The organism is Collinsella aerofaciens (assembly GCF_028209625.1).
Lineage (GTDB): Bacteria > Actinomycetota > Coriobacteriia > Coriobacteriales > Coriobacteriaceae > Collinsella > Collinsella aerofaciens_AM.
Window position 1 is genome coordinate 1 of record NZ_JAQLDU010000001.1, and the last position, 57,671, is coordinate 57,671.

The window sequence follows — 57,671 nt, forward strand, 5'->3', positions numbered from 1 at the left end:
GCGGAAACGAGGCGATAGCCAGGTGCCGGGGGCTATTTCCGCGTTGCGCTAGCTGCGGAAACGCGGGGTCCGTTCAGACTGTTGCGTTGAGATTGAAAATCAACCATTTTCGGCAAGCATTCTTGTAGTTATATACGGTTTCTTTGCTACAAAGTACAGCAGCAGGGACCGTTAGGAAATATTGAGTATTGTCACTGACCGCGACTGATTCTAAATAAGTCTTTTTGACAAGACGATCGATAATCGTCTGAACGGCTTCGGGAACGGTATCCCATTCGTAAAACGATGATGCAATTCGAGCAATCTGGCCTGAAGTGAGTCCAGGCCATGACGCGAGCAGCGAGAATGTAAATCTAGCAACATATCCAGCATTCAATACGTCGCTCTGGAGTTTCTTAATGCCGAGTTTTTTCTTGCCAAGAGAAGGCCTTTGAGGCGCTAATGGAGCCGATTCTTTATCAGCGCATCCACCATCTTCTTCAATAGAGGATAAGGCTTCACTCTTCACTTCGGAAACAGGCAAGACAGGGTCGCTCTTTGCCTGATAAACTGCAGCCTGAGGCTCCGGCTGTTTTATGGGATTCGGGTTGTGGGGTTCATAGTAGACACCTGCTATAAGACCGTAGATAATACGCTGCGGAAAGAGGCCGGCAAGTTCTTCAGAAAGTTCGATACCCCTATCATCGGTCATGTCCTCATGATGTAGGGCCTCCATAAAAAGCTGTTTAGGCCTAACTACATTGTTATTTAAACCCGATTCGCCCTGATTTAAAGACAGTGGGTCATTTTTTAGACTATCAAGCAAGTCTGATGCCTCGCTTTGAATGGGAATAAGGTCTCCCATAAAGGCATCCTTGTCAGACTTAACTCTAACAAACCTCTCAAGTAAAGAAATAATTGGTTGTAATGCAGCAATTAATTGTCGGCGTTCATTTTCGTCAATTGTTTCAATATATGAGCAAAAAGCTGCATCAGCATCATTCACACCGTCGGCGTTAGCGCAATGAATGGCAGCACCTTTTGCTTTCTCATATGCTGATCTTAAATCTGAAAGAGAAAGGCTCAGATCATGAATGGCATCTGTATTAGGTGAAATACCATGCTCTATTGAATCAAGGGCGCTACTCAATCGCTTTCTTGCAACATCAGAAAGCGCATTAAATTGCTCAAGAGCGATTTTGGTATCAAACATTGCTACACCCCTAATATAGAGATTGATGAGCTGATTTTAGCACTCGTGTCGTAGCAATAAACTTCTTCTCGATAAACGGTAAATAGTGGCCTTTAAAGACTTTTACAGTTAGACGATCCAACACGAATCAATACAAACAAACAGCCAACAATCGCCCACTAAAGCTCTGCCAAAAACTTTTCAGCGGCCTTTACCGCATCTCTCGATTTTCCCGTATCAACAGCCCATTCAGTTAGGCATTCTTTCTTATCGTTATAAACCTTCTTGTGCAACTCAAGCGCTTTACGCCCCTCGATGCGCGCCTCATCGATCAAGCCAGCATCCTTGAGCTCTCTTGCTTTGTTAGAACTAACATTGGCCAGCTGAAATCTAGCTCTCAAATAAGAGGAATCTCCCGTGGGGAAACCACCGCTTTTAAAGCCTCTATAGGCTTTTTCAAGCATGTTTTCAGCTTCAGGATACTTGCCCATCAACATGTTGGCAACGCCCTTGTTGGTAAGCACGATTAAAGCCTGAAGGCTGTTTGTGCCAAACAGAGTCTTACGCGCTTTGTAGGCCTTGTCGTAATACTTCAAAGCCCTTTTAAGGTACTCTTGCCCTTCGGAAGCGTTGCCCTCTTGTTTAAGCTTGGCACCGTATTGTTGGCATGTTGCTCCGTAGTTGTTAATAAAGCGAGCCTCATCGGCATCTAGTTCCTTGGCTTTTTTATCCTTAAGCGCTCTCACAACTTGATTCTGATAGTAGAAAGCCTTGTCGAAGTCTTTGAATCGTTTCCAGGAAATACCAAGATCATTAAGCGCCGAAAGATAAATGAGCCGTTCATTCGGATAATGCTCCCTTACGTCATTTAAAACTTCAACGGTATCTGCGATGGCTTGTTCATGCCATGTTCTTTCGCCTCTGGTTAACCAAAGTTGAGTTTTAAGAGCCGCAGTCTTGAGTTTTGCTCTCAAGAAATAAATGCTAGGTTCATCTGCAGAGCTTGTAGGAGCGTAAGAACATTGAATTTCTTTATAAAGGTCATATGCCTGCTCAACTTGACCGTTGTGCCATGCCGCCTCGGCATATTGCATGCGAGCATTAAAAGCTGCCTCGGATCCAAGAACGTCCACACCTTCTACAGCAAGAAGTTGCCTTGCCTTGAGCACATGAAGTCTATAAGTATCCTTTGCATAGGCAGTCCTTTTATCGTCTGAGCCCAACTGCCCGAGCAAATCTCCGCACGCCTTGAAAAGCTTCAATACGACAGGGCCCTTAGCAGATCTACGAATGAGATCGGCGACAACCTCATGCATTTCAAAGCTATCTTGCCGCTTCCATACAAAGGAAAGATTTTCAAGTTGAGCAATAGCATTAGGATCAATGAAGGATTCCCCAACTGCCATCATAAATTCGTAGTCCCAGTACTCAATAAAAGCAGCGGTATAGATGGCAGGCTTAAGGGAGGCATCGAGGCCCCGTAAATACACTTCGACGAGATTATCATAATCAACAATGCAAAGAAGGTCGCGCCTTGCCTCCGCGACTGACGATCTATTAATCATGTCAGCAAGCATTATTAAGTATACGGGTATTCCTCTGGCTTTCTCCACAGCCAAGCTACGCAGCTCGGAATCACTGACTCCGCATTTCACCAACAGGTCGTCTGCTTCAGATGAGCTCATGGGCTCAAGCTGAACAGGAAAACGAACCACATTTTTCCATGCAAGTCTGCAGCGCCCAGCGACAATCCAGAGAGACCCCTTTGTCTCCGAGATGGTCTTTGCCCAATCGTATCGACCTATTCGCCATTCACCAGCAACCCAACGCAGCTTCTCAAATGTATCCAAAAAGAAGATAAGCTTCCGTTCATTGCGACCAGTCCACGCTTCGATTTCAGACTTAAGACTAGCCGCCAATGACCTTTTCAAATCACTGGAGGTTTTCTCTTCCGTTAGGCTCTTCCATTCATTACACGCTTTGGCACTTTTAATAGAATCGGCTGCATAAACCCCAATCTCAATGGCAGCATTAAGAATAGAGCCACCAAGGCCTTGGGTAAATTGATCAATAAAGGGAGCAGCAAGACCCGACAACATCGTCGAAATCTCGACTCCCTTTTTTTTTGCTTGCTCAAAATCAGCGCAGAACTCGGCTTTAGCCAATGCAAAATTCGATGCTTTTGCTCTCCATGCGTAGTAATTCATCCTAAAGGTTGGACTTGGCACTCCGTTGCATGCAAGAAGATCCGAGAGCTCTTTTAGAATCTTCTCTTCAGAGGTTATCTCTTCTCCTTCAAAGCTATGCCTGGTAACAACGGTATTGTGGGTAAACCTATGTGTAAAGTCGGAATACAACTCTTCCATGAGGAACGTCTTCCCAAGCCCGCCGGTCCCGTAGATCGAAAAGACCTTGCCAGTCCCGTTTTCCTTCGAAAGCACTTCGGCAGCAACTTCTTGAATATGCGCTCGCGAACTTGAACGACCGCTCATCTCAGACGACGGCTTCAAGGTGTAGTCATTGGCCATGCTTGCTGCATAGCTCTGATCGTCGCCAAGAACAAAGACATCAGTTCCCATTGCAGTACCCCAATCTTATAGTTTCAGAAGTTATCGATAGTCGCTTCCAGTTTCTTTTCGAAGGGATTTCAGAGTTTTATCCTTTCTGGCCTTACGACCATCAGAGTTCCTAAGTGTTCCTGCAGGAAGGTCATGCTTCTTCTCGTAGGTACCAACCGTACAGTCGCTTCTCGTTTTCCTGACTTTTCCAAACATTCCTTTCCTCCTTACATAGGACGTAATATACCAGCAATAAATACAAACAGCGAATGGTCCGAGGTATGCGCGGCTCACATAAAGCGAGTGCTCTATAATTCGCTGTGTGAAAGAATCGAAGCTTTATTAGCAATGAGGGCTATAAGGGGTGGGCGGCCCTTTGCAGAAAGCAAAGGGCCGCCCATTGTACTAATTCCTCAATACAAATCTTTCGTATAGAATTTGTCGGCAACATCTGCAAGATGTTTAGCCGATAATTGGCAATATTTAAAATGGCTATCCATTAGTAATGAGGCTAGAGGCTCTTCCTCCACACCATCTTGTCCACGACGCCGGTGTAGCTCTGGATGATCTTGACCACCTTGGTGGACACGGTCTCGTCGGCGTAGTCGGGGACGGGAGCCTCGGGCAGCGACCCCTCCGCATCGAGCTCGACGGCGGTGCGGACGGCCTGGAGCAGGCCGCGCTCGCTGATGCCGGCCAGCGTGAAGCACGCCTTGTCCAGGGCCTCGGGGCGCTCGGTGGAGGTGCGGATGCACACCGCCGGGAACGGATGCCCGACGCTCGCGAAGAAGCTGGACTCCTCGGGCAGGGTACCGGAGTCAGACACCACGGCGAAGGCGTTCATCTGCAGGCAGTTGTAGTCGTGGAAGCCCATGGGCTCGTGCATGCGGACGCGGGGGTCGAGCTGAAAGCCGGTGGCCTCCAGGCGCTTGCGGGAGCGCGGGTGACAGGAGTACAGGATCGGCATGTCGTACCTCTCGGCCAGCGCGTTAATGGCGGTGAACAGGCTCGTGAAGTTGACCTCGGTGTCGATGTTCTCCTCGCGGTGGGCGGACAGCAGCATGTACTTCTTCGGCTCCAGCCCGAGCTCGGTCAGGACGTCCGACGCCTCGATCTTCTCCAGGTTGGCGCGCAGGACCTCTGCCATGGGCGACCCGGTGACGTAGGTGCGCTCGGGGGCGCAGCCGGTGTCCTTCAGGTAGCGGCGGGCGTGCTCGGAGTAGGCCAGGTTGACGTCGGAGATCACGTCGACGATGCGGCGGTTGGTCTCCTCGGGCAGGCACTCGTCCTTGCAGCGGTTGCCCGCCTCCATGTGGAAGATGGGGATGTGCAGGCGCTTGGCCGCGATGGCGGACAGGCAGCTGTTAGTGTCGCCCAGGATCAGAAGGGCGTCGGGCTGGACCTGGACCATGAGCCTGTAGCTCGCGGCGATGATGTTGCCCACGGTCTCGCCGAGGTCGGCGCCCACGGCGTCCAGGTAGACGTCGGGGTCGGCGAGCTCCAGGTCGCGGAAGAAGATGCCGTTGAGCGTGTAGTCGTAGTTCTGACCGGTGTGCGCCAGCAGGCAGTCGAAGTGGCGGCGGCACTTCTTGATGACCTCGGACAGGCGGATGACCTCGGGGCGGGTGCCCACGATAATGAGCAGCTTCAGGCGGCCGTCGTCCTCGAATGCGATATCGGAATAGTCCTTGCCCATGCGGCTAGACCTCCTCGTAGTAGGTGTCGGGATTCTCGGGGTCGAAGGGCTCGTTGGCCCACATGACCGTCACGAGGTCCTCGGTGTCGGACAGGTTGGTGATGGAGTGCGTGTAGCCGGGGACCATCTCCACGGCGCGCATGTCCGAACCCGAGACGGTGTACTCGTCGACGGGGAACGGGTTTCCATCGGAGTCCTCCCCCACCTTCCTGAGCTTGATGGAGGCGGTGCCGGAGACCACCAGGAACCTCTCCCACTTGCTCATGTGCCAGTGGTTGCCCTTGGTGATACCGGGCCTCGAGACGTTGATGGAGACCTGGCCGCGCTCCGGCGTGCGCAGGAACTCGGTGAACGAGCCGCGCACGTCCACGTTAGGCTTGAGTCCGTAGGCGAAGTGCCCCGGCTCGTAGTAGGACAGGAACGTGCTCCAGAGCTTCTTGGAGAAGGAGCCCTCGGTCAGGTCGGGCACCGAGAGCGTCTCGCGGCTGTCTCGGAAACTGTCCAGCAGGTAGACGATCTCGCCCAGCGTCTTCACGTCGGTTTCTGGGACGTAGCAGAACTGATCTCCCTCGATGCGCTCGAGCCCCTCGTATCCGCAGCGGTGCTCACGCCCCAGCAGGGCGCCCAGCATCTCGTCGACCAGGTCGTCGATGTAGAGGAGCTCGAGCTCCACCGAGGGGTCGTTCACGGTGTAGGGGCGGCCGTTGGCGATGGCGTCGCAGAAGGTCGCCACGGCGGAGTTGTAGCGCGGGCGGCACCACTTGCCGTAGAGGTTGGGGAAGCGGTAGATGAGTACCGGGGCGCCCGTGCGCTCGGAATACTCGCGGAACAGGCCCTCCCCCGCGAGCTTGGACTCGCCGTAGACCGAGCCCCCGAAGCGGCCCGACAGGCTCGCCTGCGCGGAGCTGGAGAGCATGACGGGGCATTTATTCCCGTGGCGCTCCAAGGTGTCCAGCAGCGTGGAGGCGAACCCGAAGTTGCCCTCCATGAACTCCGCCTGGTCCTTGGGGCGGTTGACGCCGGCCAGGTTGAAGACGAAGTCGGCGCGGGAGCAGTAGTCCTCCAGCTCAGCGGGCGTCGAGTCGACGTCGTACTCCATGACCTCGAGGGGCAGCAGGCTCGCATACTTCTCGCGACGGTCCTTGCCGTCCCTTATGTTCTTCAGTGCACAGCAGAGGTTCCTACCCACGAACCCCTTCGATCCAGTGATTAGTACTTTCAAGATTAATTCCATTCCAAAAATCTAGGCAAATTGGTCACTTATTTTGTAGATGAAATAATGACGATACTTCGTCTTTAAATAGGTAACAGGCAATGAAAATACTGCATATCAAAGAAATTGTTGACCACAGCAGTCCATACCAAAACGCAACACAAGAAAGCGCTATCCACAACGAGCACGGTATCACGATTTTATAACAGAGCTTAAAGCCGATTTCTCGGTTTAGTACGAACGCTCTAACTGCAAGATTTACAATAAACCCGAGAAGAACGGCAACATTTACTCCATTTGCGCCTAAAATATTGATAAATAAAGGCGAAAAGCCTACAGCGACTAAACCTGCAATTACCGTTGAAACGGTAATTGTCTTTGTTTTTTTGATAGCATAAAAAACGTTGCCAACAAAGCCAGAGTATCCACTAATTAAAGCAACGACAAGGGCAAGCGGGACTATATCGATTGCATCGCCATAGGAACCCCTGACGAAAAGTGGAAAGGCACACCTGAGCATGGGGAGCAGAAGAGCAAAGGCGGCCGATAAGAAAGTCAGATACGTACGGCATGCACGTGTATAAAAAAGAGAGTCTGCCCCTTTAGAGCTTTCTGAGAATGAAAGGTCTTGCCATGCATATGTAAAACACGTTGTTGCAAGAACTATGACCTGGCCAAATTTATTTCCAACAGAGAACACGCCGCTTGCAGCATTTCCGCTCATATAGTTGAAAACAAGTCGAGAAGCGCTTGATAATAGCCAATAAGAAGCCGTGTTCAAGCATAAGGGCGCAGCAAAACGCAATAGGCTTTTTGTTAGTTCGTTATCCTTTTCTGACGACTTGACTATCTCGCCAATACCAATAGTCCAGCCAAGATAAACACACTGAACTATTGAGCCTATTACATAACTGATATACAGAGCGGAATAGTCAAAATGGAGTAAAAGAATCAGACCAATATTTGTAACTGCAATTACAACACTGCTCAAAATACCAGATAACGTAAACTCAGCGTTCTTTCCATAGCCCCTTGCTACAAAACAAAAAAACGTTGACGTAGATATTGCAACTCCATAACTCATCAACCATACCGGATGACCCAGAGAAAGGGATGAGCACAATACCACTCCAAGTATTACAAATACTACCGTCGCGCATAGTAACAGATATAGACCAGATCGAACAACTGTTGCCTTACTATTTCTGTCTGAGCGATCATACATAAAACGTAAGACGGCAGACCAAAGTTCGAAGTATGCAATCGAACTTACAATTGTGATAAGAGTAAGCGAAATATCGTAAGCACCGTAATCTTCTGTTGGAATTTGAGAAGTGTATAACGGCAACATAATGATGCCGAGTGCTTTTGATAATCCAGAACCAAGCATAAACAGCAATGAGTTCTTAATAAAGCTTTTTTTACTGCCCATTATCTTGTAAATGCCCCTATGCAGTTTTTGATTTTTGACACAAAAGCGTTTTTAATTGCGCCGCATCTGTTTCTAATACACCATACGCGATGCTCATTATCGAAATAAGAACCGCATGTTGCTTCAATACCTTCATTTACGTAACAATCAAAAAAGTTAGCGCGTTTATTAGGGCAGTAGCTATGTCGATAAATTTCGAAGTCGAAATTGTCAACAGGGACCTCAATAGTGTCTTTCTTGATATCCTTCAGAAAGGTTAATCCATTTTCCGTATTTGCAAGAACAAGAGAGGTGCCAAGATCGTCATCAAACGCGGGGTCAATTAGCCAATAATCTGCCAGTGTTATATCTGCTTCATGACGTTTATACAGCTCACACGTATAACATGATTTTCTTAAGGAATAATTGCCCAAAAAGAAGAAGTAATGGCAATTATCGAGGGAAGGTTCTTCTATATTCGATCCATCTGAAAAGTACCAACGCATGTGCTGCTCTCTCCAACCGTGACTTTTCTCGCGAAAGGTCACATCAGTCAAACGGCTCCCCTTTTGACTTTCGACTAGACGAGCGTAATCAGCAAAAAAACCGGGCGAAGGAACACCGTGACAGAAGAAATCAACTGTCAGTAAATTGGAGTACTGTTTTCCAAGATACCGGTTTAGTCCGATAACTTGACAAGGCGTGCCGCAAAACAGGACCTGTTCACCAGAACATAGATGCTGTTTTACACGAGCATAAGTTGGCCACGCCTCACTTTGGACATACTTAGAACGTAGGATTTTCTCCAAGGAATGCGTTTCCGTAGATGCATGTATAACCCTATGGCCCTCCGCATCGAAAACCGCTCCGAACACTGCACCATTTGACTCTAAAACTCGCTTGGCTAGTAGACCCATGATTCCGCCAGATGATCCAGCGGCTCTTTCGTCTTTTCGGGAGGCATATAGCGCTTCGATTTCAATCGGGTTATGTTTGGCACTATCCCGAGACGCCTGACAGACATTGAGACACTTGTGACAGGCAATGCACTGATTATTATCTACGCGGGGGTAAGAAAAGCCTTCCCTATCGGTTGTCATACAAATTGAACCCGTCGGACACGCAGCGGCACATGCTCCACATCCTGTGCATAAGGAGGAAATCCCATCGATGTCCTCGATAGTCACTGACTCATTACCTGCCATCTATTCGCCGATTCCTGAAAGAGCTGAGATCAAATATTTTTCGCTATCGGAACGCCATGCGGCAAGCCTATTATGAGCTTCTGAATAATCAATTTTCATTGCAAGGGCCCGATCCCATTCTGAAGATGAAGCTACGTACCTGCAGCTCATTCCAAGACGATCAAGCAAGCCTTCCATTCTTGAATTCATCGATTTTTTGGAGCCGATAGCATCTCGTGGAAAAACAATACATGGCGTTTTGTATAACGTCGAAAATACCGTGGCATGGAAGGAATCGGTACAGACTAAATCAGCATCGCGAATAATTGCAATAAATTCTGACGGGCCAATATCCCAACGCGTTTTGAAAGAGGAGTCAACGGATGCAGGTATATTAATAATAGGAAGACCAAGCTTATTGGCAGTATCCTTGATTTTTGAATCGAATTCGTTACGCTCTCCAAATTTGTATACCGCTATGTAACGTTCCGGAAGCCAGTCAGGTCGAATTGCAATCTTATCGTAGTCTTTATCGGTAAGAAGCATAGTCGGATCAACGACTACCGGAGCTTTAACTCCAGCATCGGCAAGTAGCTTAGCGCCGGAATCCTCGCGTACGGAAACATAATCAATCCCGGCAACAAACTCTGCAAGATTGTCGTAGCACGCATCGGGAAGAACGGAAACACCAAAGCTTGGAGCATATGCTATCGTGAGACGCTCGCCAACAGCAAATTGCAAGAAATAACCAGGGTCATTGACTCCTCCATGGACTCTTGGGTTCCATACCTGGTCGCTTCCACAAATATAACAATCAAAATCATCGACAGATTTTTTTAATGCTGCAAAATCATAAGTTTCGTTTGATATTACGAGGTGAGCATTCTGAAACATCTGAAAATACCTACTACGGGCTTGACGAACCTTTTTTGTTAAAACAGTTCCGAGCGCCTGCCGGAAGGTGTTCCCTGAAAAGAAAACACCCTTAAAACGAACGACCGGACTCATCTTTTTATTTAACATAGGTTCATTATCCCCATGATAAAGAATATCGCTGGGTTCATGTCCCTCAAGAATTAACCAGCGCTGCAGGGCATATGCCTGCAAAATAGCTCCATAATTGTCATTAAACGACGGAGTTGAAGTTAAGATTCCAATTTTAGCCACTGTCTACTGCACCGCCTCGTGCTCGCGGCCCTCGAGTGCCAGCTGCACGTACTCGGCCGTCTTGATCTTGGCGATGGTGCCCTCCACGTCGAGTCTCTCGGTGTTGTGGGAGGTGTAGGACTCGTCGGCCTGGGTCTCCACCTCGCCGTCCACGACGAACTTGTCGTAGTTCAGGTCGCGCGAGTCGCAGGCCACGCGGTAGTAGCCGCCCATGTCCTCGGACCTCAGTCGCTCCTCGCGGGTCATGAGGGTCTCGAAGAGCTTCTCGCCGTGGCGGGTGCCGATCACCTGGGTGCCCACGCGGCCGAAGACCTCCTGGACGGCCTCGGCGAGGTCGCCGATGGTGGACGCCGGCGCCTTCTGGATGAACAGGTCGCCGGGGTTGGCGTGCTCGAAGGCGAACTGCACCAGGTCCACCGCCTCGTCCAGGTTCATGAGGAAGCGGGTCATGTTGGGGTCGGTGACCGTCAGCGGCTCGCCCTTGCGGATGCGGTCGATGAACAGCGGGATGACGCTGCCGCGCGAGCACATGACGTTGCCGTAGCGGGTGCAGCAGATGGTGGTGCGGCCGGCGCCGTTGCGGGCGTTGGCGTAGATTATGGACTCCATCATGGCCTTGGACTTGCCCATGGCGTTGATGGGGTATGCGGCCTTGTCGGTGGACAGGCACACGACGCGGTCGACGCCCTCCTCAATCGCTGCGTGCAGCACGTTGTCCGTGCCGATGACGTTGGTGCGGACGGCCTCCATGGGGAAGAACTCGCAGGAGGGCACCTGCTTGAGGGCGGCGGCGTGGAAGATGTAGTCCACGCCGTGCATGGCGTCGCGCACGCTCTGGGCGTTGCGGACGTCGCCGATGAAGAAGCGCACCTTGGAGGCGAGCTCGGGCGACCTCTCCTGCAGGCGGTGGCGCATGTCGTCCTGCTTCTTCTCGTCGCGGGAGAAGATGCGGATCTCGGCCAGGTCGGTGTTCATGAAGTGCTTGAGCACGGTGTTGCCGAACGAGCCGGTGCCACCCGTGATCATGAGGGTCTTGTCTTTAAATGCAGTGCTTGATTTCATTATTTATCTCCTAATAACTCGATAAGGTCACAAAACGCCGACGGCGTGTTGTTCCAGAAGTTTTTCTCAAGCTCTTCCACCGTAGGCGGTTCATGAGACATACGGAGGAAGTCGCGAAGCTTTGTCGCCGCCTCAGAGGCATCACTCCTTTCATCCAATAGCAGCACGTCGCCGTAACGCTTCAAGTACGGCATGCTTGGCTCGTCATCTATGGGATAAGTAGCCAATATGGGTTTGCGCAAGGCCATGAGCTCGAACACTTTCGAGGGTGTCATGTTGTCTAGGCGATTTCCGAGGGTGAGTACGAAATCTGCCGAACGCAAAAGCGCCACGGCATCGCCGTGCGAAAGACGCCCCCGAATCTCAATGCGTCGGTCACTCGAAGCTGCCGCATTGAGATCGTCATTGGCTGCATCACCGACGAACACAACTCGCAGCGGTTCCTCCGGCATGCAGGAAAGCACGTTCAGGAAGAAGCGAGGTGAGCGAATCCCCTTGGGAAGAGAACCCGCATAGACGATAGTCTTTACTCCTTTGGGAGTACCAGGATCGTCGGAACAATCGACCATCCTATGAAGGTCGAGCAAGGGGAGATCTAAGAAGCGCATTTTTTCGAACCATGGTTCGTTAACACATCGATCCATATGGAAACAGCGGGCTGACTCCATAGACACGACAACATCGGCATTGTCGAGCAACTCGCGATCCCAACGTTTGCCTCGCTCCTCAAGTTGTTTTGCAGATAAAAAGCGCGGGCCATAACCACCCACAAAGCTGTCCAGGAACCAAGCAATGTAGTGAAGCCGTGGGTTCCGGGATTTGGCCTCATGCGCAGCGATGAGAGCGTCGATTTGAGTGTATGCCCCCACCACGATGTCGGCGCCGACGCAAGCCTCGCAAACTGCCCTGGTCACGCGTCGAGAATAGCCTTTTGACACAAGGGGCCACGTGCCCAAAGAGCGCAGCATTCCGAAACGGTTGGCCGCGACGATAGCAGTATGGGCAGCCGAACGACCGGGATGTCTCGCAAGTGCTACGTCGACCCAGCGGGGATCGATCTCGCGAAACTCTACCCCATCCTGTCGGTCGTGTGATTCAAACTCATGGTTACAAACCCAAACGACCTCGTGCCCGCGTCGCACTAGCTCCGAGACAACGGCCTGTGCACATATCCCGTTGGCGCTCAACCGCTGAAGTGCAGCGATGACAATTTTCATTGCTGCACCTCGGCTTCGCATTCAGCGGCAGCTTTTTCGCTGCGAATGAATCCCTCGAGGAGGATGACCATGAAAGCAAATCTGTAGGAAAAGAGAATTGATTCATATGCCATAACAACGATCAAGACTATGCACAGGGCTCGGGACATACGTCCATTACATTGCTTAAACAAGGATCCAACATAAAAAACAAGGGCGCAGAATCCAATAATTCCAGAATAATTGAGCGTCTGAATCCATGTCGCACAGTAATTTAGGCCGTCGCTGTCAAACCCGGTGGACAGCGCGTTGTAGCTCATATAAGAACCAAGGTTGTTAAGACCAACTCCAACAACCTGATGAAAGGAGTCGAGAAATCCAAAGCATATGAATCCGCGGATAACTCTATTATCCAACGAGCCTCCGGCAGCAAGCCTCTCGCCCGCCGCGGTTATCCAGTCGACATTATGAAACGGAAGGTACAGAACAGCAACGAGAAGCATTAACGATGCAACAAGAAAGTCAAGTTGTGTCTTCTTCTTAAAAACAAGGAAAAAGATCAATACCACGATTGAGGCAAGCAAACCTGAGTTTGCTGAGCTGAGAGCATAAGTGACCACCAGCAAAACAAATCTAGGAAGTGATTTATCCTTCTCCCCTATGGCAAATATAACCAAAGCCGGCAAGGTGAAAAGTGAATAATAGCTGGGTTCGAGGAAGAGCGAGGACGGCCTGAAATACCATTGGTACTTGTCGGTCCAAGTGTCAAAGGTCTTCTCAGGTGAGAAGACTAGGCTGTCAGATATGACAATGGGGAGATAGCCGCCGCTCGCAAGATGGTAAACATACTGGATAACCAGGTATAGCGCGGCAACAGTGACGAGTAGCAGATAAAGGTCTCGAACGGCGTCCCAGGAGAAATGTCTCCGCGCAACCAATATTAAACCTGCGTAAAAAACTAGCCTCGCAACGAGTGTCCAAAACTCGCCGAAAGAAAAGTAATCGAAAGTGAAACCGCCGATGACACTTAACCCAATCGAGACTAGGTAGAAGAAAAATAGGGAACGATCAACCAAAGTGCCAATAATTTTCCCGTCAGCAATAAGAAAACCAAGGATGAAGGGGGCAACTAAAATTTCACCGAGCGAAACCACGTTGCCCACGCCGATATACTGTTGTAAAAAGGGCAAAAGAATAACTAGTACGCTGAAACACTTGTTTGCGAACGAGGCTGTCGTTATCGCGACTGGAGCCTTTATCCGCGAACAGGCAACTGAGTTGATTCCGACCATCTACTACTCCATCCCGAAGAAAGCTCGGATAGCAGCATCGGCCGCGTTGTTATCGGCGCGCACGGAGGCAAGCTCGTCAGCACAGGCCTTGTCAAGTACGGCGCGGTCCAGTCCGCAATAGTATTCGTAAATTGCGTCCGCAAGGCCTTTTGCTTCGTAGTCAACCGCCAAACCAAGGCCTTTGGTTTTCACCTCATCGCCCATAATGGACCCCTGAGTACACACCTGCGGGATGCCGTACTGAACGGCGTCATAATACTTGTTGCTCATGGCCCCAACCATCACGGAGTCATTCTCATAGACGTTGTGCACGATGTCCGTCTCGGCAGCGAAGTAAGCGCGCTCCTCAGCATAATAGGCACCATGGAAGTAAACGTTGTGGAAACCGTGCTCCGCAACATGAGCCTTAAGGCGCTCGGCGACCTCTTCCTCTCGGCCGTTGTAGTGCAGTTCGAAGCGCTCGTCGCCACCCAAGGCATCAATCATGGCAATATTGGCTCGCTCATGACGAATCATGCCCCAGTACCGTACGCGGATGGGCGTGCCCTCCGAGAACTCTTTCGTCCTCGGAGGGCACTCGGAGGCCAGCAGGTTGTGCTTAAGCATCACGCCGGAAGCGTTGTCGAGATACCTGAAGAATGCCGGAGAGCTCGCCAGCACAAGGCCAGCATTCCGTGACAATAGAAGAATGAGCTTCCGATAAAATCCTAAACTCTCATGGCTAACATCGCGGTAGTCGAGGATATACCTGCCGCGAAAGTCCCCCTTCAAGCGATCGAGAATCGTAATACCTGGCGTCGAATGCAGTACCACAATCCGGTCATAGCCCTCGGAGTCAATGACGCCCAAGGCGAACTTTCGAAATCGCGCGAAGTGCGGAAGCTTCTTCTGAATAGGGTCGGCATCCTCCACGTGATCGCCGAACACAAAAGACTTGGAAATACCTTTCGGTACGGGCGCATCGGGGCGCCCGTTGCGGTTCCAACTGACCAAATGAAGCTCATTCGAGCCGCCGAGTAGACGAACGTAGTCGTACATATAGGGCATATGGGCTATACGAACAAAACCAAGTAAGAGTACCTTCATTAGGCTTCACCGCCCCTGCGGATACCCTCGAGCACCTGTTCGATTCTCTTCACACACACAGTGCGCGAAAGGTTTTCACGTGCGTACGCTCTTCCGTGCTCGCATAGGCGCGTCAGGCGCTCAGGGTCACCATGGAGCGTTCGTATGGCCGTGGCCAACTCCTCGGCGTTATCAATCTCAACGCAAACGCCCAAATCCTCGCGCTCTACCATGGCAGCGTAGAGCGAGTCTTTTTCTACAGAGCTCACGATTGCCTTGCCGCAAGCGAGAAGGATGGGCATCTTGGATGGAGTACCCGTGTAGATGACCTCACGACGCAGGGGAATTAAGCACACATCGCCAGTGGAGTACACATCAGGCACCATATCGACGGGTTGCAGTGGGTAGAACGCAACGTTAGTAAGGCCCTCGGCGTCCACAGCGTCCATGAAATCCTTCTTCACGCAGCCGTCACCGATGATTTGCACCACGATGTCGGGCTCGTCACGCAAAAGCTTGGCCACCTCGAACATTGTCTTCCAATTGAACTGCAGTCCAACGCTGCCAGCAAACTGAACGTAGAACTTGTCGTGGGAGATATCGAATTTCTTGACGAAGCGATTCTTCTCCCAGGGTATGTCGTAGTTTCTACGGTCATCAAACCAGGGTGGAACGATATGCAGCCTGGGCCGAGGACAGCCCGCATCGGCGCATGCCTCCACCATGTCCTCGGAGAGCACCACAACCGCCGACGACATACGGTATACAGCCCGAGAGAGCAGGTCCATACCAGCGTAAACCATTTTATTAATGTTCAGGCTCTTTGTCTGACCCGGCCACACGTCGTAGACGTTGTAGAGCACAGGCTTGCGCACAAACAGTTTGAGAAGCACCTCTTGGAAAAACACCGTGGGACAAGACTGGAGAAACACCACATCAAAATCGCGGCGTTTAATCGCATAAGAAATCATTTGGAAGGCGTACTTCGCTTCATCCAGATAACGCACAACGAAGTTGCTCTTGTCAATGACTTTGCGTGACAGCGTGTCCACGGTCAGCCCATCGCGTCCTACGAGCGTCCCCGGAAGCACATCATAGGTGTGCTTCCGTTCGCTCTGAATAAGGTGAACGCGGTTACCCAATTTTAAAAAACCGTCAATGAGCTGCTCTGCCATCTGGTTATTGGGACTCGCGGTGTCGAAGCCATCCATGGTGATATATAAAATATTCATTTACTTCCCCATTTTATTTTTACCGAACATGGCACCAAAGGTGCCGGTAAAGCATTTCCAGTCCATGCGGAAACAGCGATTGCGCACGTAGCGGAGTTCAATCTTCTGTCGCAAACCGCTCTCGAACGTCGCGGCATTGCGGTCAGTCGCCTGCCACAGGCCCGTAATACCGGGCTGGACAGAGAGCAGCTCAGCCTTTTCCTCATCGGAAAAGTGCTGTTCAAGTTCGTCTCTTGTTATGGGACGCGGACCGATGACGGAAAGGTCGCCGTTCAGCACGTTCAGGAACTGCGGCATCTCATCAATGGAGCACTTGCGGATGAACTGCCCGACTTTGGTAATACGGGGATCATCGTCGACCTTGCGCTCGACTTCCCACTGATGCAGCTGCTCAGGACTCAGATACTTCTGGACGTTGCCGGCATCCGCAACCATGCTGCGAAGCTTAAGGATCTTGATGGTCTTACCGCCCTTGCCAACACGCTCCTGCGAGTAAACAGGGCTGCCAGAGGACTCAAGACAGATGAACGCACACACGACCACAATGGGAATGAAGAGCACAACACTCACGCAAAGGCTAAATACAAAATCGAAAAGTCGCTTAACAAATCGATAAGCCAATGTACCGCTCGGCTTAATTACTAAAGTAGCTGGCTTAGCTCCAACAGCTGCGGCACCGCTATATTCCGTTTTATCTATCACAATTTCCTTCAAACCTACGTCCCCGCCCCCGGGGATCCTCCCTGTCCCGTTAAGCAGTCGCCAGCAGCTAGGCAATCGCCTTTTTAAGGTTTCGCATGACGCGCTGCTCGTTTGAAAGCACCGCGAGGCCAACGCGCGTAGTTACGCGTCGGCCACACAGGTCGAGCTCCAAATAGGCAGTGCTCTTGCGTCTGTTAATGGTTTTGATAAGGCCCTCGTGGCCCAGCAGCGGACCTGCCGTCACTACGACTTGGTCGCCGTCTTTTAAGGCCTCGCTCATGGGCACTACGCGGTCTCCCCTATGCGTAAAGCCGCCAATAAGCTGAACCTCTTCTTTTGCCAGCGGCACAAACTGACCGTCCTGGGAAAGCACCCGGGCAAAGTCGTCCATGCGCAGCAGATACTGTTGCACGGTGCGGGGATCTGCCGTATCGCAGATAAGATAACCGGGAAAGAGCGGCTTGGTCGTATTGACCCATTCGCCGTGAACTTTAATCTCGGTTTGAAATTGGGGATAAAAGAGCTCCTGCATGGCGACAGCCGGCACCATGCGCTCAATGCGCTCGCGCATTACGTCTTCGCGACCGTTAATGACCTGAATTACATACCACACGAGCTCCACCCCCTTGCTGTCTTACGTATGGCTCACGTGATTTGGATATGGCTTCGCCAGGGCGCTTGTGCGCGAAGGCGCTCCATATTCAAACCCTGAGCCCAGTCAGACAAGCACGTGGCTCTGCCCCACCGTGAACGGTATGTATAAGCGCAGTTGCTAGAAACGCGGACGTGTATCGCAAAATGACCGCATCCCCAGCTGGCTGCGTGCGAACCAGTCAAGCGGGAACAAAACTGGACCGCACGCAAACAGCTGAAGGCTGCTGTGGTTCGCCGTAACAACTCGTTGCACTGATTCAAGCGAACTTATAAATATCCGCAAAAGCAAGTGAAAAAAGTGCATGGCAATCGATATTGGAGCTCTTGGTTTTTCTAACACCGCCGTTACGGCCGGATGCTGATCGACCCCGTGCTATGTGGCCTGTTAGAGCCGTGAGCACAGCTGAACTCATGTAACATTAGGTATCCTAGCACAAGCTGATAGTGAAACTGATTTGGGTTGTGTCGGACAACATATGCGACAAATCCGTGCTTGGGGGGGTTGTTTGCCTAAGTTGTTCACGTTGACGCAGGTTAATGGGGTGCTGCAACGGGCGCCCGAGTAAATGCAGGCAAACCTCGGCTTTAATACGCAAAAGGATTTGCGTGGTGCTTACGAATAATGTACAAAACTGGGAAATTAATTGCACAACATTTTGCGGGCGTGTGGGCATGGGCGTTGCATTGTGAAGATGCTCATCGCACACTAGGCACGCCCGGCTACAGATTAAACGCATTTTGAGGCGGCTTGTTTGACAACTATAGGGGTGTAGTTGTCGCAAAATTTGCGACAACTACTGCAGACGGCAAACTTGAACAGGAAAGCAATTTACAAATTTTGCAAAAATGCAGTTCAGGCCGTTAAAAATCATATTCAAAAAAAGGCCACTCAATTGAGTGGCCTTACATTCACGATGGTGGAGACGAGGAGGATCGAACCCCTGACCTCTTGACTGCCAGTCAAGCGCTCTCCCAGCTGAGCTACGCCCCCGTGACGAGGAGATACTATAGGGGAAGTTGACGCGGCGTGCAAGGACTTTTTTGGGTCAGACTCTAAATGTCTCTTGATATAGGTAAGCAATGGCGGTGCCGGTGTGGACTTGGATCGTGGCTGTTGACCTGACGACGTTGCTGATGCCTGTGTCCGCCAACAGGTCCAGGGGGCTGTGGTCTAGCTCCCACTCTAGGCCGTGTTCGCTTACCTCGGTGTTGGGGGCAATGCCGATGATGGAGAACGTCTTGCTCTCGGCGCCCTCAATGGTCCAGGATTCGCCTTCGTGCAGAATGCGAGCTGTGGTCGCGTCCTCGGCAATCCAGACGGGGGCGTCTTTGTAGTTGGCTAGTAAGCCTAGGACGCTTAGGGCCATATCCGGGCGGCCGCCCGTAGCGCAAGTCGCAACCACTTCGGCACCCTGCCAGCGGCGACGGACGGCATCGAGCGCCAGCGCCAGATCGGTATAGTCCTTGTAAGGGTCGTGGCGTTCTACCTCAAAGGCTTCGGCGGCATCGACCAACGTACGGCCCGCGTCGCTCACCGTGTCGGCATCTCCTACATATACATCGCAGCCAAGCCCCGCGCCCAGCAGTGCATCGAGTCCGCGGTCTACCGCGACAACGTGGTCGCACTCCCCCGCCAGGTGGCACAGCAACTCGGGGCTCGCCACCTCCGGCGAGCCGCAGACCACTAATACCTTGCAAGCCACAGCCCTCGCCTAGCCCTCAAACTCAAGAACGCGGGCCAGGTCTAGGTCCACGTAGCTGTCGATAAAGATATCGCAGTTGCCACGCACTTCGTCGCGCTTCATGCGGCCGTGCGGGTCATAGATGCCCACGCGCTTAAAGCCAGCGACCCCAGAGCTCTTTAGGCCAAAAACGGCGTCCTCAAACACCCAGGCGCGCTCAAACCTGCACCCATGACGCTCCTCCAGGCGGCGCAGCGCCAACTCGTACACATCGGGGAACTGCTTGGAGCGCCCCGCCTCGCCCGTCGTGGTAACAAGCTCCATGTATGCGTCGAGTCCGGCACCAGCGAGCGCGGACTGCACCAGCTCGGCCGGCGTGGACGTGGCGACGCACATGGCAAAGCCGGCCGCCTTTGCCTGCTCCAAAAATGCCAAGAGCCCCTCGCGCGGCGGCACCTTGGAGTACCCATCGATCAAGATGTCGCTCAACTCGCGATAGAGCTCCTCGCCATTCGTGCCAATGCCCCACGTGTCGTGGTATGCCTGGCACTCATCCTCGAGCGACAAATGCTCAAACTGGGCAAAATCGTCGACTGTTACGTCAACTCCGTGGCGGCGCAATAACTCGGGCTGGGCATAGGCCCAAACGGGGGTGCTATTAACCAGTGTTCCGTCGCAATCGAAAATAAAAGCGACATTGGGAGCAGCGGTCTGGGACATAAACGAACCTTTCGATGTCAAATGGTAAACATCCTGTTAAAAACGTTTTACCAAACGTCAGACTAACAATCTTGAAACCCTAATTGGTAAAACTGTCAAGAGTTTTACCATCGCAATTCTGCTAGTGGTCTAAACATGGCGCTCGCCGATTAAACACCGCCGCAAATCCACTTTTCTCCATAAAAGTAACGAACAGGTGTTATCGTATTTCGTGCCGAAAGTTCCACCGAGCACGCGAGGTGGAACGAATCATAGAACTATCGCCGTCCCTTCGATTCGTGCAGCCTTGGACCTTTCGCATCTAGTCACCAAGGCAACACGCTGCCGCGTCATGATGGGATCAAACGTGAGCGATACAAAGCTAAAGCCAACGGCTAAAAAGCCCGCAACCCGTAAAGCCGCCCCGCACGCACCGGAGCTCACCAAGGACGATGTCTATCTATTTGGCATCGGCACGTGGGAGCGCAGCTGGGAAAAGATGGGCGCGCACCCCGACACGCAGAACCGTACGCGCGGCTGGCGCTTTTGCGTTTGGGCGCCCGATGTAAAGAGCGTGCATGTCATTGGCGAATTTAACGACTGGGATGAAGAAGCCAACCCTCTGGTGCCCGTGCATACGAGCGCTATTTGGGAAGGCTTTATTCCTGGCGCCGAGCAGGGCCAGCTCTATAAGTACCTCATCGAAACCAACGAGGGCGAAAAGCTCTACAAGGCCGATCCATACGCCTTTAAGGCTGAGTGCCCTCCGGGTACCGCCAGCGTGCTGTGGACCCTCGATGGCTATAAGTGGAACGACGCCGCGTGGCTCAAGCGGCGCGCCGGCCACAACCACATGTCGCAGCCGCTGAACATCTACGAGGTGCATATTGGCTCGTGGAAGCGCCACGGCGACGCGCCGCAGGGCGAGCCGGACGAGTACGGCAACTATCCCGGCCCCATGGATCCCTTCCCCGCGCAGCGCGGCGAGTTTTACACCTACGACGACCTGTCGGTGGAGCTCGTGGACTACGTGCACGACATGGGCTACACGCATATCGAGGTCATGCCGCTTATGGAGCATCCCTTCGATGGCTCCTGGGGCTACCAGACGACCGGTTACTACGCCGCCACGTCACGCTACGGCAACCCGCAGCAGCTCATGCACTTTATCGATGCATGCCATGAGGCAGGCATCGGCGTGATCATGGACTGGGTACCCGGCGGTTTTTGCGCCGACTCCCACGGCCTTGCCACCTTTAACGGCCACATGCTGTTTGAGCACGAGATTCACCCCAACTGGGGAACGCACAAGTTCGATTTCGCCCGCGGCGAGGTCCGCTCCTTCCTGGTCTCCAACGTGCTGTACTGGCTCGAAAACTTCCACGTGGACGGCATCCGCATGGACGGTGTGTCCAGCATGCTGTACCTCAACTTTGGCATTGACGATCCCGGCCAAAAGAAGTTCAACAAGTACGGTACCGAGGAGGACCTGGACGCCAGCGCGTTTATCCGCCAGGTCAACTGCGCCGTAGAGGCGCACTACCCCGACGTGATGATGATGGCCGAGGAGTCCACCGCGTGGCCGCTCGTGACCTATCCGCCGCAGGACGGCGGCCTGGGCTTCCACTACAAGTGGGACATGGGCTGGATGAATGACACCCTGCACTATATGCAAACCGATTTTCCGTGGCGCCCCGGCAACCACGGGCTGCTCACGTTCTCCATTATGTACGCCTTTACCGAGAACTTTATCTGCCCGCTAAGCCACGACGAGGTCGTGCACGGCAAGTGCTCGCTCATTGGCCGCATGCCGGGCGACTGGTGGCGCCAGTTTGCCGGCCTGCGCACGCTGGCCTTCTACCAGATGACGCACCCAGGTGCCAAGCTCAACTTTATGGGCAACGAGATCGGCCAGTTTATCGAGTGGCGCTACTACGAGTCCATCCAGTGGTTCCTGACCGAGGAGTACGAGACTCACCGTCATCATCAGGCGTTTATCAAGGCACTCAACCACCTGTACACCGCCGAGCCCGCCCTGTACGAGCGCGGCTACACCGACGACGGCTTTACCTGGATCGATGCGGACAACTCCAAGCAGTCCATCGTGAGCTTTGTGCGCCAGGGCGAGGACATCGACGACGACCTGGTGATTCTGATCAACTTTGATCCGGCGAGCTACGAGAGCTTCCGTGTGGGCGTGCCGCGCGAGGGCGACTGGGAGGTCATCTTTGACTCCGACCGTCCCGAGTTTGGCGGCAGCGGCTATGCCGGCGAGGAGCCCTACACCTGCTCGAGCGAGCCCTATCCCTGGAACGGGCAGATGGACTCCATCGAGATTAAGGTGCCCGGACTGGCAGGCGTGGTGCTGAAGCGCCGCGGTCCCAGCAGCTATAAGCCGCCGGTGGTTGAGGAGCCCAAGGCTGCGTCTAAGAAGCGCACGTCCTCGGTAAAGCCTAAGCCTGCGGCCGCCAAGAAGGCTCCGGCTAAGGCGAAGGCCAAGGCAACCAAGCCCGCCACGGCCAAAAAGACAACCACCAAAAAGGCCGCTACCAAGGCCAAGTCTGCTTCTGTTAAGCCGTCTGCCAAGGATGCGTAACAAAACCGTTACAGCTGTAATTACCCGCCCCGACGAGGCGTAGGATACAAGTCATAACCGTTCCGGGAGAAACATCCCCGGGGGAAAGGAACGTATGAATAAGATCTTCGACAACAAGCAGGAGTTTACCGAGCTCTATCGCGATGCCGTCATGAGCATCAGCGGCAAGAGCGTCGGGGCCGCGAGCGACCTGGACCGCTTCAACGCCCTGGCCAAGCTCGTGGCCGAGAAGGCGCGCACCGTTGCCACCAAGAGCGACGCCCGTGTGACCGCCGAGGGCAAGAAGCGCGTGTACTACTTCTCGATCGAGTTTTTGATCGGCCGACTGCTCGACAACTACTTGCTCAACTTTGGCGTGCGCGACATGGTCGCCGAGGCGCTCGACGACATGGGCTTCGATCTGTCCGTCATCGAGAACCAGGAGCCCGATCCGGCTCTGGGCAACGGTGGCCTGGGCCGTCTGGCCGCATGCTTCCTGGATTCGATGGCAGCCGAGGGCATTGCCGGCTACGGCAACGGCATGCGCTACCGCTACGGCCTGTTTAAGCAGGAGATCGTCAACGGCAGCCAGGTCGAGGCCACCGACGAGTGGCTTACCCACGGCTATCCCTGGGAGGTCCGTCGTCAGGATAAGGCTGTGACCATCAAGTTTGGCGGCCGCGTCGAAGGCTTTGAGGAGGATGGCCGCACGTTTTACCGCACGGTGGACACGCAGGATATCCTGGCCGTCCCTTATGACATCCCCGTCGTGGGCTATGCCGGCGAGACCGTCAACAAGCTGCGCGTCTGGGCTGCCGAGCCGGTCGAGGAGCACTTCGATCTGGAGGCCTTCAACCGCGGCGACTACGCCCTGGCAGACGCCGAGCGCGCCGAGGCCGAGGCCATCAGCGCCATCCTCTACCCCAACGACGCCGGCGAGCACGGCCGTCTGCTACGCCTGAAGCAGGAGTACCTGTTTGTCTCGGCCGGCATCTACAGCCTGCTCGACACCTTTGAGAAGGAGCACGGCGCGAACTGGGAGCTGCTGCCGCAGTTTGTGGCCATCCACACCAACGATACCCACCCCGCCATGTGCGGCCCCGAGCTCATGCGTATCCTCATCGACGAGAAGAAGCTCGAGTGGGACGACGCCTGGAACATCGTGACGCAGGTCGTGAGCTACAGCAACCACACCATCCTGCCCGAGGCTCTGGAGAAGTGGCCCATCGGTACGTTCTCCAAGCTCCTCCCCCGCGTGTACCAGATCATCGACGAGATCAGCCGTCGTTGGCACGAGTCGTTCGATACCACGCAGGAGGGCTGGCAGGAGCGTCTGCGCCAGACCGCCATTCTGTGGGACGGCGAGATTCGCATGGCCAACCTGTCCGTGATCTGCAGCCATAGCGTCAACGGCGTGGCAAAGATCCACTCCGACATCATCAAGAACATCGTGCTCAAGGACTTCTATGCCTTAACGCCCGAGAAGTTCAACAACAAGACCAACGGCATCTCGCACCGTCGCTTCTTTGCCGAGGCCAACCCTACCTACGCCAAGCTCGTGACCGAGGCCATTGGCGATGGCTGGCTCAAGGACGCCTTTGAGCTGGAGAAGCTCAAGGAGTTCCAGAACGACACCGAGTTCCTGAAGGCCGTTGGTGCCTCCAAGCGCGCCAACAAGGAGCGTCTGGCCGCCTACGTCAAGGCCGAGACCGGTCTGGTTATTGACCCCAACACCGTCTTCGATGTCCAGGTAAAGCGCTTCCATGCCTACAAGCGCCAGCTCATGAACATCATGAAGGTGATGGACATTTACAACCGTCGCATCGCTGATCCCAACTTCCACGTGACGCCGACGACCTTCATCTTTAGCGGCAAGGCCGCCTCGAGCTACACCTTCGCCAAGGAGACCATCCGCCTCATTAACTCCGTGGCTGACGTCATCAACAACGACCCGCGCGTCAACGAGGTCATGAAGGTCTGCTTTATCCCCAACTTCCGCGTGAGCAACGCCCAACTCATCTACCCCGCCGCCGAGATCTCGGAGCAGATCTCCACGGCCGGTAAGGAGGCCTCGGGCACGTCCAACATGAAGCTCATGATGAACGGCGCCATTACGCTGGGTACCCTCGACGGCGCAAACATCGAGATCGCCGACCTGGCCGGCCGCGAAAACGAGGCCATCTTTGGCCTGACCGCCCCCGAGGTCGAGAAGCTCTGGGCATCCAACAGCTACTTTGCGTGGGATACCCTCAACGGCGACCGCGAGCGTCTGGGCCGCGTGATGGACGAGCTCAAGGACAACACGTTTGCGGGTCTTTCGGGCAACTTCGAGAGCATCTACAACGAGCTCATGAACAAAAACGACCCCGACCTAGTCATGGCTGACTTCCGTAGCTACGTGGATGCATGGGAGAACCTCACGGGCAGCTACGGCGACCAGGAGACCTGGAACCGCAAGGCCCTGCTCAACACCGCCTCGAGTGGCTGGTTCTCGAGCGACCGCACCATTCGCGAGTACCGCGACGAGATCTGGCACGCGTAAAGGCGCGCGAGCCCCCTTTGCCGCACGGCATTACTCGGCGGGCGCGACCGAGCGCTGCGCCCGCCGCTAATGGGTTTAGGTACATCGATGACAGAAGGAGAAATCGATGAGTAAGAAAGAATGCATCGCGATGCTCCTCGCAGGAGGACAGGGCAGCCGATTGGGGGCACTCACCCAAAAGATCGCAAAGCCGGCGGTTAGCTTTGGTGGCAAGTTCCGCATTATCGACTTTTCGCTCTCCAACTGCTCCAACTCGGGCATCGACACGGTGGGCGTTCTAACGCAGTACCGTCCCTACCTGCTGCATGCCTACGTGGGCTCTGGCGAGGCGTGGGATCTGGACAGCCGAGACGGCGGCGTGTCGATCCTGCCGCCGTACGAGACGCAGACCGGCGGCGCCTGGTATGCGGGCACGGCCGACGCCATTACGCAGAACCTCGACTACCTCAAGGCCAACGACCCCAAGTACGTCCTGATTCTTTCGGGCGACCACCTGTATCGCATGGACTACCGCAAGATGCTCAAGACGCACATTGAGAACAACGCCGACCTCACGGTGAGCGTTATGCCCGTGCCGTGGGAGGAGGCCAGCCGCTTTGGCATCCTGACCACCGACCCCGAAGACGGCCGCATCACCAAGTTCACCGAGAAGCCCGAGAAGCCCGATTCGAACCTCGCGTCCATGGGCATCTACATCTTCTCGGCCGACGTGCTGATCGAGGCGCTCGAGGAGGACGCTCTGGACCAGCGCTCGAGTCACGACTTTGGCAAGGACATCATCCCCAAGCTGCTCGGCGAGAACAAGCGCCTGTACAGCTACGAGTTCCACGGCTTTTGGAAGGACGTCGGCACCATCGCCAGCTTCCACGAGACCTCGATGGACCTGCTGGGCAACAACCCCGAGTTCGATCTGTTTGACAAGAACTTCCCCATCATGTCCAACATCACCACGCGTCCGCCGCACTACATTGGACCGGACGGCCGCCTGGACGACTGCCTGGTCTCCAACGGCTGCAAGATCTACGGCACCGCTCGTCACTCGATCCTTTCGACCGATGTCATCATCGAGGAGCGCGCCGTGGTCGAGGACTCCGTGCTGCTGCCGGGTGCGCACGTTAAGAGCGGCGCGCACATCTGCCGCGCTATTTTGGGCGAGAACTCCACGGTCGAAGAGGGCGTGAAGCTCGGCTCTGTCGATACCACCAAGGATACGGCCGTCGTTGGAAATGACGTCGTTATCGGGAAGGGGGAATGATCCGATGATCAATCGCAAGGCCATCGGTTATATCACCGCTAACTACTCTTCGTCCTACGGCAGTGTCCTGCTCAAGGACCGCCCCATCGCGTCCGTTCCGTTTTTGGGCCGCTACCGCCTGATCGACTTTCCGCTGTCCAACATGATGAATGCCGGCATCAAGACCGTCGGCGTCGTCATGCCGGGTAACTACCGTTCGCTGATCGACCACGTGGGCTCGGGCAAGGACTGGGGTCTTGACCGCAAGAAGGGCGGCCTGTTCATGGTGCCCGGCAACGCATATGGCACCACCAAGGGCGGCATGCGCTTCCTGCTGCGCGACATCATCTCCAACAAGACGCTGTTCCAGCGCTCGGAGAAGCCCTATGTTGTGATGATGGGCACCAACATCATCTTTAACATGGACCTCAACACCATCATCGAGGCGCACGAGAACTCCGGTGCCCAGATGACCGTGGTGTACTGCAAGGCCACGCGCAACGTCGATGACGAGACCAAGCTCGAGATTAACGAGAACGGCCGCCTGACGGGCGTGAGCGCCGGTGTCGTGTACGGCGACAACGCCTCCATGGACTGCTGCATCGTCAACCGCGATACGCTGCTCGAGATCATCGACCACTACCAGGCCGCCGACTATCTGGACCTGCTCGAGGCGCTCCAGGGCGACTTTGGCAACATCGACGTGTGCAGCTACGAGTACAAGGGCGAGGTCGTGGGCGTGTTTAGCGAGAAGTCGCTGTATCGCCGCAGCATGGACCTGCTCGACCAGACCGTGGCCGACCAGCTCTTCGATCCCGAGCGCCCGATCCTGACCAAGGCCCACGACGTGCCGCCTTCGCGCTATGCGACCGGCAGCCACGCGTGCAACTCGATCATCTCGGCCGGCTGCATCATCAAGGGCACCGTGCGCAATTCGATCCTGTCGCGCGGCGTCGTGGTCGAGGAGGGCGCATCGGTGACCAACTCGATTATCAACCAGAGCTGCATCATCAAGAGCGGCGCACGCGTCGAGAACGCCATCCTGGATAAGAACAACGTGGTTCCCACCAACACCGAGCTTCGCGGCACGCCCGAGAATATTCTGGTGCTGGGCAAGGCTCCGTTAACTTCCGACACCACCATCGTACGTTAACGTTGGCACCGCAACATCGCTCGTAACATGTAGAATAGCCGCCCGGTTCGCGCCAGGCGGCTATTCTCGAATTGCAACATGGGAGACAATATGGCAGATTCCAGCAAAAAGATGCAGATCGTGTTTGCCTCGGCCGAGTGCGCACCGTTTGTGAAGACCGGTGGCCTGGGCGACGTGGCGGGCTCGCTGCCCGCGGCGCTTGTGCGCGCCGGCGCCGAGGTCATCGTCATGGTGCCCAAGTACGCCACCATCAAGGACGAGTACAAGGCGCAGATGGAGCACTTCTCCGACTTTTACGTGAGCCTGGGCTGGCGCAACGAGTACTGCGGTCTCGAGAAGCTCGAGCACGACGGCGTCACCTATATGTTCATCGACAACGAGCGCTACTTTGCGCGCGACTATCCGTACGGCTTCTTTGATGACGGCGAGCGCTTTGCGTTCTTCTCCAAAGCCATCACCGAGAGTCTGCAGCACCTGCCGGCCGGTTTTGAGTGCGACATCCTGCACTGCAACGACTGGCAGACGGCACTGGCGCCCGTGTTCTTGCGCGAGTTCTACCAGGGCCTGCCGCTGTACGACCGCGTCAAGACCGTGTTCTCTATCCACAACGTGGCGTTCCAGGGCCAGTTTAGCGACACCGTGATGGAGGACATCCTGGGTGTGGCGCATATTCCGGCGGCCGCCTCACAGCTGCGTTGCGACGCCTGCAGCATCAACTACATGCTGGGCGCCCTGCGCTATGCCGACGCCATCACCACGGTGAGCCCCACCTATGCCAATGAGATCCAGACGCCCGAGTTTGGTGAGGGCCTGGACGGCGTTCTGCGCGAGCGTTCGTATGCGCTGCAGGGCATTTTGAATGGCATCGACGTGGCAGGCTTTGACCCGGCGACCGACAAGCGCATTGCCGCCAACTACACCGTCGGGGACCGTTCCGGCAAGGCCGTGTGCAAGGCCAAGCTGCAGGAAGAGCTGGGGCTCGAGGTTCGCGACGACCGTCCGCTCATGGTGATGGTCACGCGCCTGACGCGCCAGAAGGGCATGGACCTGGTCATGTACGCGCTCGACCGCATTTTGGCCGGCGGCGTGCAGGTGGCGGTGCTTGGCACTGGCGACCGCGACTACGAGGACGGACTGCGATACTTCCAGGACAAGTACCCCGGCACCATGGCCGCACGCATCGAGTTCGATCCTGCGCTGTCGCAGCGTATGTATGCCGCAGCCGACATGTTCCTGATGCCTTCGAAGTTTGAGCCCTGCGGCCTGTCGCAGATCATCGCCATGCGCTACGGTACCCTGCCCATCGTGCGCGAGACCGGTGGTCTGAAGGACACTGTGATTCCGTATAACGAGTTTACCGGCGAGGGCACGGGCTTCTCGTTTAGCAACTTTAACGGCGACGAGATGGGCGACGCCGTGTTCCGCGCGGCACGCCTGTTCTGGGACAACCGCGATGCCTGGAACCAGCTGGTAACGCAGGCCATGAGCCAGGACTTTAGCTGGACGCGCTCGGCCGACAAGTATCTGGACCTGTACTTCTTTATGCATCCGGAGATTGAGAGGCCGGCGGCTGTTGTCGACGAGCCTGAGGCTGTTGCTGAGCCGGTGGCCGCTGAGGAGCCCAAGGCCGAAGAGAAGCCGGTTGAGGCTGAGCCAGCAAAGGCCGAGCCTGAGGTGAAGGCTGAGGTTGCTCACAAGGCAGAGGTCGAGGTCAAGCCTGCTGTAAAGCCCGTAGCTAAGAAGACCGCGACCACGAAGACCGCTGCGAGCAAGGCCACCGCTGCCAAGGCAACTACTGCCAAGGCAACGACCACGCGCGAGCGCACGACCGCCGCTGCCAAGAAGGCCGCCGAGGTCGAGGCCGCTCCCGAGGTAAAGGCCGAGGTCGCAGAGGTCAAGCCGTCCGCCAAGGCTCCGGCAAAGACCGCTGCCAAGAAGACGACCACGACCGCCAAGAAGGCAACAGCTGCCAAGAAGACCACGGCAACGAAGTCGACGGCCGCCAAGGCTACTATGACAAAGGCCGCTCCGAAGGCAGCCGCAAAGCCGGCAGCCAAGGTCGAGGAGACGCCTGCAGAGTCCAAGGCGGAGGCAACCGTCGAGGACAAGCCCGCTGCCAAGACCACCACGCGAAAGCGCACGACGACGGCCAAGAAGACCACGGCAAAGGCTGCCGCTCCTAAGGCAGAGGCTATGCCCGCCGCCGTCAAAGAGGAGACCAAGCCCGAGGTAAAGCCCAAGCCGGCACCGAAGGCCGCTAAGGTCAAGACCGCTCCGAAGGCTACGGCAAAGGTCGAACCCGCCAAGGAGGCTCCGGTCTCCCCTGCCGCTTCGACCGAGGAAAAGGCTCCGACCAAGAAGACCTCCGTCCGCAAGGCAACGGCCACCCGCAAGCGTCGCTAGCCCACAGACGATCCAAAACCTCATCAAACCCTAAGCAAGGGGCGCTCCAACCGGGCGCCCCTTCTCTGTAGGTAGTGGTAAAACGATTTTCTAGGACAACCGTTCGCCGATGGTAAACGGATGTTGTTTATACACCCTGTGTACTACAGATATACTTACATCTTAGGCGTAAAACCCATGGCCCGCAGGCCATGATTCTATTGAACTGGACCGTACTATGAGATTGATACACAACAGCCGTCTACCGCAGTTTCGCACTCCGTTTGGCGCTGTGACCACTGGAACTTCCGTTGCACTCTCGGTGATTTTGGAGGATGCCGATCCCAACCAGGCAACGCTTACGCTGCGCACCTGGGTCGATGAAGTCGGCGAGACCCTGATCCCAATGGAGCACGAAGGCGATGGCATTTTTACCGGCGAGCTCAAATGCACTGAACCGTGTCTTGTGTGGTACAGCTTTATCTGCAATATCGAGGGCCAGCCCGAGGTCCGCTTGGGCGCACCGCAGGGTCGCACCGGTGGCGAGGGCGTAACTTACGACTACGCCGAGGTGCCGTCCTTCCAGATTACCGTCTATAAGCACCGCGAAGTGCGTCCCGAGTGGTACGAGCGTGGCATGGTCTACCAGATCTTCCCCGATCGCTACGCCCGCGACGAGCACTGGCGCGAGCGCACGCTGGCCGAGGTCGAAAAACCACGCAACGGAATCCAGCGCCGCATGGTCGAGGACTGGAACGAGCCGCCCGTGTACGAGCGCGCCGAAGACGGCTCCATCAAAACCTGGGACTTCTACGGCGGGTCGCTCAAGGGCATCCAGGAAGACCTGCCTCGCATCGCCGAGCTGGGCTTTACAGCCATCTACCTCAACCCCATTTTTGAAGCCGCGAGCAACCACCGCTACGACACGGCCGACTACACCAAGATCGACCCGATCCTGGGCACCGAGCAGGACTTTACCGAGCTGTGCCAGGCGGCCGAGAAGCTGGGCATCTCCATCATTCTGGATGGCGTCTTCAACCACACGGGCGATGACTCGATCTATTTCAACCGCTACGGCAACTACCCCGGCGTGGGCGCGTGGCAGAGCGAGGATTCTCCATGGCGCGATGCGTTTTATTTCCACGAGGACGGCTCATACGACTGCTGGTGGGGCGTGGGCAATATGCCCGCCATCAATGAGAGCTCTGAGCTGGTACGCGAGCGGCTCCTGGGCAAGGACGGCGTGATCCGTAAATGGCTACGTGCCGGCGCTCATGGCTGGCGCCTAGACGTGGCCGACGAGCTTTCCGATGACTTCCTGGCCGAGATCAAAAAGGCCGTGCTCGCCGAGAAGCCTGATGCACTGTTGCTCGGCGAAGTCTGGGAAGACGCCTCCAACAAGATCAGCTACGGCCATCTGCGTCGCTACCTACAGGGCTCCGAGTTGGACTCTGCTATGGATTACCCCTTCCGCGACATGGTCATCGGCTTTTTGATGGGCTACAAGAACGCCTACGAGGCCGCTGAGGATATCGAGACCCTGCGCGAGAACTACCCGAGCGAGGCATTGTCCTGCGCGCTCAACCTGCTGTCGAGCCACGACCGCCCGCGTATCATCTCGGTGCTCGGCGGCGGCCCCGACGAGTCGCAGCTGCCCGAGTGCGAGCGCAGCAAATGGCGCCTGGACGAGAACTCGATGGGCCTGGCCAAGAGCCGTTTTTGGCTCGCCACGCTCATGCAGATGACCTTCCCCGGCGTGCCTTCGATCTACTACGGCGACGAATACGGCCTGGAGGGTCTAACCGATCCGGGCAACCGCCGCACCCTGCCGACCAAGGACCAACTGCACGACTTCGACACGCTGGCTATTGTCAAAAACGCCTCCGCCGTACGCCGCGCACTGCCGTTTATGATCGACGGCGAGATCAAGGCCTTCGCGCTCAACGACGAGGTACTGGCATACAACCGCACGGGCAAGGATGGCGAGTCCGCGACGGTTATCATCAACCGTAGTCTGCGCAATTCGCACCGCGTGACAATTCCGGCGCTCGGCGAATGTGCAAGCGATGTGATTAGTGGCCACGAGTGCGAGATTCACAACGGCACGGTCACGCTCGATTTGTATCCGCTGGGCTCGTCGATCATCTATCATCATGCCGAGCAGCGCTTGCAGGAGCCGCTCGATCACGGCGCGGGCGTTGTGTGCCATATCACCTCGGTACCGACCGATGACGGCAAGCCCGGCACGATCGGCGCACCCACGCGTCGCTTTATCGACCATCTGTCCGCTATGGGCATGCGCTACTGGCAGGTCCTGCCTGTCAACCCAACGGACTTCTTCCGCTCCCCTTACGCCGGGCCTTCGGCCTTTGCGGGCAATATTGACCTGCTGCCCGAGAGCCAAGAGGAGCTGGCGGCCGACTTTGAGACTTGGAAGGCCCGTGGCGGCGAAGATGCCGATCCGCTCTACACCGCGTTTAAACATCGCAACGCCGATTGGCTCGAGAAATACTGCGTCTACATGGCCGTTAAGAAGTACTTTGAGGGCGAGTCGCGCCACGATTGGCCGGCGGATGTCGCGCGCTACAACGAGCACCTGATTGACGACAAGCGTTTCCACGACGAGGCAGAGCTGCAGGCTTACATGCAGTACCGCTTTGACCTAGCCTGGTGCGAGCTCATGAACTACGCGCACAAGAAGGGCATCGAGGTCATCGGCGATATCCCGATGTATGTCTCGGACGATTCGGCCGATGCATGGAGCGGGCCCGAGAACTTCTGGCTGTCCGATACCGGTAAGGCGATTGAAATTTCTGGCGCGCCGCCCGACAACTTTGCGCCCGAGGGCCAGGTGTGGGGCAACCCGACGTTCCGCTGGGACCACATGAAGCAGAACGGCTATAGCTGGTGGATGGATCGCCTACGTCGTGCGTTTTCGCTCTACGACCGCGTTCGCTTGGATCACTTCCTGGGCTTCCACAGCTACTTTAGCATTCCCGCGGGTAAGGCCTGCGCCGACGGGCGTTGGCTGGCAGGCCCGGGCAAGGACCTGTTCCAGACCGCCTATGACGAGCTGGGGCCGCTCAACTTTATCGCCGAGGACCTGGGCTACCTGACGCCCGGCGTTCGCGCCATGGCCTCGACCTGCGGCTTCCCCGGCATGGACGTGCTGGAGTTTAGCAACTACGACGTTCGTTGCGGCGTGCATCCCACACCTGGCAAGATCCTGTACACCTCGACGCACGATACGTCAACGCTCGCGGGTTGGTGCACGCGCTCCTTTGCGGGCGGCGACGAGCCGAGCGGTGTTGAGGTGGCAGCCAAGCTGATGAGCGACGCGCTGACAAGCGACGCTCCCCTGGTGATGATGCCGCTGCAGGACGTGCTGGGGCTTGGCGACGACACGCGCATGAACGTACCGGGCGTGGCCACGGGCAACTGGACCTGGCAGGCTGACGAGGCCGACGTTGCGGCCGCTGAGGGCAAAACCGCACAGCTCCTGCGCAACACGCATAGATTCTGGGGCGAAGCGTGATAAAACGCCCGATATAGGGTACAGTTACAGACGTTTGAATTTTTGCGGGCAGAGCGATCTGCCCGCTTTGTGCTGAAAAGGGAGTATTATGGCGCGCTACGATTACAAGTGCTCGAGCTGCGGCAACGTGTTTGAGGTTGAGCATCCCATGTCCGAGACCCCCGAGGTCGTGTGCCCCAACTGCGGCGCTCCGGCCGCCAAGACGTTCTCGGCCAGCGGCATCAAGTTTGAGGGCAGCGGCTTCTACAACACCGACCAGCGCAGCGGTGGCTCAAGCACCAGCGCCACGAGTGGCTGCTGCGCCAACTGCCCGCACAGCCACTAGAAACCAATCAGCCCCGCGACCAACACTAATCGCGGGGCTATTTCTTTGCGCTATGGGTAGCTAATTATCAGGCCAGGTTTCCTTATGAATTGCAGTGAAATAAGGACAGTTTGGCAGGTAGAAGCCGCTATTCAATCCCTATTTCACCGCAAATTAGTAGTTAGTTGTGGATCAGGCGGGCGCAGAAGTGGCCGTCGTAGGAGTCGGTGTTTACCGGCACGCTTTGGAAGAGGCCTCGATCGTTCTGACGTACGGATACGAGCTTCTTGGCCTGATCGAACTCGGGGAGTTGCAGAATCTGCGCCTCGGAGAGCGGCTCCAGGCTAAAACCGGTGCCCTCGGGAGAGTTCAGGAAAGCGTCCACCACCTGCGTATTCTCCTCGTCGAAGACCGAGCACGTCGCATAGATGAGCTCGCCGTCGGCAGCCACGCGCACAGCAGCCTCTTTGAGCATCGTCAGCTGCAGCTTGGGCAGCTCAACCGTCACATCCTTTTCGGTCAGGCGCCACGGGATCTCGGGATGACGGCGCATGGTGCCGGTGCCAGAGCACGGCGCATCGATAAAGACCGTGTCGAACTTAACCGGCTCGCCAAGCATGGCATCAAACGATGTGAGCACCTCATCAAGCTCGCAAGCATCACCCGAAACCGTACGAACGCCCTGAATACCAGCCTTATGCAGGCGAGCGAGATTCAGATCGCACTTGCGATCATGCAGATCGAGCGCCGTATGCTGACGCTCATAGCCCGCACGCTTGGCCTGGCACATCATCACATAGGTCTTGGTGCCACGGCCGGCACCAATCTCAAGGCAGCTACCAGGGCGCGTGGCAGCTGTGGCGATAAGCTGGGCGTTAAGGTCTGAGGCCACGGCAGCAGCACGCTCAAATACGCCCGACGCAACCGTAACCTGAGCATCGACCGGAGCATGACAGCCAGGGAACACAGGCGCCACAAGCTGCGATAGGTACGGATCAGGTTTGGTTGCAAAGGCGTTCTCGTGCAAAGCGAGCGGCGCGGGCGCCAGATTGCCGGCGAAGCCGAGCGCACCCTCTGGAGTGTCAAACAACGCCATAATGCGAGCGCATAGCCAGCGCGGAAGACCCATCAGGCGCGACAGACGAACCAAGCGTCGCTCGGACTCATCCACGTCGGATGCCGTGGCAAAGTCCTCAACGTTGTCCGCAACCTTGTGCAGCACCGCGTTTGCCAGGCCCGCAGCAGACTTAGCACCACTGCGCACCAGCTCAACACCCTGGCTCACGGCAACGCGGCCCGGCGTATGCAGGTAGAGCATCTCGAAGGCCGAGATACGAAGCGCCATGCGAACGCGCGGCGCAACCTTTTTGGGTTTATCGAGAAACTGATCGAGCAGCTCGTCCAAAATACCCTGCGTGGCGGCCACGCCCAGCGCCAAGCGGGCGGCAAAAGCGGAATCGCGCTGGTCAATAGCCTTGGCCGATGCGCGAGAGGACAGCACGTCGCGCGCATACATGCCGCGGCGATCGGCCTCCATCAGTACATCGAGCGCAAGCTTGCGCGCGGGAGACAGCTTGCTCATGACAAAACACCCCACGAAAGATCGGCACCCTGCAGGCCAGCAGCCCAAGCAGAAGCGGCCATAGCACGCTTGCCATCAGGCTTAACCTCGAGCAACTCAACCGAGCCATCGGAAAGGCCAAGGTGAACACGCTTGGCCTTAACAAGAACCTGACCCTCGTCAAGCGACACATCAGCCGGCGCAGCATCGAGCACACGCACAGTCTTGTCGGCAATCACGCAACGAGCAGGCGCGGTATCGGACGAGGCCAGCACATGACGCACGCAATCAAGCGCCGCCATTTGCGGATCCAAGCGCATCTCCTGCTTAGAAATCTTGGCAGCATGGGTAACGAGCGCCTCATCCTGTTCAATCCACACGGCAGTGCCATCGGCAAGAGAAGGAAGCGTATCGGCAAGCAGTTTGCCGCCGAGCTCAGCGAGCTCCATGGTCAGCGCCTCGGCATGCTTACCGGCAACCGAGGTTGAGGCCTGCGCACAATAGGCGCCGGTATCCACGCCATGTCCAATGCGCATAATAGAAACGCCAGCAATCTCATCACCAGCAAGAATGGCACGCTGAATAGGAGCAGCCCCACGCCAACGAGGCAGCAGCGAAGCATGAACATTCACAATACCAAGCGGCGCCATATGCAGCACCTCATCAGGCAAAATGCAACCATAAGCAGCCACACAGAAAATATCAGCCTGAGCAGCCTGGAGCACCTCAACAACCTCAGGCGTCATACGATTAGCCTCAACAACCGGCAACCCCAGCTCAAGCGCCTTAGCCTTAACAGGAGACGGCTCCAGCTTCTTACCTCGCCCACGAACAGCATCGGGACGAGTAATAACGAGCGCAACCTCATTACCAGCCGCAACAAGCGAAGTCAGCGAAGGCACAGCAAAATCAGGCGTACCCATAAACACAATACGCATAAAAGTTAGTCTCCTCTCAACCAAAGCCGAGACGGCTACAAAGAACAGCGGAAAGCCAAGTCACCAGCCCATCCGCAAGAACATTTCAACAAGAACAAATATACCCAAAACCAAAGAAAGAGCCGCAATAAAAGCAGCTCTTTCAGCAAAGCACCCATCAGCGAAGACGCCCATCCCTGGCCCGACGGCACCCGGGCGAACCGAGCCAGAACAACGCAGTCCCCGGTGCTGAGCGCCCACATATCGTCCCGCGCGCAGTTTCGCAGCAAAGCGAGAATGTTTGAGCACGGGATGATATGTGGGCGCTCAGCACCGGGGACGGTGGGACCTACTTCGTCTCGCCCGGTCGAGCGCCGCGGGCCAGGGCGTCCTGGTACTCCTTGACGGCCTTGAGCCTCTGCATGGGCTTAAGGCGCTCGAACATGGTGTTGCCGTGCAGGTGATCGATCTCGTGCTGCAGGCACACGCAGAACAGATCGCCCGAGGCCTCATAACGAATCAGGTTGGCGTCCAGATCATACGCCTCGACGACGACATGGTCGGGACGCTCGATCTCGCAGCTAATGCCAGGGATGGACAGGCAGCCCTCGCTAAACGGCACCAGATGGTCGCTCTGCTCAACAATAACAGGGTTGATGAGCACGTAGGGGTCGTAGTCGTTCTTATCGCTGTAGTCGCAGTCGATGGTGACGAGCTGAATAAGCTCGCCGATCTGCGGAGCAGCGAGGCCGCAGCCGCCGTTCTCGAACATCATCTTCTTCATCTTCTCGGCAAGCGCCTCGATCGCCGGGGTGATCTCCTCGATGACGGCGCACTCCTGGCGCAGACGAGGGTCGGGCGACAGTACGATTCCGTTGGCTTCCATGGCCATCCTTTCGGGTTGTTACATCAAATCATAGGCGTCGACGTCAACGCTCACGCTCACGCCGCGCACAGAGCCCACCTCTTTGAGGCAGGCGTCGATATCATCAGAGACATGGTACCCCACGGGCGACTTCACAAGCAGATGGAGGCGGTAACGGTCCTTGGCTCTCTCGATTACACACGAAGCCGGGCCTAGCACCTGCGGCACGGCACTCCCCGCCCGCAAAAAATCGGGCGCGGCGGCATGCCAGCGGCGCTTAAGAAGCTTTGCAATGCGCCCAATGTAGTCCTGCGCGTCGTCTCGGTTTGCCGACCACACCAAGATGTTGACCAGGCGAACAAACGGCGGGTACAGCGCGTCGCGGCGCTGGTCCAGATCGTAGTCGGTAAAGATCGAACGGTCGTGCTCAGCGACGGCACGAATGACCGGATCCTCGGGCAGGTAGGTCTGGATGATCACCTCGCCGGGACGATCACCGCGACCGGCACGGCCGGCGACCTGCTCCAGCAAATCGTAGGCGCGCTCCCCTGCGCGGAAATCCGGCAGCTTGAGGGCGAAGTCAGCATTGACCACACCCACGAGCGTGACCTCGGGAAAGTCGAGGCCTTTGGCGATCATCTGGGTGCCCAGCAACACGGCGCAATCGGCCGCATCGAACTGCTCGAGCAGCTTTTTGTGCGCATCCTTGCCGCGCGTGGAATCGGCATCCATGCGGATGATGGCGACGTCCTCGGGCAGCATCTGGTGCAGTGCGTCCTCGATCTGCTGCGTGCCCAGCCCCATTTTTGCCAGGTAGCGACTGCCACATTTGGGACAACGACTCGTGGGCGCGGGATACGGCTGCACGCGCCAGGAGGATCCGCATGTGTGACATTGCAGCGTGTGCGTGCGCTCGTGATACGTAAGCGCTGTAGAGCAGTGGTTGCAGGTGGGAACGCAGCCGCACTCGCGGCACATCAAAAACGGCGCAAAACCGCGGCGGTTGTGCAGCAGCACGGCCTTTTCGCGGCGCTCGACCACACGCTCCAGGCCTTCCATCAGCGGTTTTGAGAACATGGAGCGGCTGCCGTGTGCGAACTCGCGACGCAGGTCGGCAATGCGGACCGTAGGCAGCACGGCGTGTCCGGGGCGCTCGGGCATCTCGACACGCGTCCAGGTGGCACCGTTATACATGCCGCGGCGGCAGCGGTCGAGGGCCTCGGCAGAAGGCGTGGCCGACCCCAGCACGAGCGGGCAGCGATAGCGGCGCGCCATCTCGGCTGCCACCTCGCGCGCATGGTAGCGCGGACTGGACCCCTGCTTGTAGCTGGTCTCGTGCTCCTCGTCAATGATGATGAGGCCCAGGTCGCCAAGCGGGCAAAAGAGCGCCGAACGTGCGCCGACGACCACGCGGGCCGCACCGCTGGCGACCATATCCCACTGATCCAGGCGCTCGCCAGCAGAAAGACGCGAATGGAACACGGCGACCGTCTCGCCAAAGCGCGAGCGGAAGCGGCCGACGGTCTGGGCTGTCAGCGAAATCTCGGGTACCAGCACGCAGGCAGAGCGGCCAGCCGCGAGCACGCGCTCGATGGCGGATAGATAGACCTCGGTTTTGCCGGAGCCCGTAACACCGTCCACGAGCACCACGTCGCCGTGCGCATCCAGGCGAGCGCGCTCAATCTGCGCGAGCGCTTGCTGCTGACCGTTCGTAAGCGCGACCGGCGGTTTGCCGCTTGCAGAGGACAGCGTAGTCTGCTCGCTGCAACCGCGCCAGGCACGGCGCTCCTCCACCACCACGATGCCGCGTTTTTCGAGCGCCTTGATGGTCGCCGACATACTGTTATAGAGAAGGTTGAGGTCGCGCGTCGTGACAGGACCACACTGGAGCGCCTCGATGAGTTGGCGCTGGCGGACCGCGGTCTTGGGTGGCGTGTAGTCAAAGCTATCGGGCGTAAGCATCACCCAGCGGTTTTGGATGGGTTTGACGGCTGGACGTTCAACCGTCCACACACCGTCGTCACCCTTGACCACACGCGGGCTGCCACCCGGAGGCAAGAACAGGCGCAGGCACTCGGAAAGCGTCGCGACATACTCGCGGCTCATCCAACGTGCGATGCGGGCGGCTTCGGCGGTAAAGAGCGGTTTGCTGAGGATGGCCTCGATGGGCTTGATGCGCACGGGGTCGAGGGCGTTGTTGCCCGGCAGATCGCCCAGATCAGGCGCAATGTCGACGACATAGCCCGCGGCGGCACGGTTACCAAAGTGGACCAGGACCGTGGATCCGATCTGGACCTCGTTGGCAAGGGACTCGGGGATGCCGTAAGCAAACGGTTCCGGCAGCGCACGGGTGGGGATGTCGAGGACCACGCTCGCGTAGGCGGCAGGGGGCTCGGGCGCAGGCTTAGACTGAGCCGAGGCAGCGGCAGGCTTGGGCTTCACCGGAGCTTCCTCCGGTTCCGTCGAACCAAACAGCGACAGTTGTTGAGCCATACACCACCTCTAACGAACGGACCTGAAAGGGGTGGGACAAAATAATCAGTAGAGTTTGTCCCATGGCCGATACGAGTGTCGAGCTCGTTGCGTCACTCGAACATGGGACAAACTCTACTGATTATTTTGTCCCAGCAACCCACTCATCGGTACAGAAACAAGAGCCCCGCTCGAGGGAACGGGGCTCGGATACATGCGTTTGCGCGTCTACTACAGCGCCATCGTGCGGGCGCGGTCGATGCGCGCCAGGCAGTCGTCGCGGCCGACGAGCGCCATGGTCTCGCCCAGCGGAGGGCTCACCATGTTGCCGCAGACGGCGACGCGCACGGCCTGGAACACCACGCGCTTCTTGAGGTCCATCTGCTCGGGCAGCGGCTCAAGCGCAGCGTCGATAGCCTCGGCGGTCCACTTGTCCACGCCCTCGAGCGCGGCCTTGGCGGCATCCAGAATGGCGCCCATGCCTTCCTTAGCCAGGCCCTTGTTAACGGATTTCTCGTCATACTCGAGCGTCTCGGCCGTAGCGAAGATGGGAGCGGCGACGGTCACGGCGTCGGCCGGCATCTTGGTGCGAGGCTTGACGATGGCGGCAAGCGCGTCGATCCAGTCCTCGCCGTACTCGACGTTGCCCTCGATGAGACCCGCCTCGTGCAGCTCGGGGACCATGATCTCGTCGGCAAACTGGGCATCGGACATGCCGTTGATGTACTCGGCGTTGACCCAGTCGAGTTTCTTGGGGTCGAAGGTCGCCGGGTTCTTGGAGATACGGTCGAGCGAGAACTTGCTGGCCAGGACATCGCGCGGGATGATCGTGGTCTCGCCGTCGAGCGACCAGCCGAGCAGCGCCAGATAGTTGACGAAGGCGTCGGAAAGGTAGCCGGCGTCGCGGTACTCCTCCACCGAAGTTGCGCCGTGGCGCTTGGAGAGCTTCTTACCGTCGGCGCCCAGGATCATGGAGATGTGGGCGAACGTGGGCACGGGCGCGCCAAGGGCCTCGTAGACCATGACCTGGCGCGGGGTGTTGGACAGGTGGTCGTCGCCGCGGATGACATGGGTGATCTTCATCATGGCGTCGTCGACGACGGTCGCGAAGTTGTACGTGGGCGTGCCATCGGAGCGGAAGATGACAAAGTCGTCGAGCTCCTTGGCGTCGAAGGTCACCTCGCCATGGACGGCATCGTGGATGACGACGTCGCCGCGGTCCTCGGGCACCTTGATGCGCAGGACGTAGGGCTCGCCGGACTCGATGCGGCGGCGTGCCTCCTCGGGATCAAGATCGCGGCAACGACGCTGATAGCCCTGGAAGGGGTCCTTGCGCTCCTGCGCGGCCTTGCGGTCGGCATCGAGCTGCTCCTTGGTGCAGAAGCAGGGATAGGCCTTGCCCTCGTCCCAAAGCTTCTGGGCGGCCTGCTTGTACAGGTCCAGGCGCTCGGTCTGGGCATAGGGACCATAGTCGCCGCCCACCTCGGGACCCTCGTCCCAGTCCAGGCCAAGCCAACGCATGGCGCGCAGGATGATCTGCGTGTTCTCGTCGGTGGAACGGGTGGGATCGGTGTCGTCGATGCGCAGAATGAACGTGCCGCCGTTTGCGCGGGCGAAAGCCCAGTTATAGATAGCGGTGCGGGCGCCGCCGATGTGCAGCTTGCCCGTCGGTGAGGGTGCAAAGCGGACGCGAACGTCTGATGCCATGGAAATCTCCTCGATTGCAGGATGGATGTCTAACCGCACCAGTATAAAGCATCAAAGCAACCTCCGCACAAAGGGCACCGACCCACTCATTGGGGACAGACTTAAATGACCATTCGTTGGGGACGTTCTTCGAAGCTAACTGAACAAGAGTGTCCCAAACTGCCGTCACTTGGGGACGTTCCTAAACTGCCGGCAGAAAAGGACCGTCCCCAAGTGCCGACACATAAGGAACGTCCCCAGGTGCCGTAAGAGTGTTCCTATTGGCTGGTCATTTAAGTCTGTCCCCAATGAGTAGGTGCGGAAAGGGTGTGAATGTTTGATTTACGCGCTATGATGTGCCCTTGCATAGAGAGCCCGGCGGAATGGTAACGGTCGCCGGGACACGTTTTTGAAAGGACAATCATGTCAGAAGAACTTCGTTCCATCCCACCCCAACACGGGTCCTTTGTTTTTACGTCGGAGTCGGTGACCGAAGGTCATCCCGATAAGATCGCTGACCAGATCAGCGACGCCGTCCTCGACGCAATCCTCGCCAAAGAAATAGAGCTCCAGGAGCAGGGCTACATCGCCCCCAACGGCGTGCCTGCCAACGTGGAGAACGTCCGCTGCGCCTGCGAGACCCTCGTGACCACCGGCACGGTCATCGTCGCCGGCGAGATTCGCACCCAGGCCTACGTCGACGTACAGGAAATCGCCCGCGGCGTCATCCGCCGCATTGGCTACAACCGTGCCAAGTTCGGTTTTGACTGCGACACCTGCGGCGTTATGAGCCTCATCCACGAGCAGTCGCCCGATATCGCCCAGGGCGTCGACGAGTCCTTCGAGACACAGACCGGCGCTACCACCGACCCGATCGACCTGATCGGTGCCGGCGACCAGGGCATGATGTTCGGTTATGCCTCCAACGAGACCAAGACCCTCATGCCCATGCCACACTACCTGGCAAGCCGCCTGGCCGAGCGCCTGGCCGCCGTGCGTCACGACGGTACCCTCGCCTATCTGCGTCCCGACGGCAAAACCCAGGTCACCGTGCGCTACGAGGAAGGCAAGCCAGTCGAGGTCACGACCATCGTCATCTCCACGCAGCACGCCGCCGAGATCGAGGAGATGGGCAAGATCAAGGCCGACCTCATCGAACACGTCATCACCCCGGTCATGGCCGCTGAGAACATGCCGTGGGACAACGCGGACATCTATGTGAACCCCACCGGTCGCTTTGTCGTAGGCGGCCCCATGGGCGACACGGGCCTCACCGGCCGCAAGATCATCGTCGACACCTATGGCGGCTACGGCCGTCACGGCGGCGGCGCCTTTAGCGGCAAGGACTGCACCAAGGTCGACCGTTCCGCCGCGTATGCCGCGCGCTGGGTCGCTAAGAACGTGGTCGCCGCCGGTCTGGCCGACCGCTGCGAAGTCGAGCTTGCCTACGCCATCGGCGTTTCCAAGCCCCTCTCAATCATGGTCGACACCTTCGGTACCGCGCATGTTGCCGAGGACAAGATCGTCGAGGCCGTCGAGAAGACCTTCGACCTGCGCCCGGGCGCAATCATCCGCGACCTAGACCTGCGTCGACCGATCTACGAAAAGACGGCAGCCTACGGCCACTTCGGCCGAGAAGACGCCGACTTTACCTGGGAGAAGACCGACCGAGTCGAAGAACTCAAAGCAGCCTGTGGCCTGTAGGCTTACGAGAAAAGCCACAGCCAAATAGAAACACGCCAAAAAGAGGTACCGGAACAACCGGTACCTCTTTTTTATTAACCGGTGGCGAAGATGAGTCGACATGGGACGCAGAATAGGTTCCCAGCTGATGAATTTTGCAGCAAGCGTGCCCCTACCATGTATCCTAAGTTCCGAGGGCTTTGGTATTTGGTCGATCGCGAATTCCGCACGAGCCGGAGGCCACTTAATGTGGCCTCCGTGCGAGTCAGGACTGTAGAGCAGGCGACCAAATACCAAAGCCCTCGGAACGACGGGATAGAACAGGAGCGCATATGGCAGGCAAGCCGCAAACACTAGCTACGACCTCGGCATTCGAGATCTTGGGGCCCGTCATGGTCGGCCCCAGCTCATCGCACACCGCCGGCGCCCTGCGGTGCGCCCAAGTTGCCGCCAGCCTGCTGGAAGGCCGCATCACTAAGGTCACCTTTGGCCTGTGGAACTCCTTTGCCCACACCTACCGCGGCCACGGCACCGATCGTGCGCTCGTCGCGGGCATCCTGGGCCTCGACACCGACGACGAGAACATCAAGCAGGCCTTCGACCTCGCACGCGAGCAGGGCCTCGACTACCACTTTGAAATTAAGGGCGACGACGCCTCCATCCATCCCAACACCGTCGACATCGACATGGCCGACGATACGGGCGCCACGGCGCAGGTCCGCGGCGAGAGCCTCGGCGGCGGCAAGATGCGCATCAGCCGCATCAACGGCGTCGGCGTCGATATCTCGGGCATGTATTCCACGCTCTTCGTGGCACACCAGGACGTCCCCGGTGTGCTCGCCGCGCTCACGAACCTGCTCGCCTACGCACATGTAAACATCGCTTTCTGCCGCACCTACCGCACCGAGGTGGGCGGCCAGGCATACTCCGTCTTTGAAACCGATGGCGCCCCCGACGACACCGTCATCCCCATGCTGCGCAAGCTCGACAATGTAAACTACGCCACCTTTATCGAGCTCCCGGGCTCGGCCTCGTCGCTCTCCCCCGGCGTTTCGGCCAAGGAAATCTTTGACGATGGTGCGCAGTTGCTCGACGCCTGCGCCGAACTCGGCCTCAACATCGGCGCCGTCATGGCCGTTCGCGAGGCGCGCCTGACCGGCGAGGCCCACGCCGTCGCCGCCATGCGCCGCGTGCTCGACGTCATGCGCGAGGAGACCACGACCCCCATCGTCAATCCGCAGCGATCGCTCGGCGGGCTTATCGGCGGCGAGGCTAAACTCGTCGATGCCACCGGCCGCAACGATTTGAGCACGAGCCTAATGGGCACCGTTCAAACCGATGCCGTGGCCCGCGCGATGGCCGTGCTCGAGCGCTCCGCCACGATGGGAGTGATCGTCGCCGCTCCCACGGCAGGCTCCGCGGGTGTCGTGCCCGGCTGCGTGCTGGCGCTCGCCGATCACCTTCAGCTCGACGACGAGCAGGTCATGGACGCGCTCTACTGCGCAGCCGCCATCGGCCTCAACCTCACCACGAGCGCCTGCGTCGCCGGCGCCGAGGGCGGCTGTCAGGCCGAGGTCGGAAGTGCGGCCGCCATGGCAGCCGCCGCGCTGGTGCAGATGCTCGGCGGCACGCCCGGGCAGGCGCTCGACGCCAGTTCCATCGCGCTGAGTAACTTGCTGGGCCTCGTTTGTGACCCCGTCGGTGGCCTCGTGGAGGTACCCTGCCAAAACCGCAACGCCATCGGCGTGGCAGCCGCCTTTAGCTCGGCGCAGCTTGCACTTGCCGGTATCAAGAGCCTGGTGCCGTTTGACCAGATGGCGCACGTCATGCTCTCCGTGGGCCACGCGTTGCCGGCCACGCTGCGCGAGACGGCAAAGGGTGGCATCGCGCAGGCTCCGGCCGCACTTTCGGCCTGTGCAAAATGCGGTGTGTGCGGATAGCGACAAAGAAAGACTCGAAGGTGGGACATTTGTCCCACCTCTTTTGAATGCCACCGTTTCCATACCACAAACAACTGGGTAATCGCTATAATGCAAGCCCAGTAAAAACACGATGAGCCGCAAGGCGAAATCCGAAGGATATGCATACGATGTCGCAAAACGATCGAACTCAACTGATTCCCGATCCGCAGCAGCCGAGCAGGCACACCGGCGGCGTTCAGTCGCCGCGTCCTATCGCGCCGAGCCGCGGTCAGCAGCGAGGTGCGGCAAACGTTTCCCAACGTCCGAACAAGCAGCATCAGCAGCGCCAGGCAAATGGCAATGCGCCCAAGCAGCCCCCCACGCACGCTCGAGGCGATCGCGGCCCCGCACGCAAACCCGCCGAGAACAATAAGTCGGGCAAAAAGACGACGCTCTTTGTCGTTCTGGGTCTTATCGTCATTGTCTATATCGTAGGCGTCGTAGCGTTTTCGCAGGTAGCCTATCCCAACACCACTATCGCCGGCGTCGATGTCTCGTTCTCCAACGCTTCGTCTGCCGCCACCAAGGTCAACTCGGCTTGGAAGCACTATAAGCTCACCGTGACAGGCGATGACTTTAGCTGGACCTATCAGCCCGAGTCCGATGAGCCCATTGTCGACGGCGAAGCTGCCGCAAAAGAGATTATCAGCCGCAACGAAGCCATTGTATGGCCGGTTCGCCTTGTAGAATCCTTAAGCGGCAAGACCAAAACAACCGCTAGCTCCAACGAAGTCGATCTTGATCAAGACGTCGACCTGTCCATGCTCTCCGACACCTTTGACCAAAAGCAGTTTGAGAAGGATCTGGGCGCCGCCATCGACGAGTTTAACGAGGGGCGTTCGGGCGCGTTCGAGGCCAATAGCTCCTATGACGAGCAGGCCGGCAAGTTTACCGTCGAGAAGGCGCGCTCCAACGAAAAACTCAACCGCGAGCATGTCATTAAGTATGCCGAGCTCGAGCTTGCCTCGCTGGCCGAGACCGTAGATCTTTCCAAGCTCGGCAACGATGCCTATGAGCCGCTCAATGGAACGCTGACCGACGATCAGATTCAGGCCGCATGCGATGCCGCCAATAACTTCTTGGGCGTCAACGTGACCCTCAAGCTTAACGGCGAAGATGCCGGCAAGGTTGATGGCGGCTCCGTATTGCAGTGGATCAGCTTTGCCGATCCGGCCAACCCCACGCTCGATACGTCGCAGATCAGCAGCTGGGCAGCCGAGCTCGCCAACGGCTTTAATACCGTGGGCTCCACTCGCTGGTGGACGCGCGCCGATGGCAAGCAGTGTGCCGTCGAAGGCGGTGACTTTGGTTGGTCCATTGACAGCAGCTCGCTCGCCAAGCAGGTCGAGGACGCCATTAACAACAAGCAGACCGGCGAAATCGAGATCAAGTACTCCCAGAAGGCCGACACCTTTACCGCAAAGGGAGAGCCCGACTGGAAGGCGTATATCGACGTCGATCTGTCCGAGCAGCACGCGCGCTACTACGACGAGAGCGGCAATATCGTGTGGGAGGCCAACTTTATTTCCGGCAAACCGGGCGAAGACGCCACGCCCGAAGGCGTCTGGCAGATCAACAGCAACGACGGCGCGAGCACGCTGATTGGCGCCAAGGACCCCGAGACGGGCAAGCCCAAATACGAGAGCCCGGTGAGCTACTGGATGCCGTTTGAGGGCAACATGATCGGCTTCCACGATGCCACCTGGCAAAACGACAAGAGCTTCGATAATGCCGAGTCGTACAAGTGGTGCGGCAGCCACGGTTGCATCAACCTGCGCCTGGCAGACGCCAAGGCACTTCACGACTGCATCAAAGTCGGCCTGTGCGTAGTTGTCCACTCGTAGTGCAACGCGCGCATTCCTACAACGTGGAACCGCTGCGACCAATCTAACAGTTCCGAAAGAAACCGTCCTATGCGCCCGCCCCAACCGGTGGGCGCATATAATTATCGAGGTTCTTTCTATAAAGGAGACGCTATGCCGAATGTCCCCACGATCACCCCGGGCCCAGATGATACCGAGCGCACGCCCAAAGGTGCCACCGAAACGATTCCTCTGATTACAAACGTACATGCCGACAAGCAGAGCGAACGCACGAACGATACGGCCGAGATTTCCGATGAAGAGGCATATGCCAAGCTCAAGGCAAAACGTGCCGAACGTCGACGCAAAAAGCTGATTCGACGCGGTATTGCCGCCGGCGTCGTAGGTGCCATCGCGCTCATTGCCATTGTCGCAACCCTGGTTATCAATGCGCAGCCACAGGGCGTTAGCGAGCCTGTGACCGACATGGTGACCGAGGGCACGTTTACCACAACGGTCGAGGCGAAAGGCCAGCTCAAACCCATTTCGTCCTCAGTGGTCTCCCCTTCTGTCGACGGCACGGTCGATTCGATCAACGTGCAGGCAGGCCAATCCGTCAACGAGGGCGACGTGCTTATGACCATTAAAAACGACGAGCTCGATCGCAACGTTGCCGAGGCGCAGCGTGCAGTTGCAGCCGCCCAGGAAGACCTCGCCAACGCGCAGAAAGCCCTCGCTTCCGCGCAGGCCACCCCAACGACGGACGTCGATGCAGCTTCCGCCGCAGCGGCAGGCGCCTCCGCTGGGTCCGCCGACACGAACACCGTATCGGCCGCACAGCGCAGCCTCGCATCAGCCCAGGCAAACCTCGATCAGGCGAACGCCAAGGCCGCCGGGCGCACGGTTACGGCGCCGAGCTCGGGCAGCATCGTGGAGCTTAACGCCAAGGTGGGCGCCACGGTAACAGGCGGCATGATCATGGGCGAAAGCGATACGAGCGGCGGCAAGCAGTGCATGCAGATCGCCGACCTCTCCAAGATGAAGGTAACGGTTCAGGTGGGCGAAAAGGACATCACCAAGATCGCCGTGGGCCAGAGCGCCAACGTGACCTATCCCGCGTTTCCCGATATTGTGAGCCAGGGGACGGTCACGGCCATCGCCTCGGTGGCAAACTCCGACTCCAACTCCGGCGGCGGCAGCGTAACCTTTAACGTCGACATCCTCATCGAGGCTCCCGACGCGCGCCTGAAGCCGGGCATGACAGCCGAGGTCTCGGTGGTGACCGAGCAGCTCGACGACGTGGTGATGGTGCCGACGATGGCGCTCATGACCGAAGATGGCGAACACTATTACGTCAACGTGGCAACCAATGACGAGGGCAAGCAAACCCGTCGCGTGAAGGTGACCATCGTGACACAAAACGACAACGAAGCCGTAGTCGGCAAGACACAGATCAAGCGCGACGACCAGGGCAACGAAATCAATCCTGGCGTGCCCACAACCAAACTGCGCGACGGTGACACCCTCGTCATGGACACCGGAGCGGGCGCAACGGCTGACGGCGGCCACAGCGCGGATTCGGGCAACATGTCTGCCGACGAGGGTATGTAATGCGTCCCGTCATCGACATTCGCAACGTGCACCGTATCTTTGAGAGCGAGGCCGGCTGCGCCCATATCCTGCACAACGTGAGCCTGGCGGTAGATCCCGGCGAGTTCGTCGCTATCACCGGCCCCTCGGGCTCGGGCAAGTCGACGCTCATGAACATCCTAGGCTGCCTGGATAAACCGACGGCAGGCGACTACTACCTGCAAGGGCTCAACGTGGCCGAGCTCGATGATGACGAGCTCACCGAAGTTCGCGCCCTGAGCATTGGCTTTGTCTTTCAGAGCTTCAACCTGCTGCCGCGCCTGTCGGTTATCGAAAACGTCATGCTGCCGCTGGCCTACACCAATGTGCCCCGTAGCCAGCGCGAGATGCGCGCCGTGCACGCACTGCAGGCCGTCACGCTACCGGTCGACCACTGGGACCACCGCATATCCGAGCTCTCGGGCGGCCAGATGCAGCGTGTCGCCATCGCGCGCGCCCTCGTCAATGACCCGCCCATCATCCTGGCCGATGAGCCAACGGGAAACCTGGACTCCGCAACCGGAGCGCTTGTGATGGAGACCTTCCATAAGCTCCAGGAGCGTGGCAAAACCATCGTGCTTATCACACACGACCCCGGCATTGCCGCCGAGGCCGACCGTGCCGTGACCATACGCGACGGTCGCATTCACGACGGCGCGTATATTCCACATGCACCGCGGACCCTGCGCAGCGCCGTAGATAGCCTGCCCATGATTTCCGCCTCCGCCAACCCGCCGAAAGGAGTGATGGCATGAGCGCCCGCGATCTCATCCAGGAAGCCCTTCATTCGCTCGAGGCCAACAAGGGGCGCAGCCTGCTCACCATCCTGGGAATCGTCATTGGCATTGCCTCGGTCATCGCCATGACCTCGCTCATCGGCGGCATCCAAAACAGCCTGGTCAACAGCCTGGGCCTCAATGCGGCACGCATGGTGCAAATCTATTCGTCGCAAGAACTCACCGAGTCGGACATCGAGAAGCTTCAAAAACTGTTGCCGCAGATTGAGCAGATCGGCATTGTCGACAGCGCGTATACCGAATACAAGACCGGCGATAAAAGCTATACCGTCATGGCGCAGGGCGTCGACAGCGACATGCTCGACGCCGTGGGGGCCAGCAAGCTCGTTGCGGGGCGAACCTATTCCCAGGCCGAGTCCCAATCAGGCTCGCGCGTGGCGCTCATCAGCCGCGGCGGCGCCGATCAGCTTTACGGCAACGAACAGGACGCGGTGGGGAAAACCATCAAGGTGTCCAACGGCGAGGTGCAGATTGTAGGCGTGATTGATGGCGGCAGCGACTCCATGGGCTCGCTCACGCTGTATATGCCACGCGAAACCATCGCCGGGCTGTTTGGCGACGAGAATCCTTCATTCCCCAGCGTGACGGCACTTGCCGCCGAGGGCACGGACATGGATGAGCTTTGTAAGGCCATCGAGTCCAAGGTGCGCGCGATGAAGGGCATCGAGGAGGAGGATGATGAGTACGACAGTGTATCGGCGGCATCCATGAAAAGCGCCATCGATGCACTCAACTCCTTTATGGGCGCGTTCTCGCTCATCATGGGTGCTGTCGCCAGCATCTCGCTGCTTGTCGGCGGTATCGGCATTATGAATATGATGCTCACCAACGTGACTGAGCGCATCCGCGAGATCGGTATTCGCCGTGCCCTGGGTGCCAGTCGTCGCGATATCACCGCGCAGTTTTTGGCCGAGTCCTCGGCGCTGTGCGTCACCGGTGGCCTACTGGGTGTCCTGATTGGCTATCTGCTGGCCTGGGGCCTCGCGATGTTTGCCTCCGGATCCGGGATTCTTGGCGAGCTCGGAGCCAGCGGGCAAATCACACCGAGTTTTTCAATCGCCACGGTGCTGCTGGCCTTCGCCGTCTCCGTCGGCATCGGCGTAATCTTTGGCTTCTACCCCGCTCGCCGCGCGGCAAAGCTCAACCCGGTGGAGTGCCTACGCTACCAGTAAGCCACCACCAACAAGTTGCGGTGAATTAGGGACTGAATATGCTATCTAGCAGCAAAAACAGACACTATTTCACCGCAACTTATTAAAGGGCTGTTTGCACCAGTTCCGGGCGTCGTCCTCGAGCTATTGGTGGATGACGGGCTTGTACGGGTCGAGCTTGCTCGGGGCGCTCCTCCTCGCGGGCGAGAGGGCGCGCAGCCGTGGCGAGCGCCTAACGCGCGAACTCCCGTAAGAGCGCGTCTTCCACTTCCCGAAGCGAAAGGGCCCCACCTCCCTCGGCGGGACGGGTGACCACGATGCAGCGCGCTCCCACGTCATGCGCGGCGGCGAGCTTCTCGGCCGTGCCGCCTACGGTTCCCGAGTCCTTGGTCACAAGCCACTGGGCGCCCACCTGCCGAAGCATCGCCTCGTTGAGCTCGCGGGTGAAGGGACCCTGCATGCCGATGACGTGCGACGGCGAAAACCCCGCGTCGATGCACTTCGTTATAGCACCGGGCAGCGGGAGCACACGTACGAAAAAGCGCTCCGTGAAATCGGCGACGCGCGTGTAGGGAGCAAGCTCCTTGCTCCCCGTCGTGAGAAGCGCGCGACCCGGGTTCTCGGAGAGAAAGCGCGCCGCGCAGGCGATCGACGCGACCGGCACGACGCCTTTGGGCAGCGCCTCGACCGGGCGCGCAAGGCGCAGGCATCGTGCACCCACGGCGAGCGAAGCGGCCCGGATGTTGCCGCTTGCGAGCGTAGCGAAGGGGTGCGTGGCGTCGACGACGATGCACGCGCCGGAAAGCTCGCGCTCCATGTCGGCATCGTCGAGCCTGCCCGCATGCACCTCGATGCCCGGAAGCTCGCCCAAAAGCTCGCCTCCGTACTCGGTTGCCGCGTAGGCACGGGCGGGGATGCCCGCCCTGCTCGCCCATTCGCACAGAAGGCGGCCCTCGGTGGTGCCGGCGAAGATGCGCAGCGCCGGCGCGGATGCGGGCGCCGTCACTTCGGGCCGCCTGGGCGCGTGATCTGGTAGAGCAGCGCGTTCATAATGGCAGCCGCCACGGTCGAGCCGCCCTTGCGACCCCTCGCGACGATGGCTGGCACGCGTCGTGCGAGTAGCTCCTCTTTCGCCTCGACCACGTTCACAAACCCGACCGGCACCCCAACGACGAGCGCGGGCGCGATCTTCCCCGCGTCGATGAGCTCGGCGAGGCGCAGAAGTGCTGTGGGAGCGTTGCCGACGGCCACGATGAGCGGACCCTCGATGCCGCAAGCTTTGTCCATGCTCGCAACGGCGCGAGTCGTGCCCGCGGCGCGCGCAGCCGCGGCGACATCAGGGTCGGCCATGAAGCACACGGCCTTGCAGCCAAGCTTCGCGAGCGCGGGCTTGCTTATGCCTGCGAGCGCCATGTTCGTGTCGGTGAGCACCGTGGCCCCTGCGCGCAGTGCGTCGAGCGCACAGTGCGCGGCGTCATGGGTGAACACGAGGGAATCGGCGTACGAGAAGTCGGCAGTGGTGTGGATGACGCGCTTCACGACGGGCTCTTCGAGCGGCGGGAACGTGCGGCCGCCAAGCTCTTCGGTGATAATCTCGAAGCTGCGCCGCTCGATGTCGCCGGGCGCCATCTCCTTGGAATCCATCTAGTACTCCACTCCTTCCCTTGCACATATCCCCTGAGAGTAGGGGTGTTTCTCGCACCGCATCTCGGTTATGTAGTCGGCCTTCTCCACGATCTTGCGGGAAGGCGCGCGCCCGGTGAGCGCTACTTCGACGCCGCGCGCGGACATATCGAGCGCGCGGTCCACGAGCGCCTCGTCGACAAGCCCCTTCGAAAGCGCGTCGAGCGCCTCGTCGAGCACGAGCAGTCCCTCTTGCGCGCCCTCGAGCTCGGCGAGCGCGGAAGCGAGGTTCCCATCGTGCAGCTCGCACGTCGCGGCAAGTTCTTCCGACGTCATCGACCAGGTAAACTTGTCCGACGCCTTCCCCGCGAACACGGGCACGCCGAAATGCTCAGCGAGCAGGCGCACCTCCCCGCTTTCGCCGTCTTTCAGGAACTGCACGACGACGACGCGGCGGCCTGCAGCGAGCATGCGAAGGGCGAGGCCCATCGCCGCCGTGGTCTTGCCTTTGCCGTCGCCATGATACACGTGGATCATACGCCCTCCTCGATAATGCGGTAGACATACTCCATGTCGAGCGCCCCGCGCACGACGTCGGCCAGGCGGTCGAACTCACGCGCACGGTGATCGGCCGCGGACGCCGCGCCCGCGTCACCCACGACGCTCTCGGGCAGGCCGCGCATGCGCGCGAGCGAGCGCGCGAGGGCGAGCGCCACCCCCGGTTCGTCGAACAGGCCGTGGAGATAGGTTCCGAACACGTTACCGCAGGCCGCGCCTTCCGGTTTGCCGCCAATCGTGCCCGCAGGGGCGCAGGAGACGGTCGTTTCGCCGTCGTGAATCTCGTACCCGCGCGCCATCATGCCGTTCCACACCGAGAACGCGCCTTGGGCGCCCGTGATGCGCAGTGCCGACTGGGCGAGGCGCTTTTCCTCCTTGAAAACCGTACTTGCAGGGATGAGCCCGAGCCCGCGCGCGGTGCCAGCGCCTTCCCTGCCGTGCGGGTCGGAAAGCTCGTCTCCCAAAAGCTGGTAGCCTCCGCATATGCCGAGCACCGGCGTGCCCGCGCCCGAAAGCGCGCGTACACAGGCTCCGATGCCGCTAGCCGCAAGCCAACGCGCGTCGTCGAGCGTAGTCTTCGAGCCGGGAAGCACCACCAGGTCGGGTCGGCCCAGATCGGTCGTCGAGGAAACGTAGCGCACGCCCACGCCGGGCACGCGCGAAAGCGGGTCGAAGTCGGTGAAGTTCGACAGATGCGGAAGACGCACGACGGCGACGTCGATGACGCCGCGCGCCTCGCGGGCAGATAGGCGCGGCGCGAGCGAGTCCTCGTCGTCCAGGTCAAGCGTGAGATACGGCACGACCCCCACGACGGGAACCCCGCACATCTTCTCGAGCGGGGCCAAACCCGGGCGCAGGATTTCCACATCGCCGCGGAACTTGTTCACCACAAGCCCCCGCAAAAGCGCGCGGTCCTCGGGCGCAAGGAGCGCGACCGTGCCGTAGAGCTGGGCAAATACCCCGCCCGGGTCGATGTCGCCCGCAAGCAGCACGGGGGAGGACACGGCGCGCGCGAGCCCCATGTTGACGATGTCATTTTCGGCAAGGTTGATTTCGGCGGGGCTGCCGGCGCCCTCGATGACGATGACGTCGTTTTCCTCCGCGAGCGAATCGAACGCCTCCAAAATCTGCGGCATGAGCGCCTTCTTTCGCGCGAAGTAGTCCCTCGCAGCGAAGGCTCCCTGCGCCTTGCCGGCCACGATGAGCTGGCTTCGGTGGCCGCTTTCGGGCTTGAGCAGGATGGGGTTCATGCGCACGTCGGGCGCGATGCCGCACGCCTCGGCCTGCATGATCTGGGCGCGCCCCATCTCGAGCCCGTCGGCCGTGACGCCGCTGTTGAGTGCCATGTTCTGGCTCTTGAAGGGAGTCACGCGCAGGCCGTCCTGCGAAAGCACGCGGCACAGCCCCGCCGCGAGCAGGCTCTTCCCCGCATTCGACATGGTGCCCTGGATCATGATGGGCTTGGCCCTACCCACGGGTATCGACCTCCTTCGCCAAGCCTCGGCCATCCGCGCCCGCCATAGCGCCGCTGAAAGAAGCGCCGCCCCGTTCGTCGGGTTCGCCTTCGCCCGATGCGTCTTCCGCCCGAAGCGCACGGCCGAACGCCATCGCAAGCCGGGCGTTCTCCTTGCGCGTGCGCACCGCGACGCGGCACCAGAAACGGGACAGTACCGAAAACGAGCCGCACGTGCGGACCAAAACCCCCTGATCATACAGGCGCTCGGGGATGTCTTTCGCCGGCGTGCGGACTAAAAGGAAGTTCGCATCCGACGGCACGACGGAAAGCCCGAGCGAGGAGAGCTCGTGGGAAAGCCACGCTCGCTCGCCCTCCAATACATCGCGCGTGCGCGAGACGTATTCGACGTCTTCCAGGGCGGCGATACCCGCGGCCTCGGCGACCGAAGAGACGGGCCACGCCTGCCCCGCCCGGCGAATCCCCTCGATGAGTTGGGCGTTTCCGCTGATCAGATATCCCAACCGCAACCCCGCCATTCCGTAGAGCTTGGTGAACGCGGAGAGCACGGCCACATGGCGCGAACACGCGGCGCGTGCGGCCACGCTCCTTTCGCGGGCGTCGGGCGCAAATCCGAGGAAGCACTCGTCCACGACGAGCAGCGCGCCCACCTGCTCGCAGCGGCAAGCCGCGGCCTCGATCACGCTGGGGTCGACGAGGCGCCCCGTCGGGTTGTTCGGATTGCAGAGGTACGCCACGTCTCCCGGCCCCTCGATCGCGCGGGCGAAGGAGGCGGGCACGTCGAAGTCGTCCGCTTCGGAGAGCGGGAACTCCTGCACGCATGCGCCGTAGTACGATGCCGCCTCCGCATATTCAGAGAACGTCGGCGCGCACACGACGATGCGTTTCGGGCACACCGCCGCGGCGAGCCGCCAGATGATGTCGGACGCGCCCGCGCCGCAGACGATAGTATCTTCGGGAATGCCCTGGTCGCGCGCTAGCGCGCGAACGAGGGCGAGGCTTTCCCTATCGGGGTAGGCGTCGATTCGAGAAAGCGCCTTGCAAGCTGCGGCGACGGCGCGCGGCGAGGGGCCTGCCGGATTCACGTTCACCGAGAAGTCAATGAGGTCGGAGGCACCCCCTTCGCAAGCGATGCCGAGCGATTGCGCGCTGCCCCCATGCGTGCGGACGCGCAGGATTCCCCCGGCAGCCCGGGGCGCGGCGTGGTCTTTCCTCATGCCATCGCCCCCACGGCGAGCACGACCGCCGCGCGCGCGGCGCCGAAGACGACGAGCGCGCATACGGACGCGGCGAGCATGAGCCTTGTCGCCCGGGCGATGTCGCCCCACTCGATTTCGCGGGACGCGTCGCCTATCGTCGGTTTCTCAACGAGCTTGCCGAAATACACCGCGGGTCCTGCCAGGCGCAGCCCGAGCGCACCCGCGCACGCCGACTCGGTCTGCGCCGCGTTCGGGCTCGCATGGCGACGCCTGTCGCGGCGCCAGATGCGCGCCGCCCCGCGCGCGTCGAGCCCGACGATCGGGCACACGGCGATCATGAACAGGGCCGATAACCGCGAGGGAATCCAGTTCACCGCATCGTCGAGGCGCGCCGAGGCGCAGCCGAAGTCGATGTAGCGCTCGTTTTTGTAGCCCACCATGCTGTCGAGCGTGTTCACCGCCTTGTACGCCATGCCCAAAGGCGCACCCCCGATCATAAGGTAGAAAAGCGGCGCGATGACACCGTCGCTCGCGTTCTCCGCCACCGTTTCCACGGCGGCGCGCGCGACGCCCTGCTCGTCGAGAACAGACGTGTCACGTCCCACGATGAGCCCGACGGCTTCGCGCGCCGCGACAAGTCCGCCCTTCGAGAACGCGCGGGCAACGGCCAGGCTCTGGCGGCGCAGCTCGCATGCCGCGAGAATCTGATAGCTCGCCCATGCCTCGGCCACGAAGCGCAAGCCGGAGTGAACCATGCCGCAAAGATGCAGGATTCCCCAGGTCAAAAGCCCACACGCAAGCGGAAGCGCCACGGCGAGCACAAGCCCTGCGGCGCGTGTGCCCGCGGACGTTTGCGGGAATGCGCCCCGCAGGCGGCCTTCGGCCCACGTGATCGCGCGCCCCATGGCGACGACGGGATGGGGAAGCCAGCGCGGGTCGCCGAAGGCAAGGTCGGCCGCGAACCCGGCGGCGACGGCAAGAATCGTCATCACCGGGCATCGCCCCCCGAAGCGGGGCGAACGTCGCGAAGGCAGCGCCCATCCCAGGTGGCGGCCCATGCGCCGCCCGGCTCGGTATGCACGTCGAAGTATCCCGTTTTCGGGACAGCTAGCTCGGAGAGCAGCGCTTTCACGGTACCCGCGTGAACGACGAAGACGGCGCGCCCGCTCCCCGAGGCGCGCTCCGATTTGCACGCCTCCCGAAACGCCGCGACGACGCGGCGGGTGAAATCGCTCTTGCCCTCGCCATGCGGGCAGCGCGTCTCGCACCAGGAGTCTACCCAGGCGCGATAGCGCACATCCTCTTTAAGCTCGGCGGCGCTTCGCCCCTCGAAGTCGCCGAAATCCATCTCGCGCAGACCGGGGCACGCCATAAGCTCCGCGTTCGGGAAGAGGATGCGCGCCGTCTGGTCGGTGCGGACCATGCCGCTCGTGATAACACGGAACACGTCACGATCGCACGCGAGGTCGCGCAAAGCGCGCTCGCCCGCACTCGACAGGGGCTCGTCGGTGCCCGCCCCGCTGTAGCGATGGTCTTCCGTGCCCGCCGTGGCACCATGGCGCACGAAGACGACTTCCAAAGGCGTGCCCGCGCCCTGCGTCCCTCGAGGCGCATCGGCAAGGTTTCCTTTGATGACCTGGGGAATCCCGCACGTCATGCGCACGACGACGTCGGCGCGCGCAGCGAGCGCGCATCCCAGGCGCCCCGCGCGCTCGCGCCATTGGGCGTCTTCCGCACACATGGGGACGACCCCCGAGCCGACCAAGGGCAGAATCACTGCGTCGAAGCCGATCAGCCGCTCGAGCGCCCGGTCAGAGTCGAGTGCGCGTACGAGTTCCTCAACACGGTACGCGACGCGGCCGCCAAAAGCCGCGGGCACGCCGCCCTCCGCAAGCTGCGCCGCGTCGACGAAATCGTTCGCCGCGAACCCGAGCTTTTCGCGCACGAAGGTCCTCTTCCCCGAATGCGCGCCACCTACCACGAGCATCATAGGAGCATGCCCCCCGCCACCAGCATGGCAAGCATCGCGAGCTCGGCCCATTGCAGAAACCATCCGGCCAAATCCCCCGTCACCCCGCCGAAGCGGGACAGGGCAACATGGCGGTACCACGCGAGCGCCAAAAGCCCCGCCACCGCCATAAGGGCGCCGACGGCCTGAGCGCACGCGACCATCCCTGCAGCCGAAGCCGCAGCGAAAGCGCAAAGCGGCACGACGATCGCCGCGCGCTTCTTCGCAGGCGAGAGCCCCGCGGCCATGCCGTCCGCCCGCGCGGCAGGCCAGCATTCAACGGCGAGTCCCGAAAGCGCGCGGGAGAACACGAGCGAGCACAGAAGCGCGAGGAACGCCCCCGCCGTAAGCGGCAGCGCGGTGAACAGGGAAAACTGCAGAATAAGGTACACAACAACACCGATGACCCCGAAGGCGCCCGCCCGCGGGTCGTGCATGATCTCGAGCTTTCGCTCGCGCGGGGCCCAACTTGCAAGCGCATCGGAGGTGTCGCAGAGCCCGTCTAGATGGATGCCTCCCGTCACCGCCACAGGCAGCGCCACGAGCACGGCCGCGACGATGGTCGCGGGCACGCCG

General features: G+C 58.7%; 42 protein-coding genes and 1 tRNA gene (1 of these 43 running past the window's edge). 13 read left to right on the top strand and 30 right to left on the bottom strand.

The window, feature by feature from the left end; all coding sequences use genetic code 11:
• Positions 1 to 73: 73 nt before the first annotated feature.
• From PMW70_RS00005 to PMW70_RS00085, 17 genes are all read right to left on the bottom strand, one after another.
• Positions 74 to 1,192 (bottom strand): hypothetical protein, encoded by a 1,119-nt coding sequence (locus tag PMW70_RS00005; protein ID WP_271743486.1) that lies wholly within the window; start codon positions 1,190 to 1,192, stop codon positions 74 to 76.
• 158 nt (positions 1,193 to 1,350) lie between these two features.
• The gene (locus PMW70_RS00010) at positions 1,351 to 3,750 is read right to left on the bottom strand and encodes a tetratricopeptide repeat protein (RefSeq protein ID WP_271743487.1); all 2,400 of its coding nucleotides are present in this window, start codon (positions 3,748 to 3,750) and stop codon (positions 1,351 to 1,353) included.
• Positions 3,751 to 4,240: 490 nt separating this feature from the next.
• Positions 4,241 to 5,425 carry a non-hydrolyzing UDP-N-acetylglucosamine 2-epimerase gene (gene wecB, locus PMW70_RS00015; protein WP_117767102.1) on the bottom strand — a complete coding sequence of 395 codons (1,185 nt, stop codon included), beginning with the start codon at positions 5,423 to 5,425 and terminating at the stop codon, positions 4,241 to 4,243.
• A gap of 4 nt (positions 5,426 to 5,429) precedes the next feature.
• Positions 5,430 to 6,659, bottom strand: coding sequence for a polysaccharide biosynthesis C-terminal domain-containing protein (locus tag PMW70_RS00020; RefSeq protein WP_271743488.1), 1,230 nt, complete (start codon positions 6,657 to 6,659; stop codon positions 5,430 to 5,432).
• Between the two features lie 22 nt (positions 6,660 to 6,681).
• Positions 6,682 to 8,070: a lipopolysaccharide biosynthesis protein gene (locus PMW70_RS00025; RefSeq protein WP_117767106.1), complete on the bottom strand. Its 1,389-nt coding sequence runs from the start codon at positions 8,068 to 8,070 to the stop codon at positions 6,682 to 6,684.
• A complete protein-coding gene (locus PMW70_RS00030) occupies positions 8,070 to 9,254 on the bottom strand; it encodes a Coenzyme F420 hydrogenase/dehydrogenase, beta subunit C-terminal domain (protein WP_271743489.1) in 1,185 nt (394 codons plus the stop codon). The genes PMW70_RS00025 and PMW70_RS00030 overlap by 1 nt, the downstream gene beginning before the upstream one ends.
• A complete protein-coding gene (locus PMW70_RS00035; protein ID WP_271743490.1) occupies positions 9,255 to 10,400 on the bottom strand; it encodes a polysaccharide pyruvyl transferase family protein in 1,146 nt (381 codons plus the stop codon).
• A gap of 3 nt (positions 10,401 to 10,403) precedes the next feature.
• Positions 10,404 to 11,462: a polysaccharide biosynthesis protein gene (locus PMW70_RS00040; protein ID WP_117767112.1), complete on the bottom strand. Its 1,059-nt coding sequence runs from the start codon at positions 11,460 to 11,462 to the stop codon at positions 10,404 to 10,406.
• Positions 11,462 to 12,679: a glycosyltransferase gene (locus tag PMW70_RS00045; RefSeq protein ID WP_158567054.1), complete on the bottom strand. Its 1,218-nt coding sequence runs from the start codon at positions 12,677 to 12,679 to the stop codon at positions 11,462 to 11,464. The genes PMW70_RS00040 and PMW70_RS00045 overlap by 1 nt, the downstream gene beginning before the upstream one ends.
• Positions 12,676 to 13,950, bottom strand: a complete 1,275-nt coding sequence (locus PMW70_RS00050) for a hypothetical protein (protein ID WP_271743491.1) — start codon at positions 13,948 to 13,950, stop codon at positions 12,676 to 12,678. The genes PMW70_RS00045 and PMW70_RS00050 overlap by 4 nt, the downstream gene beginning before the upstream one ends.
• Before the next feature lie 3 nt (positions 13,951 to 13,953).
• Positions 13,954 to 15,036, bottom strand: coding sequence for a glycosyltransferase family protein (locus tag PMW70_RS00055; RefSeq protein ID WP_117767118.1), 1,083 nt, complete (start codon positions 15,034 to 15,036; stop codon positions 13,954 to 13,956).
• Positions 15,036 to 16,247, bottom strand: coding sequence for a glycosyltransferase family 4 protein (locus PMW70_RS00060; protein WP_271743492.1), 1,212 nt, complete (start codon positions 16,245 to 16,247; stop codon positions 15,036 to 15,038). The genes PMW70_RS00055 and PMW70_RS00060 overlap by 1 nt, the downstream gene beginning before the upstream one ends.
• Positions 16,248 to 16,868, bottom strand: coding sequence for a sugar transferase (locus PMW70_RS00065; protein ID WP_271743493.1), 621 nt, complete (start codon positions 16,866 to 16,868; stop codon positions 16,248 to 16,250). It abuts the gene before it with no gap.
• A gap of 148 nt (positions 16,869 to 17,016) precedes the next feature.
• Positions 17,017 to 17,562 (bottom strand): antiterminator LoaP, encoded by a 546-nt coding sequence (gene loaP, locus PMW70_RS00070; RefSeq protein ID WP_271743494.1) that lies wholly within the window; start codon positions 17,560 to 17,562, stop codon positions 17,017 to 17,019.
• A 956-nt stretch (positions 17,563 to 18,518) separates the two neighbouring features.
• A tRNA-Ala gene (locus tag PMW70_RS00075) sits at positions 18,519 to 18,594 on the bottom strand.
• 55 nt (positions 18,595 to 18,649) lie between these two features.
• The gene (locus PMW70_RS00080) at positions 18,650 to 19,306 is read right to left on the bottom strand and encodes a thiamine diphosphokinase (RefSeq protein WP_271743495.1); all 657 of its coding nucleotides are present in this window, start codon (positions 19,304 to 19,306) and stop codon (positions 18,650 to 18,652) included.
• Positions 19,307 to 19,315: 9 nt separating this feature from the next.
• Complete coding sequence (locus PMW70_RS00085; RefSeq protein ID WP_271743496.1) at positions 19,316 to 20,005, bottom strand: HAD family hydrolase; 690 nt, start codon at positions 20,003 to 20,005, stop codon at positions 19,316 to 19,318.
• Positions 20,006 to 20,336: 331 nt separating this feature from the next.
• Here PMW70_RS00085 and glgB point away from each other — a divergent pair, with 331 nt between their 5' ends.
• From glgB to PMW70_RS00120, 7 genes are all read left to right on the top strand, one after another.
• Complete coding sequence (gene glgB / locus PMW70_RS00090) at positions 20,337 to 22,580, top strand: 1,4-alpha-glucan branching protein GlgB (protein ID WP_271743497.1); 2,244 nt, start codon at positions 20,337 to 20,339, stop codon at positions 22,578 to 22,580.
• Between the two features lie 94 nt (positions 22,581 to 22,674).
• Complete coding sequence (locus tag PMW70_RS00095) at positions 22,675 to 25,101, top strand: glycogen/starch/alpha-glucan phosphorylase (RefSeq protein WP_271743498.1); 2,427 nt, start codon at positions 22,675 to 22,677, stop codon at positions 25,099 to 25,101.
• Positions 25,102 to 25,207: 106 nt separating this feature from the next.
• On the top strand, positions 25,208 to 26,356 hold the full coding sequence (locus PMW70_RS00100; RefSeq protein WP_271743499.1) for a glucose-1-phosphate adenylyltransferase: 1,149 nt from the start codon (positions 25,208 to 25,210) through the stop codon (positions 26,354 to 26,356).
• Between the two features lie 4 nt (positions 26,357 to 26,360).
• Positions 26,361 to 27,488, top strand: coding sequence for a glucose-1-phosphate adenylyltransferase subunit GlgD (gene glgD / locus PMW70_RS00105; RefSeq protein WP_271743500.1), 1,128 nt, complete (start codon positions 26,361 to 26,363; stop codon positions 27,486 to 27,488).
• 90 nt (positions 27,489 to 27,578) lie between these two features.
• A complete protein-coding gene (glgA, locus tag PMW70_RS00110) occupies positions 27,579 to 29,891 on the top strand; it encodes a glycogen synthase GlgA (protein WP_271743501.1) in 2,313 nt (770 codons plus the stop codon).
• Positions 29,892 to 30,108: 217 nt separating this feature from the next.
• A complete protein-coding gene (locus tag PMW70_RS00115; RefSeq protein ID WP_271743502.1) occupies positions 30,109 to 33,405 on the top strand; it encodes a 4-alpha-glucanotransferase in 3,297 nt (1,098 codons plus the stop codon).
• Between the two features lie 88 nt (positions 33,406 to 33,493).
• Positions 33,494 to 33,730: an FmdB family zinc ribbon protein gene (locus PMW70_RS00120; RefSeq protein ID WP_117583493.1), complete on the top strand. Its 237-nt coding sequence runs from the start codon at positions 33,494 to 33,496 to the stop codon at positions 33,728 to 33,730.
• Between the two features lie 160 nt (positions 33,731 to 33,890).
• Here the strand turns inward: PMW70_RS00120 and PMW70_RS00125 are convergent, their stop codons facing one another.
• From PMW70_RS00125 to gltX, 5 genes are all read right to left on the bottom strand, one after another.
• Complete coding sequence (locus PMW70_RS00125; RefSeq protein ID WP_271743503.1) at positions 33,891 to 35,291, bottom strand: RsmB/NOP family class I SAM-dependent RNA methyltransferase; 1,401 nt, start codon at positions 35,289 to 35,291, stop codon at positions 33,891 to 33,893.
• Positions 35,288 to 36,208 (bottom strand): methionyl-tRNA formyltransferase, encoded by a 921-nt coding sequence (gene fmt / locus PMW70_RS00130; RefSeq protein ID WP_271743504.1) that lies wholly within the window; start codon positions 36,206 to 36,208, stop codon positions 35,288 to 35,290. Before fmt ends, PMW70_RS00125 begins: the two co-directional genes overlap by 4 nt.
• 328 nt (positions 36,209 to 36,536) lie before the next feature.
• The gene (gene def, locus PMW70_RS00135) at positions 36,537 to 37,073 is read right to left on the bottom strand and encodes a peptide deformylase (protein WP_271743505.1); all 537 of its coding nucleotides are present in this window, start codon (positions 37,071 to 37,073) and stop codon (positions 36,537 to 36,539) included.
• Positions 37,074 to 37,091: 18 nt separating this feature from the next.
• Entirely contained in the window at positions 37,092 to 39,545 is a 2,454-nt protein-coding gene (gene priA, locus PMW70_RS00140; protein WP_271743506.1) for a replication restart helicase PriA, read from the bottom strand.
• Positions 39,546 to 39,755: 210 nt separating this feature from the next.
• Positions 39,756 to 41,231 (bottom strand): glutamate--tRNA ligase, encoded by a 1,476-nt coding sequence (gltX, locus tag PMW70_RS00145; RefSeq protein WP_271743507.1) that lies wholly within the window; start codon positions 41,229 to 41,231, stop codon positions 39,756 to 39,758.
• A 402-nt stretch (positions 41,232 to 41,633) separates the two neighbouring features.
• On the opposite strand from gltX, the gene metK reads away from it, so the two are divergent.
• The 6 genes from metK (at position 41,634) to PMW70_RS00175 (ending at position 50,254) form a co-directional block, all read left to right on the top strand.
• Positions 41,634 to 42,914 (top strand): methionine adenosyltransferase, encoded by a 1,281-nt coding sequence (gene metK / locus PMW70_RS00150; protein ID WP_271743508.1) that lies wholly within the window; start codon positions 41,634 to 41,636, stop codon positions 42,912 to 42,914.
• Between the two features lie 311 nt (positions 42,915 to 43,225).
• Positions 43,226 to 44,833, top strand: coding sequence for an L-serine ammonia-lyase, iron-sulfur-dependent, subunit alpha (gene sdaAA / locus PMW70_RS00155; protein WP_271743509.1), 1,608 nt, complete (start codon positions 43,226 to 43,228; stop codon positions 44,831 to 44,833).
• A gap of 149 nt (positions 44,834 to 44,982) precedes the next feature.
• Entirely contained in the window at positions 44,983 to 46,698 is a 1,716-nt protein-coding gene (locus PMW70_RS00160; RefSeq protein ID WP_271743510.1) for a L,D-transpeptidase, read from the top strand.
• 132 nt (positions 46,699 to 46,830) lie between these two features.
• Complete coding sequence (locus PMW70_RS00165) at positions 46,831 to 48,267, top strand: efflux RND transporter periplasmic adaptor subunit (protein WP_271743511.1); 1,437 nt, start codon at positions 46,831 to 46,833, stop codon at positions 48,265 to 48,267.
• The gene (locus PMW70_RS00170; protein ID WP_271729116.1) at positions 48,267 to 49,040 is read left to right on the top strand and encodes an ABC transporter ATP-binding protein; all 774 of its coding nucleotides are present in this window, start codon (positions 48,267 to 48,269) and stop codon (positions 49,038 to 49,040) included. Before PMW70_RS00165 ends, PMW70_RS00170 begins: the two co-directional genes overlap by 1 nt.
• A complete protein-coding gene (locus tag PMW70_RS00175) occupies positions 49,037 to 50,254 on the top strand; it encodes an ABC transporter permease (protein WP_271743512.1) in 1,218 nt (405 codons plus the stop codon). The genes PMW70_RS00170 and PMW70_RS00175 overlap by 4 nt, the downstream gene beginning before the upstream one ends.
• 211 nt (positions 50,255 to 50,465) lie before the next feature.
• Here PMW70_RS00175 and cobK read toward each other — a convergent pair whose 3' ends face one another.
• The 8 genes in view from cobK to cobS are tightly spaced (each overlapping or abutting the next) and all read right to left on the bottom strand, a layout consistent with a single transcriptional unit that may run on beyond the window.
• On the bottom strand, positions 50,466 to 51,239 hold the full coding sequence (cobK, locus tag PMW70_RS00180; protein WP_271743513.1) for a precorrin-6A reductase: 774 nt from the start codon (positions 51,237 to 51,239) through the stop codon (positions 50,466 to 50,468).
• Positions 51,236 to 51,877 (bottom strand): precorrin-8X methylmutase, encoded by a 642-nt coding sequence (locus tag PMW70_RS00185; RefSeq protein WP_271743514.1) that lies wholly within the window; start codon positions 51,875 to 51,877, stop codon positions 51,236 to 51,238. The genes cobK and PMW70_RS00185 overlap by 4 nt, the downstream gene beginning before the upstream one ends.
• Positions 51,878 to 52,393 carry a cob(I)yrinic acid a,c-diamide adenosyltransferase gene (locus tag PMW70_RS00190; RefSeq protein ID WP_117637731.1) on the bottom strand — a complete coding sequence of 172 codons (516 nt, stop codon included), beginning with the start codon at positions 52,391 to 52,393 and terminating at the stop codon, positions 51,878 to 51,880.
• A complete protein-coding gene (locus PMW70_RS00195; RefSeq protein ID WP_233541102.1) occupies positions 52,390 to 53,889 on the bottom strand; it encodes a cobyric acid synthase in 1,500 nt (499 codons plus the stop codon). The genes PMW70_RS00190 and PMW70_RS00195 overlap by 4 nt, the downstream gene beginning before the upstream one ends.
• Positions 53,882 to 55,105, bottom strand: coding sequence for a pyridoxal phosphate-dependent aminotransferase (locus PMW70_RS00200; RefSeq protein WP_271743515.1), 1,224 nt, complete (start codon positions 55,103 to 55,105; stop codon positions 53,882 to 53,884). The genes PMW70_RS00195 and PMW70_RS00200 overlap by 8 nt, the downstream gene beginning before the upstream one ends.
• Positions 55,102 to 56,076 carry an adenosylcobinamide-phosphate synthase CbiB gene (gene cbiB, locus PMW70_RS00205; protein ID WP_124786709.1) on the bottom strand — a complete coding sequence of 325 codons (975 nt, stop codon included), beginning with the start codon at positions 56,074 to 56,076 and terminating at the stop codon, positions 55,102 to 55,104. Before cbiB ends, PMW70_RS00200 begins: the two co-directional genes overlap by 4 nt.
• Positions 56,076 to 57,077, bottom strand: a complete 1,002-nt coding sequence (locus PMW70_RS00210; RefSeq protein WP_271743516.1) for a histidine phosphatase family protein — start codon at positions 57,075 to 57,077, stop codon at positions 56,076 to 56,078. Before PMW70_RS00210 ends, cbiB begins: the two co-directional genes overlap by 1 nt.
• A protein-coding gene (cobS, locus tag PMW70_RS00215) for an adenosylcobinamide-GDP ribazoletransferase (protein WP_089571795.1) crosses the window boundary here: on the bottom strand, positions 57,074 to 57,671 show its 3' portion. Its footprint extends 170 nt past the window's final position; the window shows 598 of its 768 coding nt (coding positions 171-768); its start codon lies off the right edge, out of view; the stop codon is at positions 57,074 to 57,076. Before cobS ends, PMW70_RS00210 begins: the two co-directional genes overlap by 4 nt.

Coding starts and splice junctions, on each gene's coding strand:
- PMW70_RS00005 (WP_271743486.1), bottom strand. CDS start 1,192: ATGTTTGATACCAAAATCGCTCTTGAGCAATTTAATGCGCTTTCTGAT.
- PMW70_RS00010 (WP_271743487.1), bottom strand. CDS start 3,750: ATGGGAACTGATGTCTTTGTTCTTGGCGACGATCAGAGCTATGCAGCA.
- wecB (WP_117767102.1), bottom strand. CDS start 5,425: ATGGGCAAGGACTATTCCGATATCGCATTCGAGGACGACGGCCGCCTG.
- PMW70_RS00020 (WP_271743488.1), bottom strand. CDS start 6,659: ATGGAATTAATCTTGAAAGTACTAATCACTGGATCGAAGGGGTTCGTG.
- PMW70_RS00025 (WP_117767106.1), bottom strand. CDS start 8,070: ATGGGCAGTAAAAAAAGCTTTATTAAGAACTCATTGCTGTTTATGCTT.
- PMW70_RS00030 (WP_271743489.1), bottom strand. CDS start 9,254: ATGGCAGGTAATGAGTCAGTGACTATCGAGGACATCGATGGGATTTCC.
- PMW70_RS00040 (WP_117767112.1), bottom strand. CDS start 11,462: ATGAAATCAAGCACTGCATTTAAAGACAAGACCCTCATGATCACGGGT.
- PMW70_RS00045 (WP_158567054.1), bottom strand. CDS start 12,679: ATGAAAATTGTCATCGCTGCACTTCAGCGGTTGAGCGCCAACGGGATA.
- PMW70_RS00050 (WP_271743491.1), bottom strand. CDS start 13,950: ATGGTCGGAATCAACTCAGTTGCCTGTTCGCGGATAAAGGCTCCAGTC.
- PMW70_RS00055 (WP_117767118.1), bottom strand. CDS start 15,036: ATGAAGGTACTCTTACTTGGTTTTGTTCGTATAGCCCATATGCCCTAT.
- PMW70_RS00060 (WP_271743492.1), bottom strand. CDS start 16,247: ATGAATATTTTATATATCACCATGGATGGCTTCGACACCGCGAGTCCC.
- PMW70_RS00085 (WP_271743496.1), bottom strand. CDS start 20,005: ATGTCCCAGACCGCTGCTCCCAATGTCGCTTTTATTTTCGATTGCGAC.
- glgB (WP_271743497.1), top strand. CDS start 20,337: ATGATGGGATCAAACGTGAGCGATACAAAGCTAAAGCCAACGGCTAAA.
- PMW70_RS00095 (WP_271743498.1), top strand. CDS start 22,675: ATGAATAAGATCTTCGACAACAAGCAGGAGTTTACCGAGCTCTATCGC.
- PMW70_RS00100 (WP_271743499.1), top strand. CDS start 25,208: ATGAGTAAGAAAGAATGCATCGCGATGCTCCTCGCAGGAGGACAGGGC.
- glgD (WP_271743500.1), top strand. CDS start 26,361: ATGATCAATCGCAAGGCCATCGGTTATATCACCGCTAACTACTCTTCG.
- glgA (WP_271743501.1), top strand. CDS start 27,579: ATGGCAGATTCCAGCAAAAAGATGCAGATCGTGTTTGCCTCGGCCGAG.
- PMW70_RS00115 (WP_271743502.1), top strand. CDS start 30,109: ATGAGATTGATACACAACAGCCGTCTACCGCAGTTTCGCACTCCGTTT.
- PMW70_RS00120 (WP_117583493.1), top strand. CDS start 33,494: ATGGCGCGCTACGATTACAAGTGCTCGAGCTGCGGCAACGTGTTTGAG.
- PMW70_RS00125 (WP_271743503.1), bottom strand. CDS start 35,291: ATGAGCAAGCTGTCTCCCGCGCGCAAGCTTGCGCTCGATGTACTGATG.
- fmt (WP_271743504.1), bottom strand. CDS start 36,208: ATGCGTATTGTGTTTATGGGTACGCCTGATTTTGCTGTGCCTTCGCTG.
- def (WP_271743505.1), bottom strand. CDS start 37,073: ATGGAAGCCAACGGAATCGTACTGTCGCCCGACCCTCGTCTGCGCCAG.
- priA (WP_271743506.1), bottom strand. CDS start 39,545: ATGGCTCAACAACTGTCGCTGTTTGGTTCGACGGAACCGGAGGAAGCT.
- gltX (WP_271743507.1), bottom strand. CDS start 41,231: ATGGCATCAGACGTTCGCGTCCGCTTTGCACCCTCACCGACGGGCAAG.
- metK (WP_271743508.1), top strand. CDS start 41,634: ATGTCAGAAGAACTTCGTTCCATCCCACCCCAACACGGGTCCTTTGTT.
- sdaAA (WP_271743509.1), top strand. CDS start 43,226: ATGGCAGGCAAGCCGCAAACACTAGCTACGACCTCGGCATTCGAGATC.
- PMW70_RS00160 (WP_271743510.1), top strand. CDS start 44,983: ATGTCGCAAAACGATCGAACTCAACTGATTCCCGATCCGCAGCAGCCG.
- PMW70_RS00165 (WP_271743511.1), top strand. CDS start 46,831: ATGCCGAATGTCCCCACGATCACCCCGGGCCCAGATGATACCGAGCGC.
- PMW70_RS00170 (WP_271729116.1), top strand. CDS start 48,267: ATGCGTCCCGTCATCGACATTCGCAACGTGCACCGTATCTTTGAGAGC.
- PMW70_RS00175 (WP_271743512.1), top strand. CDS start 49,037: ATGAGCGCCCGCGATCTCATCCAGGAAGCCCTTCATTCGCTCGAGGCC.
- PMW70_RS00185 (WP_271743514.1), bottom strand. CDS start 51,877: ATGGATTCCAAGGAGATGGCGCCCGGCGACATCGAGCGGCGCAGCTTC.
- PMW70_RS00190 (WP_117637731.1), bottom strand. CDS start 52,393: ATGATCCACGTGTATCATGGCGACGGCAAAGGCAAGACCACGGCGGCG.
- PMW70_RS00200 (WP_271743515.1), bottom strand. CDS start 55,105: ATGAGGAAAGACCACGCCGCGCCCCGGGCTGCCGGGGGAATCCTGCGC.
- cbiB (WP_124786709.1), bottom strand. CDS start 56,076: ATGACGATTCTTGCCGTCGCCGCCGGGTTCGCGGCCGACCTTGCCTTC.
- PMW70_RS00210 (WP_271743516.1), bottom strand. CDS start 57,077: ATGATGCTCGTGGTAGGTGGCGCGCATTCGGGGAAGAGGACCTTCGTG.